The sequence below is a fragment of the Janthinobacterium fluminis genome, from assembly GCF_028595325.1.
Classification (GTDB): domain Bacteria; phylum Pseudomonadota; class Gammaproteobacteria; order Burkholderiales; family Burkholderiaceae_D; genus Janthinobacterium; species Janthinobacterium fluminis.
Genome location: NZ_JAQQXR010000008.1, coordinates 1 through 57,671, shown reverse-complemented (window position 1 = coordinate 57,671; position 57,671 = coordinate 1). Strand labels below are relative to the sequence as shown.

The 57,671-nt window shown below is 66.4% G+C and carries 41 protein-coding genes (1 of these 41 running past the window's edge); 14 read left to right on the top strand and 27 right to left on the bottom strand.

Translation table 11 applies throughout. The annotated features are described in order from the left end of the window. The 3 genes from OIK44_RS19250 to OIK44_RS19240 all read left to right on the top strand — a co-directional run. Nucleotides 1–1,054: the end of a valine--tRNA ligase gene (locus tag OIK44_RS19250; protein ID WP_273673074.1), read on the top strand. 1,754 nt of this gene lie to the left of the window's left edge; the window shows 1,054 of its 2,808 coding nt (coding positions 1,755–2,808); the start codon falls outside the window, past its left edge; it ends in the stop codon at nt 1,052–1,054. Nucleotides 1,055–1,280: 226 nt separating this feature from the next. Then, on the top strand, nt 1,281–1,733 hold the full coding sequence (locus tag OIK44_RS19245; protein ID WP_273673073.1) for a DUF2147 domain-containing protein: 453 nt from the start codon (nt 1,281–1,283) through the stop codon (nt 1,731–1,733). A gap of 253 nt (nt 1,734–1,986) precedes the next feature. Further along, nucleotides 1,987–2,715: a PEP-CTERM sorting domain-containing protein gene (locus tag OIK44_RS19240; protein ID WP_273673071.1), complete on the top strand. Its 729-nt coding sequence runs from the start codon at nt 1,987–1,989 to the stop codon at nt 2,713–2,715. Between the two features lie 253 nt (nt 2,716–2,968). On the opposite strand, the gene ruvB is transcribed toward OIK44_RS19240, so the two are convergent. From ruvB to tyrS, 10 genes are all read right to left on the bottom strand, one after another. Further along, nucleotides 2,969–4,024: a Holliday junction branch migration DNA helicase RuvB gene (gene ruvB / locus OIK44_RS19235; protein WP_273673070.1), complete on the bottom strand. Its 1,056-nt coding sequence runs from the start codon at nt 4,022–4,024 to the stop codon at nt 2,969–2,971. A 2-nt stretch (nt 4,025–4,026) separates the two neighbouring features. After that, entirely contained in the window at nt 4,027–4,605 is a 579-nt protein-coding gene (ruvA, locus tag OIK44_RS19230) for a Holliday junction branch migration protein RuvA (RefSeq protein WP_273673068.1), read from the bottom strand. 39 nt (nt 4,606–4,644) lie between these two features. Continuing rightward, the gene (gene ruvC, locus OIK44_RS19225; protein WP_273673066.1) at nt 4,645–5,184 is read right to left on the bottom strand and encodes a crossover junction endodeoxyribonuclease RuvC; all 540 of its coding nucleotides are present in this window, start codon (nt 5,182–5,184) and stop codon (nt 4,645–4,647) included. Nucleotides 5,185–5,327: 143 nt separating this feature from the next. Then, nucleotides 5,328–6,905 carry a bifunctional phosphoribosylaminoimidazolecarboxamide formyltransferase/IMP cyclohydrolase gene (purH, locus tag OIK44_RS19220; RefSeq protein WP_273673065.1) on the bottom strand — a complete coding sequence of 526 codons (1,578 nt, stop codon included), beginning with the start codon at nt 6,903–6,905 and terminating at the stop codon, nt 5,328–5,330. Between the two features lie 100 nt (nt 6,906–7,005). Next, a complete protein-coding gene (locus tag OIK44_RS19215) occupies nt 7,006–7,239 on the bottom strand; it encodes a helix-turn-helix domain-containing protein (protein WP_017877573.1) in 234 nt (77 codons plus the stop codon). A 109-nt stretch (nt 7,240–7,348) separates the two neighbouring features. Then, the gene (gene dusB / locus OIK44_RS19210) at nt 7,349–8,368 is read right to left on the bottom strand and encodes a tRNA dihydrouridine synthase DusB (protein WP_273673063.1); all 1,020 of its coding nucleotides are present in this window, start codon (nt 8,366–8,368) and stop codon (nt 7,349–7,351) included. A gap of 156 nt (nt 8,369–8,524) precedes the next feature. After that, on the bottom strand, nt 8,525–9,169 hold the full coding sequence (locus OIK44_RS19205; RefSeq protein WP_273673061.1) for a histidine phosphatase family protein: 645 nt from the start codon (nt 9,167–9,169) through the stop codon (nt 8,525–8,527). 5 nt (nt 9,170–9,174) lie between these two features. Continuing rightward, a complete protein-coding gene (locus OIK44_RS19200; protein ID WP_273673060.1) occupies nt 9,175–9,828 on the bottom strand; it encodes a YbhB/YbcL family Raf kinase inhibitor-like protein in 654 nt (217 codons plus the stop codon). Nucleotides 9,829–9,900: 72 nt separating this feature from the next. After that, entirely contained in the window at nt 9,901–10,347 is a 447-nt protein-coding gene (gene dtd / locus OIK44_RS19195; protein WP_273673059.1) for a D-aminoacyl-tRNA deacylase, read from the bottom strand. Beyond that, nucleotides 10,344–11,606, bottom strand: a complete 1,263-nt coding sequence (gene tyrS, locus OIK44_RS19190; protein WP_273673058.1) for a tyrosine--tRNA ligase — start codon at nt 11,604–11,606, stop codon at nt 10,344–10,346. The genes dtd and tyrS overlap by 4 nt, the downstream gene beginning before the upstream one ends. A gap of 160 nt (nt 11,607–11,766) precedes the next feature. Between tyrS and OIK44_RS19185 the strand changes: the two genes are divergently transcribed. Together OIK44_RS19185 and OIK44_RS19180 are read left to right on the top strand one after the other, a co-directional pair. Continuing rightward, nucleotides 11,767–13,134 carry a M23 family metallopeptidase gene (locus OIK44_RS19185; RefSeq protein WP_273673057.1) on the top strand — a complete coding sequence of 456 codons (1,368 nt, stop codon included), beginning with the start codon at nt 11,767–11,769 and terminating at the stop codon, nt 13,132–13,134. A gap of 240 nt (nt 13,135–13,374) precedes the next feature. Next, nucleotides 13,375–14,472, top strand: coding sequence for an anhydro-N-acetylmuramic acid kinase (locus OIK44_RS19180; protein WP_273673054.1), 1,098 nt, complete (start codon nt 13,375–13,377; stop codon nt 14,470–14,472). A gap of 66 nt (nt 14,473–14,538) precedes the next feature. Here OIK44_RS19180 and erpA read toward each other — a convergent pair whose 3' ends face one another. The 5 genes from erpA to rplM form a co-directional block, all read right to left on the bottom strand. Further along, the gene (gene erpA, locus OIK44_RS19175; protein WP_273673052.1) at nt 14,539–14,901 is read right to left on the bottom strand and encodes an iron-sulfur cluster insertion protein ErpA; all 363 of its coding nucleotides are present in this window, start codon (nt 14,899–14,901) and stop codon (nt 14,539–14,541) included. Between the two features lie 50 nt (nt 14,902–14,951). Further along, nucleotides 14,952–15,341, bottom strand: coding sequence for a bactofilin family protein (locus OIK44_RS19170; protein WP_273673051.1), 390 nt, complete (start codon nt 15,339–15,341; stop codon nt 14,952–14,954). Nucleotides 15,342–15,445: 104 nt separating this feature from the next. After that, nucleotides 15,446–16,495, bottom strand: coding sequence for an N-acetyl-gamma-glutamyl-phosphate reductase (gene argC / locus OIK44_RS19165; protein ID WP_273673050.1), 1,050 nt, complete (start codon nt 16,493–16,495; stop codon nt 15,446–15,448). A 171-nt stretch (nt 16,496–16,666) separates the two neighbouring features. Beyond that, the gene (gene rpsI, locus OIK44_RS19160; protein WP_273673049.1) at nt 16,667–17,059 is read right to left on the bottom strand and encodes a 30S ribosomal protein S9; all 393 of its coding nucleotides are present in this window, start codon (nt 17,057–17,059) and stop codon (nt 16,667–16,669) included. Nucleotides 17,060–17,068: 9 nt separating this feature from the next. Beyond that, nucleotides 17,069–17,497 (bottom strand): 50S ribosomal protein L13, encoded by a 429-nt coding sequence (gene rplM / locus OIK44_RS19155; protein ID WP_273673047.1) that lies wholly within the window; start codon nt 17,495–17,497, stop codon nt 17,069–17,071. A gap of 271 nt (nt 17,498–17,768) precedes the next feature. Here rplM and OIK44_RS19150 point away from each other — a divergent pair, with 271 nt between their 5' ends. After that, nucleotides 17,769–18,191: an OsmC family protein gene (locus OIK44_RS19150; RefSeq protein ID WP_273673045.1), complete on the top strand. Its 423-nt coding sequence runs from the start codon at nt 17,769–17,771 to the stop codon at nt 18,189–18,191. A gap of 23 nt (nt 18,192–18,214) precedes the next feature. Here OIK44_RS19150 and coq7 read toward each other — a convergent pair whose 3' ends face one another. Both coq7 and OIK44_RS19140 read right to left on the bottom strand, forming a co-directional pair. Beyond that, a complete protein-coding gene (gene coq7, locus OIK44_RS19145; RefSeq protein WP_273673044.1) occupies nt 18,215–18,859 on the bottom strand; it encodes a 2-polyprenyl-3-methyl-6-methoxy-1,4-benzoquinone monooxygenase in 645 nt (214 codons plus the stop codon). 57 nt (nt 18,860–18,916) lie between these two features. Beyond that, the gene (locus OIK44_RS19140) at nt 18,917–19,360 is read right to left on the bottom strand and encodes a hypothetical protein (RefSeq protein WP_337587211.1); all 444 of its coding nucleotides are present in this window, start codon (nt 19,358–19,360) and stop codon (nt 18,917–18,919) included. Between the two features lie 253 nt (nt 19,361–19,613). On the opposite strand from OIK44_RS19140, the gene OIK44_RS19135 reads away from it, so the two are divergent. Together OIK44_RS19135 and OIK44_RS19130 are read left to right on the top strand one after the other, a co-directional pair. Continuing rightward, nucleotides 19,614–20,504 (top strand): ABC transporter ATP-binding protein, encoded by an 891-nt coding sequence (locus tag OIK44_RS19135; RefSeq protein WP_273673043.1) that lies wholly within the window; start codon nt 19,614–19,616, stop codon nt 20,502–20,504. A gap of 10 nt (nt 20,505–20,514) precedes the next feature. Beyond that, complete coding sequence (locus OIK44_RS19130) at nt 20,515–24,090, top strand: ABC transporter permease/M1 family aminopeptidase (protein ID WP_273673041.1); 3,576 nt, start codon at nt 20,515–20,517, stop codon at nt 24,088–24,090. A gap of 17 nt (nt 24,091–24,107) precedes the next feature. Here OIK44_RS19130 and OIK44_RS19125 read toward each other — a convergent pair whose 3' ends face one another. Continuing rightward, nucleotides 24,108–24,488, bottom strand: a complete 381-nt coding sequence (locus OIK44_RS19125) for a hypothetical protein (protein ID WP_273673039.1) — start codon at nt 24,486–24,488, stop codon at nt 24,108–24,110. 265 nt (nt 24,489–24,753) lie between these two features. On the opposite strand from OIK44_RS19125, the gene OIK44_RS19120 reads away from it, so the two are divergent. After that, nucleotides 24,754–25,365 (top strand): transglutaminase-like domain-containing protein, encoded by a 612-nt coding sequence (locus OIK44_RS19120; protein ID WP_273673037.1) that lies wholly within the window; start codon nt 24,754–24,756, stop codon nt 25,363–25,365. A 29-nt stretch (nt 25,366–25,394) separates the two neighbouring features. On the opposite strand, the gene OIK44_RS19115 is transcribed toward OIK44_RS19120, so the two are convergent. From OIK44_RS19115 to OIK44_RS19105, 3 genes are all read right to left on the bottom strand, one after another. Next, nucleotides 25,395–26,855 carry a catalase gene (locus tag OIK44_RS19115; RefSeq protein ID WP_273673035.1) on the bottom strand — a complete coding sequence of 487 codons (1,461 nt, stop codon included), beginning with the start codon at nt 26,853–26,855 and terminating at the stop codon, nt 25,395–25,397. Between the two features lie 161 nt (nt 26,856–27,016). Then, nucleotides 27,017–27,721: a DsbA family protein gene (locus OIK44_RS19110; RefSeq protein ID WP_273673033.1), complete on the bottom strand. Its 705-nt coding sequence runs from the start codon at nt 27,719–27,721 to the stop codon at nt 27,017–27,019. A gap of 73 nt (nt 27,722–27,794) precedes the next feature. Next, nucleotides 27,795–28,670 carry an MBL fold metallo-hydrolase gene (locus tag OIK44_RS19105; RefSeq protein ID WP_273673031.1) on the bottom strand — a complete coding sequence of 292 codons (876 nt, stop codon included), beginning with the start codon at nt 28,668–28,670 and terminating at the stop codon, nt 27,795–27,797. A gap of 285 nt (nt 28,671–28,955) precedes the next feature. Here OIK44_RS19105 and OIK44_RS19100 point away from each other — a divergent pair, with 285 nt between their 5' ends. Continuing rightward, nucleotides 28,956–29,654, top strand: a complete 699-nt coding sequence (locus tag OIK44_RS19100) for a hypothetical protein (protein WP_273673029.1) — start codon at nt 28,956–28,958, stop codon at nt 29,652–29,654. A 223-nt stretch (nt 29,655–29,877) separates the two neighbouring features. Next, nucleotides 29,878–30,396, top strand: coding sequence for an RNA polymerase factor sigma-70 (locus tag OIK44_RS19095; protein ID WP_273673027.1), 519 nt, complete (start codon nt 29,878–29,880; stop codon nt 30,394–30,396). A 21-nt stretch (nt 30,397–30,417) separates the two neighbouring features. Here OIK44_RS19095 and OIK44_RS19090 read toward each other — a convergent pair whose 3' ends face one another. Continuing rightward, nucleotides 30,418–32,058, bottom strand: coding sequence for a cyclic peptide export ABC transporter (locus OIK44_RS19090; protein WP_273673026.1), 1,641 nt, complete (start codon nt 32,056–32,058; stop codon nt 30,418–30,420). A 152-nt stretch (nt 32,059–32,210) separates the two neighbouring features. Between OIK44_RS19090 and fhuF the strand changes: the two genes are divergently transcribed. Together fhuF and OIK44_RS19080 are read left to right on the top strand one after the other, a co-directional pair. Next, a complete protein-coding gene (gene fhuF / locus OIK44_RS19085; RefSeq protein WP_273673025.1) occupies nt 32,211–32,990 on the top strand; it encodes a siderophore-iron reductase FhuF in 780 nt (259 codons plus the stop codon). Nucleotides 32,991–33,088: 98 nt separating this feature from the next. Next, nucleotides 33,089–34,339, top strand: a complete 1,251-nt coding sequence (locus tag OIK44_RS19080) for a lysine N(6)-hydroxylase/L-ornithine N(5)-oxygenase family protein (protein ID WP_273673024.1) — start codon at nt 33,089–33,091, stop codon at nt 34,337–34,339. Nucleotides 34,340–34,391: 52 nt separating this feature from the next. On the opposite strand, the gene OIK44_RS19075 is transcribed toward OIK44_RS19080, so the two are convergent. Then, nucleotides 34,392–35,225 (bottom strand): formyltransferase family protein, encoded by an 834-nt coding sequence (locus OIK44_RS19075; RefSeq protein ID WP_273673022.1) that lies wholly within the window; start codon nt 35,223–35,225, stop codon nt 34,392–34,394. A 266-nt stretch (nt 35,226–35,491) separates the two neighbouring features. Between OIK44_RS19075 and OIK44_RS19070 the strand changes: the two genes are divergently transcribed. Beyond that, complete coding sequence (locus OIK44_RS19070) at nt 35,492–37,705, top strand: TonB-dependent siderophore receptor (protein ID WP_273673020.1); 2,214 nt, start codon at nt 35,492–35,494, stop codon at nt 37,703–37,705. A 73-nt stretch (nt 37,706–37,778) separates the two neighbouring features. Here the strand turns inward: OIK44_RS19070 and OIK44_RS19065 are convergent, their stop codons facing one another. The 4 genes from OIK44_RS19065 to OIK44_RS19050 form a co-directional block, all read right to left on the bottom strand. After that, nucleotides 37,779–48,356 (bottom strand): non-ribosomal peptide synthetase, encoded by a 10,578-nt coding sequence (locus tag OIK44_RS19065; RefSeq protein WP_273673290.1) that lies wholly within the window; start codon nt 48,354–48,356, stop codon nt 37,779–37,781. After that, nucleotides 48,356–51,685: an amino acid adenylation domain-containing protein gene (locus tag OIK44_RS19060; protein ID WP_273673018.1), complete on the bottom strand. Its 3,330-nt coding sequence runs from the start codon at nt 51,683–51,685 to the stop codon at nt 48,356–48,358. The genes OIK44_RS19065 and OIK44_RS19060 overlap by 1 nt, the downstream gene beginning before the upstream one ends. A 9-nt stretch (nt 51,686–51,694) precedes the next feature. Next, nucleotides 51,695–56,230, bottom strand: coding sequence for a type I polyketide synthase (locus OIK44_RS19055; protein WP_273673016.1), 4,536 nt, complete (start codon nt 56,228–56,230; stop codon nt 51,695–51,697). Beyond that, on the bottom strand, nt 56,227–57,671 hold a 1,445-nt coding region (locus OIK44_RS19050), incomplete at its 5' end, for an amino acid adenylation domain-containing protein (protein WP_273673015.1). The genes OIK44_RS19050 and OIK44_RS19055, both read right to left, overlap by 4 nt.

Sequence of the window (57,671 nt, the reverse complement as noted above, 5' to 3'; positions counted from 1 at the left end):
GGAATTCCCGGCCGGCATCAACGCCTACGGCAGCGACGCCGTGCGCTTCACCATGGCCAGCTACGCCTCGCTGGGCCGCAACATCAACTTCGACCTGGGCCGCTGCGAAGGCTACCGCAACTTCTGCAACAAGATGTGGAACGCCACCCGCTTCGTGCTGATGAACACGGAAGGCCAGGATTGCGCGCCGAGCGAAGCGGACCTGTCGCAGGCCGACAAGTGGATCATCTCGCTGCTGCAACGCGCCGAGCTGGACGTGGCCAAGGGTTTCGAGGACTACCGCTTCGACAATATCGCCGCCGCCATCTACAAATTCGTCTGGGACGAGTATTGCGACTGGTATCTGGAAGTGGCCAAGGTGCAAATCCAGCACGGCGACGCGGGCCAGCAGCGCGCCACCCGCCACACCCTGCTGCGCGTGCTGGAAGTGGTGCTGCGCCTGGCCCACCCTATCATCCCCTTCGTCACCGAGGCGCTGTGGCAAAGCGTCGCGCCGCTGGCCGGCGTGCCGCTGGACCCGAACGGCATGTCCATCATGCGCCAAGCCTACCCGATCGCCAACCCGGCCAAGATCGACGAAGGCGCCGAGGCGTGGATGCAGCAACTGAAGGCGCTGACGGACGCCACCCGCAACCTGCGCGGCGAGATGCAGATTTCGCCGTCGGTGCGCGTGCCGCTGATCGTCGAGGCCGGCGACGCGGCCGCCACGGCCGCGCTGCGCAGCTTCGCGCCCTACGTGCAGATGCTCGGCAAGCTGTCGGAAGTGAGCATCGTCGACGCCCTGCCGGAATCGCCGGCGGCCGTATCCATCGTCGGCACCACCAAGCTGATGCTCAAGGTCGAGATCGACATCAAGGCCGAGCGCGAGCGCCTGGCCAAGGAAATCGCCCGCCTCGACGGCGAGATCGCCAAGGCCAGCGGCAAACTGGCGAACGAGAGCTTCGTGGCCCGCGCGCCCGCCGAAGTGGTAGCCCAGGAAAAAGAACGCGTGGCCAACTTCTCCACCACGCTGGCCAAGCTGCGCGAGCAGTTCGCCAAGTTGCCGGCCGCCTGATCCCGCTCCCGGCGCGGGGACGTCCCCGCGATTCGCCGTGCCATGCCGCCCAGCCGTTTGCTGGGCGGCATTTTTTTTGCGCCGGCCGCGCGGCGCGGCCGTGGCGGCGAAAAAAACCGAGCATTTGCTCAGTTTTCCATCCGCAATGGAAACACAGCGCGAACAGTTTGCTACACTAGGCATCGAATAAAACATTCCTTTCAATCACGATATTGGAGACAACACGATGCGCATTTCAGTAAAAGCAAGCTTGCTGGCCGCCGCCCTGGCCCTGTCATCGGCCGCGGCCTGGGCCGACGACGCTTCCCCGGTGGGGCTGTGGAAGAACATCGACGACGTCAGCGGCAAGCCGAAAGCCCTGATCCGCATCACCGAAAGCAACGGCGTACTGCAGGGCAAGCTGGAAAAATTATTCCGCACACCGGAGCAAGAGCAGAATCCGAAATGCGGCAAATGCGAGGGCGCCAACAAAGACCAGCCGATTCTCGGGCTGATGTTCATGTGGGGCTTGAAAAAAGACGGCGACGAATACAATGGCGGGGAAATCCTCGACCCGGACAACGGCAAGGTCTACCGCAGCAAGATGCAACTGGTCGAAGGCGGCAAAAAACTCCAAGTGCGCGGCTACTTCGGCGTACCGATGCTGGGCCGCTCGCAAACCTGGATACGCCAGGAATAAGCGCGACATCGTAAGCAACAATGGGGTCAGGTCTAGACATGGCGGTTTTTGAGGTGAAAACCGCCATGTCTAGACCTGACCCCATTATTGCCATGCGTGGCCAGTTTTTTATTGTGCGGCCAAGAATAAGCAAGGTAAAAACATGCGCCAGATTTTATCTGGAAATTAAAAATAATAATATAAAGTCATTTTTTATTGACAATATTAAAAGGCGATGCTCTACTGCGATAACTAAAATATTACAGGGATAGTAATGAAAAGAGTATTCGGTTTGCTCGCCAGTTTTGCAGTCGCCGCTAGCGCCCAGGCAGCTGTGGTCAGTTACGACTTCACCGTGAGGGTTGACTTAGCGTATCGCTGCTTGAGCGATGCAGGTTGCATGAATCCTTCCTCGGTAGATATGGGGAACGGCGAGGTCATGCTAGGCGACATCGGGCACGGCCGTATCAGTTTCGACACCGAAACACCACAGGCGGGCGTGCAGTACCAGCCGCCGGCGCCACACCGCGGCACGCGTACCCGGTATCAGGGTGCAGTCGCAAGAAATGACTCCTTCCTGCGTCTTGGCGATGCCGGCGCGGTCTTCCAGCAAGATGCACCTCACATTTCCGTCCCCGTGATAGAGGTGGGGAACGATGTCGCTTACGTCGGGAGCTCATTGAACGGCGACCACTTTAATTATTACGCCGCTCAGAACCTGAACAGCTATTTTTCTCAATCACTAGACATTGAATTGTCCGACGCCTCAGGTACCGCTTTGACAGGCGGCGGCATCCCTTTGAGGCTCGACGGCTTGGGATACGGACGCTTCACCTTTTCGCTCAACTCCCCAGGCACCGGGGACTACTCGTATGTCAACGGCACCATCACCTCGCTGACGCTGGCGGCGCCGGTGCCGGAGCCGGAAACCTATGCGATGCTGCTGGCCGGCATCGGCATGCTGGCATGGCGCCGCAAGCGCGCCGGCGCCCGCCCACGCTAAGGGCGGTACAAGGCTCGGCAAAACTCCTGCCGGACTCGGGCATGCTTGCGCAGATGCCGGTCCAGGTTGTTGGCACAGTGTTGCCGGTCGGCCTGGCTAAAGGCCGGCGTGCTGCAAGGAAAAATCGAAAAATTGTTCCGTGCGCCGGACCAAGCAACAATGGGGTCAGGTCTAGACATGGCGGTTTTCACCTCAAAAACCGCCATGTCTAGACCTGACCCCATTGTTGCTATTTGCTACTTGCGCGGCGGTACTACAGGTTCCACAGTTCGCCGTTCGGGCCGGTGCGCGGCGCGCTCACGCCGAAGTGGGCGTAGGCGGCCGGCGTGGCAACGCGGCCGCGCGGGGTGCGCTGCAGGAAGCCCTGCTGGATCAGGTAGGGTTCGAGCACGTCTTCGATGGTGTCTGCCGCTTCGCCGATGGCCGCCGCTAGGTTGCCGATGCCGACCGGGCCGCCGCCGAATTTGAACAGCACCGCTTCGAGCAGCTTGCGGTCCATCACGTCGAAGCCGACCGTGTCGACATCGAGCATCACCAGCGCCTTGTCGGCCACTTCCTTGGTGATTTCGCCGTTGCCCTTGACCTCGGCGTAGTCGCGCACGCGCCGCAGCAGGCGGTTGGCGATGCGCGGCGTGCCGCGGGCGCGCTGGGCGATCTCGCGCGCGCCGTCGGCGGCGATGGGCGCCTTCAGCAGCGCGGCGCTGCGCGTGACGATCTTGGTCAGTTCGCCCGCGTTGTAGAATTCCAGCCGGGCGACGATGCCGAAGCGGTCGCGCAGCGGGTTGGTCAGCATGCCGGCGCGGGTGGTGGCGCCGACCAGCGTGAACGGTTGCAGGTCGAGCTTGACGGAGCGCGCCGCCGGCCCCTCGCCGATCATGATGTCGATCTGGTAGTCTTCCAGCGCCGGGTAGAGGATTTCTTCGACCACCGGCGAGAGGCGGTGGATCTCGTCGATGAACAGGACGTCGTTGGCCTCCAGGTTGGTCAGGATCGCCGCCAGGTCGCCGGGGCGCTCCAGCACCGGGCCGGAAGTCTGGCGCAGGTTGACGCCCATCTCGCGGGCGATGATGTGGGCCAGCGTCGTCTTGCCCAGGCCGGGCGGACCGAACAGCAAGGTGTGGTCGAGCGCCTCCTTGCGCTGGCGCGCCGCCGTGATGAAGATCTCCAGCTGGTCGCGAATTTTTTCCTGGCCGACATATTCATCGAGCTGCTTGGGCCGCAGCGCCCGCTCGATCGCCTCCTCGTTGGACGAGGCGGGGGCGGCGTCGATGAGGCGCGGCGCGCTGAAATCATCGGTTTGAATGCTCATGCTTAGCCCTTGGAAAGCGCTTTCAGCGCCAGTTTAATGCCGTCGGACACGCCGCTGCCGGCCGGAACGCTCTTCAGCGCCTGCAGCGCCTCCTTGTCGGAATAGCCCAAGGCGAGCAGCGCGTTGAGGATGTCGGACTGCGAATCGGCCACCGCGTGGGCGCCGCCGGCGCCGATGTCGGCGCCCAGCTTGCCCTTCAGCTCCAACAGCAGGCGCTCGGCCGTCTTCTTGCCGATGCCGGGCACCTTCACCAGGCGGCCCGACTCCTGCCGCGTGATGGCCTGGGCCAGGTCGGCGATCGTCATGCCCGACAGGATGGACAGCGCCATGCGCGCGCCCACGCCGCTGATCTTGATCAACTGGCGGAACACGGCGCGCTCCTCGACATTGCCGAAGCCAAACAGCAAATGGGCATCCTCGCGGATCGCCTGGTGGGTGAACAGCACGACCTTCTCGCCGACATGGGGCAAATTGTAAAAGGTGCTCATCGGCACATCGACCTCATAGCCGACGCCCTGGCAATCGACCAGCAACTGCGGCGGATTTTTTTCAAGCAAAATACCGGAGAGACGACCTATCATCGTGAAACCTTGTGTGGAAAGACAGTTGGAAAGGATAGTTTAGCCGACCAGGCGGCCACGCTTCATGCGCAAACCGGCCATGCCGGGCGCCAGCGCGCCGATCAAGGCCAGCGCATCATAACTGTTGGCGTGGCAAATGGCGACGCCGAGCGCGTCGGCGGCGTCGCTGCCGGGCAGGCCGGGCAGCACCAGCAGGCGCGACACCATCTCCTGCACCTGCTCCTTGGCCGCCTTGCCGTGGCCGACGACGGCTTGCTTGACCTGCAGCGCCGTATATTCGGCCACGGCCAGATCGGCGCCGACCAGGGCGCAGATGGCGGCGCCGCGGGCCTGCCCCAGCAGCAAAGTCGACTGGGGATTAACGTTAACAAACACCTTCTCGATGGCGGCGCAATCGGGCCGGTAAGTGGCGGCGATCTCCGTAATGCCCTGCAAAATCACCTTCAAGCGCGACGGCAGATCGCCGTCCGACACCGTCTTGATCGTGCCCGACGCGATATAGCGCAACTGATTGCCCTGCTTATCGACGACGCCGAAACCGGTCGTGCGCAAGCCCGGGTCTATACCTAAAATAATCATTGCCCGATTGTACAACTGGGGTCAGGTCTAGACATGACGGTTTTTTCAAATGCAACAATGGGGTCAGGTCTAGACTTGGCGGTTTTTACCTTCAAAACCGCCATGTCTAGACCTGACCCCAGGTTTTTGGCCGACTTGGCTAATTAATGGCGGAAGTGGCGGGTGCCGGTGTACAGCATGACGACGCCGCGCTCGTCGGCCGCGTCGATCACTTCCTGGTCGCGCATCGAGCCGCCCGGCTGGATGACGCAGCTGGCGCCGGCGTCGACGACGACGTCGAGGCCGTCACGGAAGGGGAAGAAGGCGTCCGACGCGACCACCGATCCGGCCAGCGCCAGGCCGGCGTTTTGCGCCTTGATCGAGGCGATGCGGGCCGAGTCGATGCGGCTCATCTGGCCGGCGCCCACGCCCAGCGTCATGTTGTTGCCGCAGAAGACGATCGCGTTCGACTTGACGAACTTCGCCACGCGCCACGCGAACATCAGGTCCTGCAACTGCTGCTGCGTCGGTTGCAGCTTGGTCACCACCCTCAAGTCGCCGAGCGCGACGTTTTTCGCGTCCGGCGACTGCACCAGCAAGCCGCCGCCGACGCGCTTGTAGTCCATCGCGTTGCCGCCCTGGCCCAGCGGGATTTCCAGCATGCGCACGTTTTGCTTGCTCGACAGGATATGTTTCGCTTCGGCCGAGAACGAGGGCGCGATCAGCACTTCGACGAAGAGCTTGGCGATCTGCTCGGCGGTGGCGCCGTCGAGTTCGGTGTTGAAGGCGATGATGCCGCCGAAGGCCGACGTCGGGTCCGTCTGCAGCGCGCGCGCATACGCTTCGGCCGCGTTGCCGCCCAGGGCCACGCCGCAGGGATTGGCGTGCTTGACGATGACGCAGGCGGCGCTCTGCTCGAAGCCGCCCAGGCTCTTCACGCATTCCCACGCGGCGTCGGCGTCGGCGATGTTGTTATACGACAATTCCTTGCCCTGCAACTGGCGGTAGTTGCCCAGCGCGCCTTCGCAGACTTGCAAGTCGCGGTAGAAGGCGGCGCTCTGGTGCGGGTTCTCGCCGTAGCGCATGTCCTGCACTTTCTCGAAGGCGACGTTCAGCGTTTGCGGATAGGCGCCGCGGCTGGCGTGCTCCTTGGTCGGGCCCAGGCTGGTCAGATAGTTGGTGATGGCGCCGTCGTACTGCGCCGTGTGCGCGTAGACTTTCTTGGCCAGCATGAACTTGGTGTCGTAGCTGACGGCGCCGTCGGCCGCCTTGATCTCGGCCAGCACGGCGGCGTAGTCGCTCGGGTCGCAGAGGACGACGACGTCCTTGTGGTTCTTGGCCGCCGAGCGCAGCATGGTCGGGCCGCCGATGTCGATGTTTTCGATCGCGTCTTCCAGCGTGCAACTGTCTTTCGCCACGGTCGCCTGGAAGGGGTAGAGGTTGACGACCACCATGTCGATGGTCGGCATGTCGTGCTCGACCAGCTTGGCCATATGCTCGGGGAAGTCGCGGCGCGCCAGGATGCCGCCGTGCACTTTCGGGTGCAGCGTCTTGACGCGGCCGTCCAGCATCTCGGGGAAACCGGTGTAGTCGGCGACTTCCGTCACCGGCACGCCGTTGTCGGCGAACAATTTGGCGGTGCCGCCGGTCGACAGGATGTTGACGCCGAGCGCGGACAGGGCGCGCGCGAAGTCGAGTACGCCGGTCTTGTCGGAAACGGAGATGAGGGCTTGTTTGATCATGGCAGTGGCTAGGTGGTTGAGTATTCGGTGGGACGGTGGCGCGCTGGCGCTGCGGCGCCCGTGGCGCGCTGCGCAGCGCGGCCACCGGCGGCGACTCGCCTTACAGCAGGCCGTGCTCTTGCAACTTCTTGCGCAAGGTGTTGCGGTTGATGCCCAGCATCTGCGCCGCGTGCGACTGGTTGCCGTCGGCGCGCGTCATGACGACTTCGAGGATCGGCTTTTCCACGGTCAGCACGACCATGTCATAGATATTCGACGCTTGCTGCTCGCCCAGGTCGTTGAAATACTCCTCAAGACTTTTCTGGACAACTTCCTGGATACTTTCTTTACTCATTTTACGGTTCATTCGGCTAATTGATGTGTCATGACGCTGTCTTCGTGCCGCTCTAAAACGCGTGACGGTAAGGCGCTTGCCCTTTGCTGCCGCGGTGTTCAGACCGCTCTTATGCTGTTGCCACTGCTTCCCCGGCGAGGCGGTATTGTAACCGTTCGCCAAAACTCCATTGCGACTCAAAGAATTGATCGACGGCAATTAACTGCGCCGCCGTCGACTCCAGCAGATTCATTTCCTGGCGGAATTGCTCGCCGCCCGGCAACTCGCGCACATACCAGCCGATGTGCTTGCGCGCCGTGCGCACGCCGAGGAACTCGCCGTAGAAGGCGTAATGGGCGCGCAAATGCTCGTCCATCAGCGCGCGCACCTCGTCCACATACGGCGCCGGCAACAGCGTGCCGGTGCGCAGGAAATGCTCGATTTCGCGGCAGATCCACGGCCGCCCCTGGGCCGCCCGGCCTATCATCACGGCGTCGGCGCCGGTCTGGTCGAGCACCAGGCGGGCCTTTTGCGGCGTCGTGATGTCGCCGTTGGCCACCACGGGGATGCCGGCGGCCGCCTTGACGGCGGCGATGGTGTCGTACTCGGCGTCGCCGCGGTAGCCGTCGGCGCGCGTGCGCCCGTGCAGCGTCAGCATGGCGATGCCGGCCTGCTCGGCGATGCGGGCGATGCGCAGCGCGTTCTTGTTGTCGCGGTCCCAGCCGGTGCGGAACTTCAAGGTCACCGGCACGTCGACGGCGCCCACCACGGCGTGCAAGATCCTTTCGACCAGGCTTTCGTTCTGCAGCAGCGCCGAGCCGCACCAGCTGTTGCACACCTTCTTGACCGGGCACCCCATATTGATGTCGATGATCTGGGCGCCGCGGTCGACGTTGAACTTGGCGCAGTCGGCCAGGTCCTGCGGGTCGGCGCCGGCGATCTGCACCGCCTTCGGCTCCATTTCACCGTCGTGGTCGGTGCGGCGCGTGCTTTTTTCCGTGGCCCACAGGCGCGGATTCGACGCCGCCATCTCCGAGACGGCATAACCGGCGCCCAACTGCTTGCACAACTGGCGGAACGGCCGGTCGGTCACCCCGGCCATGGGGGCGAGGAAAACGTTGTTGCGCAGAATGTGAGGGCCGATTTGCACTGGCGAAACCTGAAATGATGGGGGAACCCGCTATTTTAACCGAGGTCCTGCTCAAATAATAAGCACTATTTTTTATTGGACAAGCATGTTGGCCCGGCCGGCGGTTATGACACAGTCTGGCAAGCGGCGGGAGCGCAAGCGGCCGCGGCGCCCGCCTCAACCCAGCTCGTCGATCGCCGGCGCGCCCAGGTGGCCGACGTCGCCCCATTCCGTCAGCGTCAGCTTGCCGGCGCTGCAGACGAAGCGGTTGACGCTGGCGTTCTTGACCTGGAAGTCGCGCGGGCTGTCGAGCGACATGCCGACGGCCGCCCGGTAGGCGCACTCCAGCACGCCGCCGTGGGCGACCACGGCGATGGTCTGGCCGGCGTAGCGGCCGGCCCAGCGCACGACGCCGTCCACCGCGCGCCGGTAAAACTGGCGGAAGCTTTCCGCCGTCCGCTCGCCGGCCGGCATCACGGCGTCGATGTGGCGCGCCTGCCACTCGAGATACTCGGCCGGATAGCGCCGGGCGATGTCGGCGTACAACATGCCCTCGAAGGCGCCGTAGCAGCGCTCGCGCAGCATGGCGTCGGTTTGCAGCGCGATGCCATGCTGGCCGGCCACCGCCTGCGCCGTCTGGCGCGCCCGCTGCAAGTCGCTGGAAATGACGGCCGCCAGCGGCGCGCCGGCCAGCGCTTCGCCCAGCGCCGCGGCCTGGCGCAAGCCTTCGTCGTTGAGCCCAATGTCGATGTGTCCCTGCAGGCGGCGCACGGCGTTCCACGCCGTTTCGCCGTGGCGTATCAATAAAATCGTGGTGCTCATGCAGTCTATTTTTTCAAGGTAAGGGCCAGCTCGGGGTGAAGCGAGTAGGCGCCGATCAGTTGCGCTTCATCAAGGATGTGGCCGTGCACGGCCGCGCGCGCCTGCGCGCCGGTGAACCCGGGCGCCAGTTCCAGGCGGGCGACGTCGAGCGCATACAGCCGGAATAGATAATGATGGATGCGTTCGTCGTTCCACGGCGGACAGGGGCCATCATAACCGTAATAGTCGCCGGCCATCGCCGCATCGCCGGCGAACCAGTTGCCGAAGTCGTTCAAGCCCTGGCGCAGGGGCAGGTCGGCCGCGCCCTCGGGCTTGCCGTCCGGCTTGCCGCGCGGCGTCACCCGCGCGGAAAACGCGCCGGCCTCGAAGCGCCGCAGCGCCACGGGAATGTCGACCACGCTCCAGTGGAAGAAATCGCCGCGCGGCACATGCGGCGCCAGCGTGCGCCCTTCCCGGTTGGCGTCGCCGGCGACCAGCGGCGCGTCGGCGTCGATGCAGAACAGGGCCAGCGATTCGGTGCCGTTGGGCACCTCGTCCCAAGCCAGGTGGGGGTTGCGGTTGCCCGCCGGACGCATCCGCGTCACCGCGTCGACCGTGGCGAAGGCGTAGTCGGCGGGAATGAGACCGCAATCTCGGAAGGAATCGCTCCACAGTTTCATCCGTACCCCGCTAGTTATTGATATTTTTGCGGAGGCTCCGGCGCATTCGTTTGCGCGCGCGCAAGGAGCCTACTATTTAGGGTCGACCTGCAACCAGAACGTGACAGGGCCGTCATTGGTCAGCGACACCTTCATGTCGGCGCCGAAACGCCCCGTGGCGACCACGGCGTGCCGCTGGCGCGCCTGCCCCACCATGTAATCGAACAGCCGCAAGCCGTCCTGCGGGCTGGCGGCCGGGGTGAACGAGGGCCGCGAGCCGGACTTGGTGTCGGCCGCCAAGGTGAATTGCGGCACCAGCAGCAGGCCGCCGCCGACGTCGGCGACGCTGCGGTTCATCTTGCCGGCGGCGTCGCCGAACACGCGGTAGCCCAGCAACTTGGTCAGCAGCAAGTCGGCCTCCCTTTCCGTGTCGCCCCGCTCGGCGCACAGCAGCACCAGCAGGCCGGCGTCGATGGCGCCGATGCAGGCGCCGTCGACGGCGACGCTGGCGTGGCTGACCCGCTGCAGCAGTGCGATCATGCGGACAGGGTGACGCGGGCGAACTTGCGCTTGCCCACTTGCAACACGAAGGTGCCGGCCGCGACTTTCAATGCCTTGTCGCTGATGACGACGCCGTCGATGCGCACGCCGCCCTGCTCGATCATGCGCATCGCCTCCGACGTCGACGGGCACAGGCCGGCCTGCTTGAGTAATTGCGGCAAGCCCTGCGGCGCGCCGCCCAGGCTGACCTCGGCCACGTCGTCCGGAATGCCGCCCTTGGAGCGGTTGACGAAGTCGGCCAGCGCGTCCTCGGCCGCCTGGCGCGAATGGAAGCGGGCGACGATTTCCTGCGCCAGCGCCACCTTGGCGTCGCGCGGGTTCCTGCCGCCCTCGACCTCGGCCTTCAGCTGCGCCAGCTCGGCGATCGAGCGGAACGACAGCAATTCGTAATAGCGCCACATCATCGTGTCGGAAATGCTCATCAGCTTGGCGAACATGGTGTTGCCCGGCTCCGTGATGCCGATGTAATTGTTCTTCGACTTGGACATCTTCTCGACCCCGTCCAGGCCCTCCAGCAGCGGCATCGTCAAGATGCACTGCTGTTCCTGGCCGTACTGCTTTTGCAGCTCGCGCCCGACCAGCAGGTTGAACTTCTGGTCGGTGCCGCCCAGTTCCAGGTCGGCCTTCAGCGCCACCGAATCGTAGCCCTGCATCAAGGGGTAGAGGAATTCATGGACCGAGATCGGCACGCCTTCCTTGTAGCGCTTGGTGAAATCGTCGCGCTCGATCATGCGCGCCACCGTGTAGTGCGAGGCCAGCTGGATCATGCCGCGCGCGCCCAACGGGTCGCACCACTCGGAGTTGTAGCGGATTTCCGTCTTCGCCGGGTCCAGCACCAGCGAGGCCTGGGCGAAATAGGTCATCGCGTTGATCTCGATCTGTTCCTTGGTCAGCGGCGGGCGCGTGATGTTGCGGCCGGACGGATCGCCGATCATCGACGTGAAGTCGCCGATCAAAAAGATCACCTGGTGGCCCAGGTCTTGCAGCTGACGCATTTTGTTCAGCACCACGGTGTGGCCCAGGTGCAAGTCCGGCGCCGTCGGGTCCAGGCCCAGCTTGATGCGCAGCGGCACGCCGCTCTGTTCGGCGCGCGCTAATTTCTGCGCGAATTCGCTTTCGATCAATAACTCATCGACGCCACGCTTGGTGATGGCGAGGGCTTCTTGTACCCTGTCCGACAGCGGCAATGCGGTCTGGACGGCGGCGGCCTTCTTAGGCGTTGCGGTGGAGATATCCATATATATAGTTTGGCGACTTAATCGCGAAATGGTGGTAGGTTTGCGGAGTTTGTTATAATGCCCGATCCCATCAATCTTGCCGAATGAAAACGAACCAAAACAACAACAATAAAGAGCAATAGTTCACGAATCGTTCAAGCGGCAAATTTTAACTGATTGCATGAACCCAACCAAATCATTCACAAGCTCGCGCTTGTACACACTGCTAGGATCGACGCGCAAGGCGCGCATCATCAGCGCCTCGGCGCTGCTGCTGGCCGTGTGCGCATTCGGCGCAGCCGGTGTCGCGCCGCTGGCGCCCGACGCCTCCGACCTGCCGGTGAAATCCGTCTCGCAAACACTGGAACTGCCGAACCTGGGCGCGCAAATCACGGCGCTCGAGCACGACGACCAGAAATTCGTCCACGAAGAAAAAGTCCGCGCCGGCGACACCCTCGCCGCGCTGCTGACACGACTCGGCGTTGACGATGCGGCGGCCGCCAACTTCATCAAGACCGACAAGATCGCCCGCGGCGTCATGCTGCTCAAAGCGGGCAAGCGCGTGCAGGCGCAGACGGCCGAGGACGGCCGCCTGCAATGGCTGCGCGCCACGGTCAGCGAAGGCAAGGACAGCGCCGTCAAGAACATCCTGGTCAGCCGCAAAGGCGACAACTTCGTCGCCACCGAAGTGGCGGCGCAGCTGGAGCGGCGCGTGGAAATGCACGCGCGCAACATCACCTCGACGCTGTTCGCGGCCACCGACTCCAGCTCCGACGGCACGCGCCTGCCGGACACGATTTCGGCGCAAATCGTCGAAATGTTCTCGACCAATATCGACTTCCGCTCCGACCTGAAGCGCGGCGACCATTTCAACGTCGTCTACGAAACCTTCTGGCAGGATGGCGAAATGGTCCGCGTCGGCCGCATCCTGGCCGGCGAGTTCACCAACCGCGGCACCACCTACCAGTCCGTGTGGTTTGAAGACCCGGCCAGCAAGCAGGGCGGCGGCTACTACAGCTTCGACGGCAAGTCCCTGAAAAAAGCCTTCCTCAAGTCGCCGCTGGAATTCTCCCGCATCTCGTCCGGCTTCTCGATGCGCGTGCACCCGATTTCCGGCAACTGGAAACAGCACAAGGGCGTCGATTTCGCCGCCCCGACCGGCACGCCGATCCGCGCCTCCGGCGACGGCGTGGTCGACTCCGTCGGCGTGCAAGGCGGTTACGGCAACATGGTTGTGCTGCAACACTGGGCCAACTACTCGACCGCCTACGCCCACATGAGCCGCTTCGCGCCGGGCATGAAAAAAGGCATGAAAGTCAGCCAGGGCGACATCATCGGCTACGTCGGCACCACCGGCTGGTCGACCGGCGCCCACCTGCACTATGAATTCCGCGTCAACAAGCAAGCGACCGATCCGATGTCGCTCAATGTGCAGGCGCAGGCGCCGCTGACGGCCGCCGAACTGAGCCGCTTCCGCATGGTATCGGCCGACATGATGCACCGCTTCACCCTGCTGCGCCCGAACGGCGCGGCGCTGGCAGCACGCTGATCCCTCCCGCCGCCCGCGTCGACCGACGCGGGCGACTGCCTTCCCCTTCCCAAGCAATACACTGCATGCGCAGCCGGCACCCGCGCCAGGATGCTCCGCGCCCTTTTTTTACCATGCGAAGCCAAATCTTGGCATAATTGAATCAATAACTGGCATGGCGGGGGCGAATCCGCCCACGCCGCGGCCCCGCTCAGGCAAAATACCGCCATTCGACAATTCTGAACTAGCAAGGACAAGCGCATGGCTCTCTATATCGGTCTGATGTCCGGCACCAGCCTGGATGGCGTCGACGGCGCCCTCGCCGATTTCTCCGGCGACAGCACCCGCACGCTGGCGGCCGCCTACATCCCCTTTCCCGCCGCCCTGCGCAGCGACCTGATGGCGCTGCAAAGCGCCGGCCACAATGAGATCGAGCGCGAGGCGCTGGCCGCCAACGCCCTGGCGGCGCGCTACGCCGACTGCGTGGCCGCGCTGCTGGCCGAGGCCGGCGTGGCGGCCGGCGCCGTCCGTGCCATCGGCGCCCACGGCCAGACCATCCGCCACCGCCCCGAGCTGGGCTTCACGCGCCAGAGCAACAATCCGGCCCTGCTGGCGGAGCTGAGCGGCATCGACGTCATCGCCGACTTCCGCAGCCGCGACGTGGCCGCCGGCGGCCAGGGCGCGCCACTGGTGCCGGCCTTCCACCAGGCGCAGTTCGGCAAGGCTGGACAGACCCGGGTGGTCGCCAACATCGGCGGTATCAGCAATATCAGCGTGCTGCACGGCGACGGCGCGGTGAGCGGTTTCGACACCGGCCCCGGCAACGCCTTAATGGATGCGTGGACCGCCCGCCACCTGGGCCGCGACTACGACGCCGACGGCGCCTGGGCGGCGGGCGGCAAGGAAATCCCCGCGCTGCTGGCGGCGATGCTGGCGGAGCCGTATTTTGCCTTGCCGGCGCCCAAGAGCACGGGCCGCGACCTGTTCCACCCGGACTGGCTGGCCGCCATGCTGGCCGCCTTCCCCGCCGCCGCGCCGACCGACGTCCAGTTCACGCTGACCCGGCTGACGGCGCTGACGCTGGCGCAGGCGATCCGCGCATACGGCGCGCAAGCGGATGCGGTGTATATCTGTGGCGGTGGGGCTTACAACGGCACGCTGATGCGCGAACTGGCGGCGGCGCTGGACGGGCAGGCAACGGTGGCATCGACGGCGGCGCTGGGGGTGCCGCCGAACCGCGTCGAGGCGCTGGCGTTCGCCTGGCTGGCGCAGCGCTTCACCCAGCGCGCCGATGGCAATCTGGCGGCGGTGACGGGGGCGCGCGGCGGGCGCGTGCTGGGCGCCCTGTATCCGCGCTGAGCGCGGACGCAAGAAAGCGGCGGAGCGGCCAACGCCGTCCGCCGCAGCGGGATGACAGTGTAACGCTTAAACCGAGAACGACGAGCCGCAACCGCAGGTCGACGACGCAGTGGGATTCTTGATGACGAACTGCGCGCCTTCCAGATCATCCTTGTAGTCGATTTCGGCGCCGACGAGGTATTGATAGCTCATCGAGTCGATCAGCAACTGCACGCCGTTTTTCACCATCGTGGTGTCGTCTTCGTTGACGATTTCGTCAAACGTGAAGCCGTACTGGAAGCCGGAGCAACCGCCACCCTGCACGAACACGCGCAGTTTCAGGTCTGGATTGCCCTCTTCCTCGATCAATTGCGCGACCTTTTCGGCGGCGCTGTCGGTGAAGATAATAGGCGAAGGGATTACATCTTGCATTTCGGCGACGGCACTCATTTCACACTCCTACTTGAAAACATTGATTCATTATAGACCTTTGAGGCGGCTCACGCTTCAGACGCAGCTAAATGCAACACTTTGTCTGCGCCGTCGTCGTGGCGCAGATGCCCCGACACCACCGCGCCGCCGTGGATTTCCAGCATCTTGTAGCAGACTTCCCCAAAGATGCGGGCTTTGGGCTGAACTTCAAGCAATTCCGACACGTGAACAGGGCCATTGATCGTGCCGTTGACGACCAGGTGGGCGCAACGGACTTCGCCATCGACCCGGCCCCGCTCGCCGATGACCAGGAAACTGTGCTGACTGGCGTCGGCAAGGACATTGCCGCGCACCTGGCCGTCGATGCGCAAGCCGCCCTTGAACAGCAGATTGCCGTCGACGCGGGTGGCTTCCCCGATCAGGCTGTCCAACGAGTCTTGCGCGTTACGACCGAACATGGGATTGCTCCTTCGCTGACGTCGACTGCCGCTTCCTCACGCAAAAACCAATTTACTCCGCCGGGCAGCCGGCACCTTGATCTGGCTCGCCGTGCGCCCGCCCCTTACGGCAGCAGCGCGATGTGCTTCAGGCCCAGGCTTTCCTCCAGGCCGAACATCAAGTTCATGCACTGCACGGCCTGGCCGGACGCGCCCTTCACCAGATTGTCCTGCACCACGAGGATGATCAGCATATTGCCGGGCGCGCCATCGACTTCCGGACGGTGCAAGGCCAGGCGCAGCATATTCGAACCGCGCGTCGAACGGGTTTCCGGATGGGAGGCGAACGGCATCACGTCGACGAACGGCGCGTCGCGGTATTCCGCCTCGAACAGCGCCTGCAGCTCGGCGTTGCTGACATCCTTGCTCAGGCGCGCGTACAGCGTCGAATGCATGCCGCGTATCATGGGCACCAGGTGCGGCGTGAAAATCAGGCTCACTTTCTGCTCCGTGAAGCGCTGCAACTGGGCCGTCGTTTCCGGCAGGTGGCGGTGGCCGGCCACGCCGTAAGCCTTGAAATTGTCGCTGGACTCGGAGAACAGGATGCCGATCTCGGCCTTGCGGCCGGCGCCGGAAACGCCCGACTTGCAGTCGGCGATCAGGCTGGACGCGTCGATCAGGACGGCCTTCAGCAGCGGCGTGTAACCCAGTTGCATCGTGGTCGGGTAGCAACCGGGATTGGCGACCAGGGAGGCGCCCTTGATGTCCTCGCGGTTCAGCTCCGGCAAGCCGTAGACGGCCTGGTCGATCAGCTCCGGCGCCGTGTGCGGAATCTTGTACCACTGCTCAAAGGCGGCCCGGTCCTTCAGGCGGAAATCGGCCGCCAGGTCGATCACCTTCACGCCGGCGGCCAGCAGGGCCGGCGCCTGCGCCATCGCGACGCCATGCGGGGTGGCGAAGAACACCACGTCGCACTCGCTCAGATTGGCCTTGTCAGGCGACGAGAACGCCAGGTTGACGTGACCGCGCAGGGACGGATACAGGTCGGCGACGGGCAAGCCATCTTCCTTGCGCGAAGTAATCGCCGTCAGCTGGACTTGCGGATGGACGGCCAACAGACGCAGCAGCTCCACGCCCGTGTATCCGGTGCCGCCGACGATGCCAACTTTGATCATGTTCTTTCCTTGCTAGAGTGTGGGTGAATGCGGGGTGGCCGCTGGACGAGCGCTATTCTAACAGGGCTGGGCGAAGCGGGCGCGCCAGCCCCTCAACGCAAAAAAGCCGCCAGACAAAAGTCGGCGGCTTTTTTGAACAGCGCGCAGAGACTGCGCGCCGCAGCGTGAGAATTAACGCTTCGAGAATTGCTTTGCGCGACGTGCTTTGCGCAGACCAACTTTTTTACGTTCAACTTCACGTGCATCGCGGGTCACGAAGCCGGCTTTAGCCAGTTCCGATTTCAGCGTTGCGTCGTAGTCGATCAGCGCGCGGGTGATACCGTGACGCACTGCACCAGCCTGGCCGGACTCGCCGCCGCCGTGAACGTTGACTTTGATGTCGAAACGCTCGACATTGCCGGTCAGTTCCAGCGGTTGACGGATGACCATCAGACCTGTTTCGCGCGAAAAGTATTCGTTCGCTGGCTTGCCGTTAACAACGATCAAGCCCGTGCCGACTTTGATAAAAACCCGAGCCACTGCACTCTTGCGACGGCCGGTTCCATAATTGTAATTACCGATCATGTCAGTTCCTTAGAGGACGAGTGCTTTAGGTTGCTGAGCAGCGTGCGGATGGCTTGCTTCCGCGTACACTTTCAGCTTTTTGATCATCGCGTAGCCGAGCGGGCCCTTAGGCAACATGCCCTTGACCGCTTTTTCCAGCGCGCGACCCGGAAAACGCTGTTGCATTTTCTGGAAGTTCGTTTCGTAGATGCCGCCTGGATAACCAGAGTGGCGATAGTAGATTTTCTCGGTAGCTTTGGTACCGGTCACGCGCAGTTTGCCTGCGTTGATGACGACGATGAAGTCGCCGGTATCGACGTGAGGAGTAAATTCCGGTTTGTGCTTGCCGCGCAGTCGGAGTGCCACTTCGCTGGCAACACGTCCGAGGACTTTGTCCGTCGCGTCAATCACGAACCAATCGCGCTGGACTTCATGTCCTTTAGCGGAAAATGTTTTCATGTTGACTTCCTAAAAGATTACACGCTCAAATGGTGGTTCCGCCAACTTCGCCTACTTGCGGACTCTGCCTTATCTGCTTTTCCTGAGCGAACGGAAAGCCGACAAGTATAAGCGACTTCAACGCCCAACGTCAATAGCAACAATGGGGTCAGGTCTAGACATGGCGGTTTTCCGGCAAGAAACCGCCATGTATAGACCTGACCCCATTGTTGCGCAACGCCATATGCGCGCCTCCCTTACAATAGGGGGCGCTTATTTATCGGAGAGATTTATGGAATGCAAAGTTAGCTGGAACGGCCCGTCGGGCATGAGTTTTTTGGCCCAGACCGGCTCCGGCCATTTGGTGACGATGGACGGCGCGCCCGACGGCGGCGGCCATAATCTGGCGCCGCGCCCGATGGAGATGGTCTTGCTCGGCACCGGCGGCTGCACCGCCTATGACGTCGTGCTGATCCTCAAGCGCGGCCGCGAGGATGTGCGCGGCTGCGAGGTGACGCTGAAGGCCGAACGGGCCGAGACGGAGCCGAAGGTGTTTACCAGGATTCACTTCCACTTCACCGTCACCGGCAAGAATTTGAAGCCGGGCAGCGTCGAACGGGCCGTTTCCTTGTCGCACGATAAATATTGCTCCGCCTCGATCATGCTGGCGAAGACGGCCGAGATCACCCATTCGTTCGAGATCGTCGAGGGCTGAGCGGGGCTTCCCCGCCTCCTCCCCTAGATGTAGTAGGCGGTTTTGGTCATCACTTTGCCCATCGCCGCCATCACGGCGCGCACCGGCGCCGGTGTCGTCGCCGCGCCCAGCGCCTGGGCCGCGGCGCCATGCTCGATTTCGTCGAGCCGCATCTGCTCGACGATGGCGCGCGATTTGGCGTCCTGCCGCGGCAGTTTTTCCAGGTGGCTGGCCAGGTGGCGCTCGACCTGGCGCTCGGTTTCGACGACAAAGCCGAGGCTGTGCGCGTCGCCCAGCCGCGCCGCGACGGTGCCCAGCGCGTAGGCGCCGGCGTACCACAGCGGGTTGAGCAGGCTGGGCTGCGAGCCCAGCTCGGCCAGCCGCTGCGCCGTCCACGCCAGATGGTCCTCTTCCTCGATGCCGGCCTGGGCGAACTGGGCGCGCATGGCGTCGCTGCCGGCATGCCGCGCCTGCGAGTTGTAGAGCGCCTGGGCGCACACTTCGCCGACGTGGTTGACGCGCATCAGGCCGGCGCTGTGGCGCTGCTCGGCCTGGTCCAGCGCGGCGTCGGGGGCGTGCGCCGCCGGCGTCGGCCGCGACGCCGACGCGACGCCGGCGATCACACGCAGCGCCTTGTCGGCGCCGATAATCAAACGATCCAATGGGTGGTGGTACCGGTTCGATGGCATGGTTGTGTCTGTTGGTGGGAAAGCGTGATTATAGGCCCATCGCCCGGGCGGCCGCCATCAGGCCGGTCCGGCCGCCTTGTGCCGCGCGATCCAGTCGGCCACCGGCCCCACCGGGTCCTGGTGGGAAATGGCTTTCGCCACGCCCAGGTTGAGCGAGAGCAGGAAGGGAATGCTGTCGACCGGCATCTCCGGGCAGTGCGCCCGCAAGGCCGTCAGGAAGCGCTCCGAATCTAGCACGTGCAGCACTTTTTCGCCGCTCATGAATTGCAGCACGCTGGTGATGCTGTGGCCGCCCCCCAGCGAGTGGTAGATGAAGCGGTTGTATGCGGCGTCGATCTTCTTGAAGTCGAGCGCCTCCTCCGTCATCAGGCCGGCCAGGTAGAACAGGCCCAGGCTGACGCGGAAAAACCCGGTCGCCTCGGCGCTGGTCATGCCGGCGCGCGCCACCGCCGTCACTTTTTGCCGCATGGCCTCGTCCATCTGTACTCCCGCTGCTTTCACGATGCATCCCTCCCGTTGGCGCGGCGCGGCGCGCCGCCTGATTCACCTGGCGTTCCCGGCATTGTGCCCGATTGCCGGGCCGCGGCCAAATCCGCGCCGTTCCAGGGCCGGATTCGGACACTCTGGACGGCGGAAAGCGCCGAATATCGCACGGGCCGCGCCTGCGGTGGCCCCATTTGCCTACAATGCCACCATAATAGAGGGCAATACCCGGCCGGCCGTCGCCGCCGCCACGCAAACGCGAGGAATTTGCATGCAATTACAGATACGCAACTTGTCCAAGACCTACAGCAACGGTGTTGTGGCGCTGGACAATATCAGCCTGACCATCCCGAGCGGGATGTTCGGCCTGCTGGGCCCGAACGGCGCCGGCAAATCGACGCTGATGCGCACCCTGGCCACCCTGCAGGAGTGCGATTCCGGCGCGGTGTTTTTCGGCGAGCTCGACGTGCTCGACGAGAAGGACGAAATCCGCCGCCTGCTCGGCTACCTGCCGCAGGACTTCGGCCTGTACCCGAAGGTGACGGCCTACGAGCTACTCGACCACTTCGCCGTGCTGAAGGGCCTGGCGAACCGCGCGCGGCGCCGCGAAATCGTCGACGGCCTGCTGCAGCAGACCAATCTGTTCGACGTGCGCCACCAGCGCCTCGGCGGCTTCTCCGGCGGCATGCGCCAGCGCTTCGGCATCGCCCAGGCGCTGCTGGGCGACCCGAAGCTGATCATCGTCGACGAACCCACCGCCGGCCTCGACCCGCAGGAGCGGGTGCGCTTCCACAACCTGCTCTCCGACATCGGCGACGAGCGCACGGTGCTGCTCTCGACCCACATCGTCAGCGACGTCGCCGATCTGTGCGCCAACATGGCCATCATCAACAAGGGCCATCTGCTGTTGCACGGCCCGACGCAGCAACTGATCGACGACATCAGCTGCAAGATCTGGGCCCGCTTCGTCGAGAAGAAGGACCTGGCCAGCTTCCAGCAGCGCCACGCCGTCATTTCGACGCGCCTGCTGTCGGGCCGCACGCTGATCCACGTCTATAGCGACGCCGACCCCGGCGACGGCTTCGAGGAAGCCATCGGCGACCTGGAGGACGTGTATTTCGCCACGATTGCCGGGCGCCACCGCGCCGCGGCGGCCAGCTGAGGGGCCGCGCATGCTAGCGATCGCCCTGTTCGAAGCGCGCCAGCGGCTCAAGCGGCTGTCGACGTGGATCTATTTCGCCATGTTCCTGCTGCTGGCCATGCTGTGGATGGCGGCCGCCGGCGGCGTCTTCAAGGAGGCGTCCGTCAGCTTCGGCGGCAAGGCGATGATCAACGCGCCGCGCAGCATCGCCCTGACCTGCAGCTTCCTCGGCTGCTTCGGCGTCGTCGTCGTCGCGGCGATGATGGGCCGCTCGGTGCAGGAGGATTTCGAATATGAGATGCAGCACTTCTTCTTCACGGCGCCGATCAAGAAGCACCAATACATCTTCGGCCGCTTCCTCGGCGCCTACCTGGCACTGGCCGTGGTATTCTCCAGCATCGTGCTGGGCACCTGGCTGGGCACCTACGTGCCCGGCATCGAGCCCGACCGCCTCGGCCCGCAATACCTGGCCGCCTACCTGATCCCCTATGCCGTCACGCTGCTGCCGAACCTGTTCATCTTCGGCGCCATCTTCTTCATCCTGGCGGCGCTGACGCGGCGCATGCTGCCGGTCTATATCAGCAGCGTCGTCATGATGATCGGCTATCTGGTGGCGCCCTCGCTGGCGCGCGACCTCGACTACAAGACCCTGGCCGCGCTGATCGACCCCTTCGGCACCACGGCCGTGATCCGTCTGACCGAGTACTGGCCGACGGCCGAGCGCAACCTGCGCCTGGTGCAGCCGCAGGGCGTCTACCTGAGCAACCGCCTGATCTGGTCCTCGTTCGCGCTGGCGGCGCTGCTGCTGGGCTATTGGCGCTTCCAGTTCAGCGGCGCCCTCGACAGCGGGCAACGCCCGCGCGGCGAGGGCGAGACGGCGCCGCGCCCGACGGCGCCGGCGGCCGGCACGCGCGAGGCGCCCGACTTCGGCCGCCGCAAGCTGGCCCCCCTGCTGCTGCAACTGAGCTGGCTGAACCTGCGCGAGACGGTCAAGAACATCTATTTCGCCGTCATCGTCCTGGCCGGCGTGCTGACGATGTTTGCCGGCGCGCTCGACCTGGGCGCCATCTACGGCACCAACAGTTACGCGCAGACGGACCGGGTGCTGGAAGTGGTCAGCGGCAACTTCACCCTGTTCATGCTGATCATCACCACCTTCTACGCGGGCGAGCTGGTCTGGCGCGAGCGCGACAGCCGCGTCGCGCAAATGTTCGACGCCCTGCCCATCCCCAGCTGGCTGCCGCTGCTCTCGAAGCTGTTCGCGCTGATCGCCGTGCAGGCGCTGCTGATGGTCGCGGTGATGCTGTGCGGTATGTCGATCCAGATCTTCAAGGGCTATTTCCAGCTTGAGCCCGGCCTCTACCTGGAACAACTCTTCCTCGTGCAACTGCCCGGCTACGCGCTGGTGGCCGTGCTGGCGATCGCCCTGCAGTCCATCATCAACCACAAATTCCTCGCCTTCTTCGCGATGATACTGTACTACGTCACCACGCTGAGCTTCGGCGCGCTGGGCCTGGGCGACCCGCTGATCCTGTACGGCAGCACGCCCGGCTATGTGTATTCGGCGATGAACGGCAACGGCCACTTCCTGATGCGCGAACGCTGGTTCGAACTGTACTGGGGCGGCGCGGCGCTGACGCTGACGGTGCTGGCCCTGCTGTTCTGGCAGCGCGGCGCCAGCGACAGCTGGCGCATCCGCCTGCAACTGGCGCGCCACGCGCTGACGGGGCCGGTGCTGCGCGCGCTCGGCCTGGGCCTGGGCATCTTCGTCGGCAGCGGCGCGCTGCTGTACTACAATCTGCACGTCGTCAACGACGTCAAATCGCCGTACCAGAAGGACGCCAACCTGGCCAGCTACGAGCGCCAGTACAAGAAATACGCGGCCCTGGCCCAGCCGCGCATCACCGACGTCCAGCTGGAAGTGGACATGCTGCCGCAGCAACGCACGCTGCGCGTCAAGGGCCGCTACCAGTTGCACAACAAGAGCGGGCAAGCCGTCAGCGACATCTTCATCCACCAGGACAGCAGCGCGGCCATCCGCGCGCTGCGCTTCGGCGCGCCGGTGCACTCCGGCCTGAACGACAAGCACCTGGGCTTCTACAGTTTCCGGCTGGTCCGGCCGCTGGCGCCGGGCGCCACGCTGGCGCTGGAATTCGACCTCGAATTCGCGCCGCGCGGCCGTTTCGGCCTGGGCCAGGACACCCCCGTCATGGGCAACGGCAGCTTCTTCAACAACAGCGTGCTGCCGCACATCGGCTACCAGGCCGGGCTGGAGCTGCGCGACCCGCGCGACCGCAAGAAGCACGGTTTGCCGGCCCAGGAAAGGGCGCTGCCGCGCGACGACCCGCGCGGCCTGGCCGACAACTACGTCGGCGGCGACGCCGACTGGATCAATTTCGAGGCCACCGTCAGCACCAGTCCGGACCAGATCGCCATCGCCCCCGGCACGCTGGAGAACGAGTGGATAGACCAGGGCCGCCACTACTATCATTACAAGATGGACCAGCCCATCCTCAACTTCTACGCCTTCCAGTCGGCCCGCTACGCGGTGCGCCACGAACACTGGCAAGACGTGGCGATCGACCTGTACTACCACCCCGGCCACGAGTTCAACCTCGACCGCTTCGCCCGCGGCGTCAAGGAAGGCCTGGAGTACTATAGCAAGCATTTCGGCCCCTACCAGCACAAGGTCGTGCGCATCGTCGAATTCCCCCGCTACGCGCTGTTCGCCCAGTCCTTCCCCGGCACCATTCCGTTTTCCGAGGGCCTGGGCTTCGTCGCCAAGGTCGACGACAAGAATCCGAAGGACATCGACTACCCGCTCTACATCACGGCGCACGAGGTGGCGCACCAGTGGTGGGGCCATCAACTCGCCGCCGGCAACACCCGCGGCGCCACCGTGCTCAGCGAGACGCTGGCCGAATACTCGGCGCTGATGGTGATGCGCAACAGCTTCGGCCCGCACAAGATGCGGCGTTTCCTGCGCTACGATCTGTACCAGTACCTGATCGGCCGCAGCGATGAAAACAAGAAGGAATTGCCGCTGGCGGAAAACGAAAAACAGAGCTACATCCATTACAACAAGGGCAGCCTGGCGCTGTACCAGTTGCAGGACATCCTGGGCGAGGACAAGGTCAACGGCGTGCTGCGCGGCTTGCTCAAGCAATATCCGCCGGGCAGCACGCCCTACCCGAGCGTGACGGCGCTGATCGACGGCCTGCGCCGGGTCACGCCGCCGGAGCAAGCCTATCTGATCGACGACCTGTTCAACGCCATCGTGCTGTACGAAAACCGCGCGCTGACGGCGACGGCGCGCAAACGCGTCGACGGCAAGTACGAGGTGACGCTGAAGGTCCACGCCAGCAAGGTGCGCGCCGGCGAGCTGGGCGAGGAAAAGGAGGTGGCGCTGAAGGATTGGATCGACATCGGCGTCGACGACAAGGACGGCAACAGCCTGCTGCGCGAGCGCAAGCTGATCGAAAACAAGGAAAGCGTCTACACGCTGGTCGTCAGCGGCAAGCCGGCCAAGGCCGGCATCGACCCCGACAACAAACTGATCGACCGCAAGCCGGACGACAATATGATCGGCATCGAGGCGGCGCCCTGACCTTGCCTACATGCGCCTCAGGCGCCGCGCAGCGCCGTCAGGCTCAGGCACACGCCCATTTCCGCCAGCATCGTCAAGTCTTCCAGCGGCAAGTCCAGGCTGGCGGGCGCCTGCGCCGGATCGGCGGCGCTCAGGCCGATCTGCAACTCGGCGACGATGCGCGGCTCGTCGAACGAGATGCCGCGCTCGCTGCATTCGCTCAGATAGGAGCGGATCGAGTCGAGCAGCAGCGCCGGACTGTCGACGGCGGCGATGTCGACGCTGAAACCGGAGTCCAGGTAATGCCGTCCATTGCTGCGCGTATCGCCCTTTTTCCAGTCGCTGACTGGCTCCGTGGGCAGCGCCTCGCGGATCGTTTGTAAAGTACGGTCGTCGCCGTACACGGTCAAAGACGCCATGTTCATTTCGTTTTTGCCTCGTATCGTCTGACACCGCCTTGGGCAGCGGCGCAGCAAGCTGGGTCATCCGCATCGTTGCCCGTTCCCTGGAAACGGAACATGGCAATCGCGGTCATCGCTGAAGTCTACGCAAGGAAGTTGTTTATGTCTACCGAGCAACATCAGATAGATTAACGCAGATTTGCGCCAGCGCAAGGTCGAAATTGTTTATTTGAAAATACCGCCGCCTGGGCGATAATTCCCCGCCCATACCCAGGAGTCCCGCGTGAGCACCAGCCATCCCGACCCGTCCCCCTTCCTCGCCGCCAGCGCGGTGATCGACTACCAAGAGCCGGCCGTCGCGGCGCTGGCGCGCAGCCTGTCCGGCGCCACCCCGACGGCATGCGCGCAACGCTGCTACGAATGGGTGCGCGACAACATCGAGCACAGCATCGACTTCGGCCGCGACGAAGTCACCTGCGCGGCGTCGGACGCGCTGGCGCGCGGCACCGGGCTGTGCCTGGCCAAAAGCCACTTGCTGGTCGCGCTACTGCGCGCCAACGGCATCCCGGCCGGCCTCTGCTACCAGCGGCTGACGCTGAGCGGCGGACAGCCGCCGTATTGCACGCATGGTTTTGTCGCCGTGTGGCTGGAGGGCAACGGCTGGTATCGCTGCGACGCGCGCGGCAACAGCAAGCCGGGCATCGACTGCCGGTTCACGCCGGGCGTGGAACATCTCGCCTATCCGCTGCGGCACGAGGGCGAATGCACCTACCCGCAGGTGTGGGCGCAGCCGTGGCCGGCCGTCGTCGACGGCCTGCGGGCGCTCGACTCGATGGCCCAGTACCGCGCCGCGCCGATCGACGCGGCGCCACCGGACGCCGGGGCAGCGGCATGACGCCTGCCCCGAGTCGCGGATTCGGGACACTAGCCCGCCGCGCGCGCCTTCAGGGCGGCGCGCACGCCGGCGCCGTAGGCCGGGTCGGCCTTGTCGAAATGCCCCAGTTGACGCTGCAAAATGTCCTCGTCGACCTGGCTCAGCGGCCCGGCCAGGTTCTCGAACAGGTTGTGCTTGCCCTGCGCCGTCAGGATGCGGAACAGATTGCCGGCCTGGCTGAAGTCGTCTTCCCGGCCGCGGCCGTCGTAGCGCCCGGCGCCGCCCTGCAGCGCCAGCGCCGCTTCGCCGTGGCCGAGGCCGGCCGGCCCGCTGCCCCCGGCGGCCACCGTCGCGTAGTTGGGCGCCGCGCCGCCGTTGTTGATCGCCATCGCGCCATCGCGCTGCTGGTTGTGGAAGGGGCAGCGCGCCGCGTTCACCGGCAGGTGCTGGTGGTTGGTGCCGACCCGGTACAACTGCGCGTCGTGGTAGGCGAACAGGCGTCCCTGTAACATTTTGTCCGGCGAATAGCCCATGCCCGGCACCGCGTTGGCCGGCGAAAACGCCGCCTGTTCGACTTCGGCGTGGTAATTGTCCGGATTACGGTTCAGCTCGAACACGCCGACCGGCAGCAGCGGGAAGTCGCCATGCGGCCACACCTTGGTCAGGTCGAAGGGATTCCAGCCGGTGCGCGCCTCCCATTCGGCCAATTGCGCCTCGGTGGCCACCTGCAGCTTGACGTCCCAGCGCGGGAAGTCGCCGCGGGCAATTGCGCCGAACAGGTCGCGCTGGGCGTAGTCGGGGTCGGCGCCGGCCAGCCGCCCGGCATCCTGCGCGCTCAGGTTCTTGATGCCCTGCTGCGTCTTGAAATGCCACTTCACATAGACGCGCTCGCCGTTCTCGTTGATCAGGCTATAGGTGTGGCTGCCGAAGCCGTCCATGTGGCGGTAACCGTCCGGCGTGCCGCGGTCGGAAAACAGCATCGTCACCTGGTGCAGGCTTTCCGGCGCCTTGCTCCAGAAATCGAACATCATATTCGCCGACTTCAGGTTCGACTGCGGGTCGCGTTTCTGCGTGTGGACGAAATCGGGAAACTTGATCGGGTCCTTGATGAAGAACATCGGCGTGTTGTTGCCCACCAAGTCCCAATTGCCCTCTTCCGTGTAGAAGCGCAGCGCGAAGCCGCGCGGGTCGCGCTCGGTGTCGGCGCTGCCGCGCTCGCCGCCGACGGTGGAAAAGCGCGCGAAGGTCGCCGTCTGCTTGCCCACTTCGCTGAACAGCCGGGCTTTGGTATAGCGACTGATGTCGTGCGTGACGGTGAAGGTGCCGTAGGCGCCCGAACCTTTCGCATGGACGACCCGCTCGGGAATGCGCTCGCGGTTGAAATGCTGGAGTTTTTCGATCAGATGAAAGTCTTGCAGCAACAGGGGGCCGCGTGGCCCCGCGCTGATGGAATTCTGGTTATCGGCAAGGGGAATGCCGGATGCGGTGCTCAGAGGCGGCTGTTGGCTCATGGCTTGCTCCTTCGTCGTTGTGGATCGGATACAAGGATTCTAGGCAGCTCTGCGGCAAAGATAAAGGCAATTACTTTTATTGATTCGATAGATTTTACAAATGATGCGGCGAATGGGCCATGCGCCCGCAAGCATGCGCATGGCCTTGCCCAGGCTACTCCTTAGCCCGGAACAACACAACTATCGGCATCGCAGACCAGCGCGGCGCCGGCCTGCGGCTGCACGCCAGCCACGCGGCCCAGGCGGGCCAGCCACTCGACCGGCCGGCCCAGATAGGCGCCAAGGTCGAGCACCGTCAAATCGCCGCTGCCGTCGTCGAGCGCAAAGGTCGGGAAGCCCTGGCCGCCGACGCGGTTCAGCAGGGCGCGGCTGGCGGCGATATGCTGCTGCGTGGCGGCGCAGCCCAAACGCTGGCAAGCTTCGGCGAACGCGGCGCCGTCCAGACCGAGTTCCTGCGCCAGGGCGCGCAGCACGGCCGCCTCGGCGATGCGCACACCGTCGACGTAATGGGCGCGCTGCAGCCGGTGAATCATGTCCAGTCCGCGTCCGGCCAATGCCTCGGCCGCCAGGATGGCCGTGATCGGCGGCTCGGAATCCATCAGCGCCGCGGTGTCGTTCAGCAAGCCGTTCAGATAGGCGTCGCCGAAAGGCTGGCCGGTCATTTCGGCGATGCGGCGGTCGTGCGGCAGCACATACGCGCGCCACTGCGGCGTGATCTGCCGGCGGTTGCTGCCCGTCATCATGCCGCCGCCGTGGAAGACCACGTCGATGCCGGCCAGCGCCTGGGCCGCCTGCACCAGCGGCGCGGCGCCGTAGCACCAGCCGCACAGGGGATCGAAGATGTAATGCAATGTCGCTTGTGTCATAACTGTTCCCGGCGGGCCGGCGCCGCGTGGCGTCCGGCCCTGATGTGTGGATTACGCAAGGCCGTTCAGGCCATTACCATTTCATTTCGCCCTTGGCGACCTTGGCGCTGGTGCTCAGCGCCGCGTCCAGGCCGGCGTCCGGGTATTGCTGCTTCATCGCGGCGATCAGCTCGGCCGAGTTCGCGGCCTTGGCCGTCGCCTCTTCGAAGCGCACCAGATAGTCGCGGGTGAAGGCGATGCTCTGCGGCGTCAGCGCCGCGCCGACCTTGAAGTGGCCCGGCACGACGGTGGCCGGTTTCAAGGCTTCGATGCCGGCCAGCGTCGCCAGCCAATCCTTGCGCGACTGCGCCGTCTGCGTGTCGGCCGTCCACACATGCAGCTCGTTGAACAGGACCACGCCGCCGACCACCGCCTTGATCGAAGGAATCCAGACATAGCTGCGCTCGGGCGTCGGGCCGGACACCGTCAGCGACTGCCCTTCCAGCTTGATCTCATTGCCTTGCAGCGGCTGCGGCATGACCAGGCCCTGCGGCGCGTTCTGCTTCAGGATCGGTCCCCAGAAGGCCACCTTGGCGGCGGCTTTCTTCTCGATCGCGGCGATGGTTTGCGGCGTGGCGACGATCTTCGCGTCCGGGAAGGCCGCCTTGACGACGTCCAGGCCGAAGTAAAAGTCGGGGTCGCCGTGGCTGACGTAGACCGTGGTCAGTTTCTTGCCGCTGGCGCGTATCATTTCAACCAGCTTCAGCGCTTCGCCACGGGAAAATTGCGCGTCGATCAGCACCGCGTCCGTCTTGCCGCTCACCAGCACCGAAGCCACCGGGAAGATGGCCGCTTCGCCCGGGTTGAACACCTGCAGTTTCAGCGGCGCGACGTCGGCGGCCGAGGCGGCGCTCATGCCAAAGGTGGAGGCGGCGAACAGGGCGGCAAACAGTGTGGATTTCTTGAACATGATGGTGACCTCTTTGCGATGTGATTGGGATGAACGCATCTTACGTTGCTTATTCCGGATGAAATACGGGGGAAACTGCAACTATTAATTGCATGAATCGGATGAATAGAAAGCGCCGGATCTGTCCAAGCGGGGCAAGGCAAAGTAAATACAACTTGCTTTACCGAATAGCCAAGGCGGCTTACCATCGGCTCATCCGAACCCACCGCGACCGCCCCGATGAGCACACCCGCCAGCCCGCAGAAAAATCGATGGATAGAGCGCCGGCAAGCCGCCGGCGAAAGCATGAAGAGCGCCATAAAAAACCTGCTCTGGGCGCTGTTTTCCTGGCTGGCCCTGGCGGCGCCGGCCGGCGCCGCCCAAGCCAGTTGGGGCGAGCACGGCATGGCCCTGTTCGGCGGCAAGGAGGGCTTGTACGCCTCGCACCTGCCGATGTTCCACGCGCCGCACGACTACCAGGTCGTGCTGCAATTCCACCTGGCCGACGCGGCGCTGGACGCCGCCCTGCGCCGGCGCCTGGACGGCAAGACGGCGCTGTGGACCATCGCGCCGGAAAAATTCGAGCTCGACCGGCTGGCGCCGCGCGCGCCGAGCCCCTTGACGCAATTCAAGGCCGACCTGGTGCTGGGCCACTTCGAGCAGCAGGGCAAGACCGAATACGCCGGCGCCACACTGCTCATTGACAAGGTACTGCTGTTCCGCCGGCTCTCGGCGGCGCCGCGCGGCAAGGCGACGGCCAGCTACCGGCAAATCGGCGGCGGCCGGCAGCGCTTCCTGGTCAAGGACATCGACAGCCGGCCGGACTTCGACCACATCGTCGCCTTCACCACCGCCGCGAACGCGCCGGCGGGCGCCGTCGCCGTGCCTAAGCAGGCGCTGCAACAGCCCGGCGACAAGGCGCTGGCGGCCGCGCTGCGGGCCGCCTTGGGCACGCCCGCAACGATACACGGCTCGGTGTACTTCTACACCGACGACCTCAAGTAAGCGCCGCGCCGCCGGCGCCCGCCCTCACCCATCCCCTCCTCCGCGCGCCGGCCACGCAAGCCGGCGCCGCCTTCGTGCGCCCTCTCCCTCCCGCAAAACCCTGTTCAATTGATCCACATTAAAAAATATGCATTTTTTTCTAACAACATGCAATAATGTATGTTAATACGAATCATTCTTATTCTCAGTTATAGTTCAACCTGCATCAAAGGGAGAAATACCTGTGCAAGCAAATCGGACAAGCGGCAATCTGAAAGATGAATTCATCGCCCACCGCGGCAAGCTGCGCGATGCCGCGGCCAGAATCCTCGGTTGCCGGCAACGGGCGGAAGACGTGGTGCAAGACGCCTACATCAAAGTGATCGAGATTTCTCCGGCGTTCGAGGTGCGGCAGCCGGTGGCCTATGTGTACCGCATGGTGCGCAATCTGGCGCTCGACCGGCACCGGCGCGCATCGCTGGAGTCGGTGGTGTTTGCCTGCGAGGAGGAAGGCATGAACGTGGCGAGCGGCGCCGGCACGCCCGAAACCATCCTCTGCCAGCGCCAATCGCTGAACCTGGTGGCCTGCGCGCTGGCCGAACTGCCGGCCCGCACCCGCCATGTGTTCGAGCTGTACCGGCAGGGCGAGCACACGCAGCGGGATATTGCCTTGCAACTCGACATCTCCACCACCCTGGTCAATTTCATGATACGCGACGCGACGGACCATTGCCGCAACTGCGCGCGGCAGCAAGGCCACTGACGCGCCGCTGCGGCCAAGCCGTCACGCCGCCTGCGGCTGCGCCGGCCGCGCCGGCACCGTGTCCTCGCTCAGCTGGCCGTTCTCCATGCGTAACAAACGGTCCGCCAGGTGGAAATAGCGGTCGTCGTGCGAAATCACCAGTATCGTCTTGCCCTGCGCCTTCAGCTCCGCCAGCACCTCCAGGTAGAACACGTTTTTAAACAAGGGGTCCTGGTCGGCCGCCCACTCGTCGAAGACCAAGAAGGGGCGGTTTTCCAGGCAGGCCACCACCAGCGCCAGCCGTTTGCGCTGCCCCTGCGACAGCGCCTGCGTGGTGAACGCGCCGTCGCGCACCTGCACCTTGTGCTGCAGGTGCAGGCGGGCGATCAGGCGGTTGCCGCGCTCGTCCAGCTCGGCGCCGCCGCCCTCGCCATGCAACAGCTTGTCGAACAGGTGGAAATCGGAGAACACCGTGCTGAACAGTTGCCGGTACTGGTCGCGCCCGCCGTCGTCGACGCCCTGACCGTTCAGCACGATCCGTCCCTGCTCCGGCGGATACAGGCCGACCAGCAATTTGGCCAGCGTCGTCTTGCCGCTGCCGTTGCCGCCCACCAGGAACACCACCTCGCCCGGCTTGAAGGCGATACTGACCGGCCCCAGCGCGAAAAAGTCATCGCTTTGCTCGTGGTAGTAGCGGTGCACCACGGCCTCCAGCGCCAGTTGCCGCAGCGGCTCGGACTGGGCGCTGGCGGCGGCCGCCTCGCGCCCGGACATGCCCGTCGTGATGTCGTCGATGCGCCTGGCCGAAGCCTTCGCCAGGTTCGCCCGAGGGATGTTCAACAGCAGCACCTCCAGCGGCGTCACCATATACACGAACACCAGCGCGAAGCCGGTCATGATCCTGGCCTCGTCCGGCACGCCGCGGATCAGCACGAACAGCACCAGGCCGATGAAGGCGTAGATCAGGAAATTGGCCCAGCTGGCCGAGACGACGAAAATCGACATGCCCAGCGCGCGCTCGCTGCGCACGCTCTCGATCGAGCCGCCCAGGATCTGCTCGGTGAAGACCTTGCGCTTGCCGTAATGCAGCCGCAGCTCCTTGGCGCCGTCATTGAGCGAGCGGAAATAGCCGAACAGGCGGTCCTGCTCCTCCGCCGCCCGGTTCAAATGCCGGATCGCCCGCAAGTTCGCCAGATGGTAGCCGAGCGAGCCCAGCCCGATCAGCGCGACGGCGAACAGGAAGATGTGCCAGGACAGCAGCAGCATGTACAGCAGGCAGCCGAGCACCACCACCAGATTGCTCAGGATGGCGGGGAAGGTGACGAAGAAGGCGGCCACGTTGGCGCTGTGCTCGGACAGCGCCGACTGCACCTTGGCCGAGCCGGTCGCCTCCAGGTTGCGGTAGTCGGCCGCCATCACGCGCGCGCTGACGTAGCGCCGCAATTCGGCGTGGGCATGCTGGCTGAGGCGCTCGAACAGCACCGCCGCCGCCATATGACTGAGCATCAGGCCCAGGGCCAGCAGGCCGAACATCCAGGCCATGCCGCCGCGCCCGGCCGAGTCGGTGGTGAGCGCCTCGCTGATCAGCGCGATCAGCAAGACGCTGCACACGCCGTATGACACGCTGGCGAGCGCGGCCGCGATGAGCAGGGCTTTGGATTGATCAATCAAAAATCGCAGCATGAGGGTAATCCTTGTGAGTGGGCGTCCCTTTCAAGACGAGTGGCGGCGCGACTTATTTAGGCCGGCTGACTATTCCGCCCCCTGATTCGTCTATTCATCAGGCGCGCACCCGGCGCGCGCAAGCGATTTATATTTTTTTACAGAACCCGACCATGATTGCTTTGCTTGAACCGCTATTCCCGGGCGAATGGGCCGTGTACGGCGCCGGCCTCAGCTGCGAACCGGCGCCGCCCGGCGCGATCCGCCTGGACCGGCTGCTGGCCGAGCCGGCGCTGCTGGAACAGTTGCTGCGCAGCCACGCCGAACAGCTTGGCTGCGCCGACCCGCGCCCCGTCGCCGCCAGCTGGGCGCTGGCCTACTTCGGGATGCTGCTGCCGCCCTTCGCCGCCGCCGCCACCATCCTGCAGCACCGCTTCCCGCTGGCGCCGTCCGATGTCGCGCTGAGCGTCGACGCCGCCGGCCGCCCGCTCCGCCTGCACCTGCCGCACACGGGCTGGGCCATGCCGGCCAGCCCCCTCGCCGCCCGCTACGACGAACTGCTCTGGCTGCACCTGCAACCGCTGATCGAGGCGCTGGCGCGGCAGGGCCGGGTCGCCGCCCGCCTGCTGTGGGGCAACGCGACGCGCTACCTGGGCGCCACGCTGGAGCAAATCGTCGCCCTCAGCGGCGGCGCCGCCCACTGCCGCGACGACAGCGAGCGCCTGCTGTTGCGCGACGCCTGGCCGGACGGCCGCGCCAACCCGCTGTTCGGTCCGCTACGCCAGATCGACAAATGCGTCGACGGCGCCGTCGTCACGCTCGCGCTGCACCGCGAATGCTGCCTCAACCACATGCTGCCCGGGGCGGCCTATTGCAGCGCCTGCCCGCTGCTGGCCGACAACCTGCGGCTGCTGAAGGCGGCGCCGAAAAATAAGCGCCTGAATGATAAATAGTTCTCATTCTCGTTCGTCATACCAACAACACCACTTTTAGCGACCCGCGGTTTTCCCAGCAATCCAGCTCCCGCCCACCGTTCAACAGGACATACATCATGCACATCCACAACCTCATCGGCATCGGCTTCGGCCCGTCCAACCTGGCGCTGGCCATCGCGCTGCAAGAACAAGGCCATCCGGCCGATGCCCTGTACCTGGAACGGCAGGAGCAGTTCGCCTGGCATCCGGACATGCTGCTCGATAACACGCACATGCAGATCTCCTTCCTGAAGGACCTGGCCATGCTGCGCAACCCGACCAGCCGCTACACCTTCCTGCATTACCTGCACCAGCAGCAGCGCCTGCAGGACTTCATCAACCTGAAGACCTTCTACCCCAGCCGGCGCGAATTCAACGACTACCTGGCCTGGGCCGCGCGCCAGTTTGCCGCCCAATGCCACTACGGCGAAGACGTCAGCGCCGTCCTGCCGGTGCTGGAAAACGGCCAGGTCACGCACCTGAACGTGCAGTCGCGCGACCGCCACGGCCGCGTGCAGGAACGCCTAGCGCGCAATATCGTCGTCAGCGTCGGCGGCAGCCCGGCCATCCCGGACAGCTTCGCCGCCTTCAAGGACGACGAGCGGGTGTTCCACTCCAGCGCCTACCTGACCGGCCTGGCGCGGCTCAAGGACGCCCGCCGCATCGCCGTAATCGGCGCCGGCCAGAGCGCCGCCGAAATCTTCATGGATTTGCACGGCAAAAATTTCAACGTGGACTTGATCACCCGCGGGCGCGCCATCAAGCCGGCCGACGACAGCCCCTTCATCAATGAAATCTTCAACGCCGACTACACCGATTACGTCTTCCACCAGGCGCCGTCCGAACGCGCCGCGCTGCTCGACGAATACCACAACACCAATTACGCGGTGGCCGACACGGCCCTGATCGAGCAGATCTTCAACGTGTTCTACCAGCAGAAAGTGCTGGGCGACCAGCGCCACCAGTTCCTGCGCCGCCACGACGTCGTCGCCGCCCACGCGGAAGCGGGCGGCATCCAGTTGCAGCTCAACGACCAGGAAAGCGGCACCGCCTTCACCACCCGCTACGACGCCGTGATCCTGGCCACCGGCTACCAGCGCCAGAAGCACCACAGCCTGCTGGCCCCGCTGGCGCCCTGGCTGGACGGCATGGCGGTGGACCGCCATTACCAGCTCATCGGCAATGCCCAGTTCCAGCCGCGCGTCTTCCTGCAAGGCGGCTGCGAAGCGTCGCACGGCCTGTCCGACACGCTGCTGTCGATCACCGCCATCCGCAGCCAGGAAATCGGCGCGGCGCTGCACGCCACCGCGGCCGCGGCCGCGCTGTAAAACACCGGCGGCGTCAAGCGCGGTCCGCCGCCGGATTGACGCCGCCGTTCTTCTAGTGGGGAGGGGCGCCGGCCAGCAGGCTCAGGCCCTGGTGGAGCGCGGGGAACAGGCTGCGCTGGAAATTGTTCCAGCGCAGCTCCAGTATCGTGTCCCCGGGATCGATCTCCGTCTTCAAGGCATCGGCGATGACTTCGCCGGAGTCGATGCCATTGTCGACGTAATGGAAGGACGCCCCCGTCATCAGCACCGGCGGCACCGCCACCGCCTCCATCGTTTCCCAATTCAGCACTTTCTTGCCGCGCGCGCCGTTCAAGGCGTCCAGCGTCGCGTAGGCGCCGCGGCGCTCGTAGGGCGACTCGATGCGCGTGATGCCCGGATGAATATTGACTATCTTCCGGTGGAACACGCTGCCCGGGCGCACCAGCTCGTCCAGGATGATCAGCAAGCCATCCAGCACGACGACGTCGGCCTGCAACGCCGTCAGCTTGTCCAGCAGGCTGCGCTCGAAGGCGCTTTTCCCGGCGACCCGCTCCGGCGCGCCCTTCGGGTGGCGCCGGTACGTCGAGGGGATGGCGTGCATCAAGCCGTCCAGGTCGCGCCCCTGCACCAGCAGGCCGGAAGGGCAAATCCACTTCTTGCCCGGCTGGCAGCGGAAACCGTACTCCGCCAACTTCGCCCGGTCGCCCGGCGAACCTTCGTCATCGTCGTAGATGACGGCCTCCAGCGAATACGCCTGCCCCAGCGGGGTGTCGTTGAGCGCCTCCACCAGGTATTCGAGCGGCGACTTCATGTAGCGCTGCCCCTCCTTGTAGTCGATGTACTGCCCCGCCTGGTCGGCGGCGGCATTTCTTAAAGAGCAGATATAAACGAGTTTTGCCTTCGACATAGATAGTTGTGCGATCAGAAAATGGTTATCGGGGCCGGCAAGGCGCTTCCCGCCCGCTGGCAATGCGCAGGTCCGGCCGTCGGCCGGACTCATGGACTTAGACGAGCGGCGGAGCGGAATATTTAGCGGGACTAAACAAAACGGCGCCTCGTTCGTCGTAAGGGATAGAAGCCACGCGCGCGGCCATGACAGCGACGGCGCCGGCGTGTCTGCGACGGGCCGGTTCGCCCGTTTTTTCTTTTCCGCCACTTACAACAAGCGTCAACATGAAAATCAAAAACATCAGCACACACACCCCGCCCCCGCCCCGCCGCAGCGCCCTGGCCCTGCAATTCGCCCTGGCCGGCCTGTCCCTCGGCGGCGCGGCCCACGCCCAGCAGGCCGGCGTCGAGGCGGCCCATGAAGCGCGCCGGCTGCCGGCGGTCACCGTCACGGCCGGCGCCAACACCACCACCGAGGGCAGCCACTCGTACACCACGGGCGGCAGCACCGCCGCCACCGGCCTGAACCTGTCGATCCGCGACACCCCGCAATCGGTCACCGTCGTCACGCGCGAACGCATCGACGACCAGGCCATGCAATCGGTCTTCGACGTGGTCAACAACACGACGGGCGTGTCGGCCAAGCCGATCGACAGCGTGCGCGACTATTATTACGCGCGCGGCTTCCAGGTCGACAGCGTGCAGATCGACGGCACGCCCATGTCCGGCAGCAACGCCGGCGAGGCGAAGGCCGACATGGCCATTTACGACCGGGTCGAAATCGTCCGCGGCGCGACCGGCCTGCTTAACGGCGCCGGCAGCCCCTCGGCATCCGTCAACCTGGTGCGCAAGCACGCCGACAGCAAGACCTTCACCGGCGCGGCCAGCGTCGGGCTGGGTTCCTGGGGCCAGCGCAACGGCAGCGTCGACCTGACGACGCCCTTGAACGGCGACGGCTCGGTGCGGGCCCGCTTCGTCGCCGGCGCCGAGCGCAAGAACTCCTTCATCGACCTCGAAAACACCAGGAAAACCGTGTTCTACGGCGTGCTCGACGCCGACCTGAGCCCGGACACGCACCTGAGCGTAGGGATCAGCGAACAGCGCGACACGCGCCGCGGCAGCCATTGGGCCGGCTTGCCGATCTGGTACAGCGACGGCAGCCGCACCAACTGGGGCCGCTCGAAGACGGCGGCGGCGGACTGGAACTACTGGGCGACGCAGCAGCGCACCGGCTTCGTCACGCTGGAACACCGCCTGGCCAACCAGTGGACGCTGAAGGCCGTGGCCAGCCAGCGCAACAACGCCGGCCAGCAGCGCCTGAACTGGATGGACAGTTACTACATGGGCCGGCTCGACCGCGCCACCGGGTTCGGCTTGGTCACCCAGCAGACCGCCTACGACCTGACCGAGAAGCAGAGCGACTTCGGCGTGCACGCCGCCGGCCCGTTCGAACTGCTCGGACGCAAGCATGAACTGGCGGCCGGCCTCATGCACGGGAAACACAAGCTGCATTGGCTCATGAGCGAACCACCGGGCAGCATGCTGGCGGCCGACTTCAACAAATGGACCGGCGCCTACCCCGAAGAGACTTGGCCCGCCTACGCCACCAGCCAGAAAGACATCACGACGCAAACCAGCGCCTACGCGGCGGCACGGCTTCAAGTCAGCGACACGCTGAAAGTCATCAGCGGCGCCCGCGTCAGCAACTGGAGCAAACGCGGTGAGGTCGTGGGCAAGGAATACACGATGCGCCACAATGGCGTGGTCACGCCCTACCTCGGCCTGGTGTACGACCTTGGCGCCCAATCCTCGCTGTACGCCAGCTACACCGACATTTTCGACCCGCAGGACAAGCGCGACCGGAACGGCAACTACCTGAAGCCGCTGGTGGGCAAGAACTACGAGGTCGGCGCGAAGGGCGAACTGCTGGACGGCAAACTCAACGCCAGTTTCGCGCTGTTCCGCATCGAGCAAGACAATATGGGGGTCCGCGACGGCGATCAGACCGTGCCGGACACGAAAGAGGCCGCCTACAAGACCGCCGACGGAACCAAGACCCAGGGCTACGAATTCGAGCTGAGCGGCGAGCTGGCGCCCGGCTGGAACATGAGCCTGGGCTGGACCCAATTCACGGCAAAAGACGCCGCCGGCAAGGCCATCAACACCGACCATCCGCACAAAATGCTGAAGCTGTTCAGCAAATACCGCCTGCGGGGGGAGTGGAGCAAACTGGCCGTCGGCGGCGGCGTCAACTGGGAAGGCCGCAGCTACGACACCCTCAACAACATTCGCACCGGCGCCGAAGAGCAGGTGGGACAGGGGGCCTACGCGGTGGCCAGCCTGATGGCGCACTACGAGATCAGCAAGCAGCTCTCGGTGCAGGTGAACGTCAACAACGTCTTCGACAAAAAATACTACAACAACCAGATTGGCGTTTTTAAGAACCTCAGCTATGGCGCGCCGAGAAAACTGCTCGCCACGCTGAAATACACCTTCTGATACGGGTAAGGGCGCGCACCAGGCGCGCCCTGCAACAACACCGGGGGCGCGCCCCCGGCCTTACACCGCCGTTTCAAGGCGCCGCAATCGTCTCCTCCCCTGCCCCGAACAGCCATTCCGACAATTCACCCAATACAACAGGTTCACGGACAATACGCAGATGATCCGCGTCGATCCAACGGTGCGTCATGTGGCTTGAATTGAACCAGCGCAGGAAGCGCTGCTGGTCCGCCGACGGGCGCTCGGTCGACCACCAGGCATGCACCGTCGCCAGCGTCGGCGGCGGCGCGCAAACCACTTTGGCCGCCGCATCCAGTTCCCGCGCGCGCAGGAACAGCTCCGCCAACTCGCCGCTTGTCAGCGCGCCATACTCGCCCAACTGCTCCCGCTCCAACTGCGCAAGCACCAGTTCGATGATGCCTTTGATCGATTCCCGATGTTCGTCGACGCACTGAACCTGCGCCCGCAGCGCGCCATCCGCCAGCAAGGCCGCGTGCATATTCGCCGGCACCAGAATCGACAGGAAATCCAGCAAACGCTCCGACAGGCCCCGCTCCGCTCCCGGCGCGGCGCCCTGGACGTAAGGGTCGATGGCGCCGACAAACTGCACCGTTTCCCCTTGCTGCTCAAGCAAGCCGGCGATCATCGTCGCTATCGCGCCGCCCAACGACCAGCCGGCAACGCGGTAAGGCCCCTGCGGCTGAACTTCCATGATGACCGCCACATAGCGCTTGGCGATATCCAGCAAACTGCGCTGGCCATCCATCCCGGCCAGGCCGTCGGCAGCAAGCGGCAGGCCGATCACAGTGCAACGGCCGGCCAGGGTCTTGGCGATTGCCGTGTAGTCCAGAATGCTTCCCCACCCGTCATGGATCAGGAACAGCGCCGGCTCGCCCTTGACCCCGGCGTTCAGCCTGATGCTTGTCGACGCCGCGGCCTTTTGGCTGGCAAGCTGGGCAATTGTCGGCGAGGCGAACAACTCCTTGATCCCCAGGCGCATGCCATCCAGACGCCGCATCGACTGGACCGCGCGCAGGACCAGCAGGGAATGCCCGCCCAGCTCGAAGAAATTGTCGTTGCGGCCGACCCGCTCCACACCCAGCACCCCGGCCCAGATGTCGGCCAGCGCGTGTTCCAGCTCGCCCTGCGGCGCTTCGTACGCCTGGTCCCGGCTCAGGTCCGGCTCGGGCAGCGCCTTGCGGTCGACCTTGCCGTTGGCGTTCAGCGGCAAGCGCTCCAGCACCACGATGGCGCTCGGCACCATGTAATCCGGCAGCACCTGGTGCAGGCGCTCGCGCAGCGCGCCCGCGTCGGCGCTGTGCCCCGCCTGCTCCGACAGATAGGCCACCAGCCGCGATCCGCCCGGCCCCTCCTTGGCCACCACCACCGCTTCGCGCACTGCCGGCTGCGCCAGCAACTGCGCCTCGATCTCGCCCAGTTCGATGCGGAAACCGCGAATTTTGATCTGGTGGTCGATGCGCCCCAGGTATTCCAACTGCCCCTCGCCATTCCAGCGCACCAGATCCCCGGTGCGGTACAGCCGCCCGCCACGCGGGTCGAACGGGTCGGCCACGAAACGCTCCGCCGTCAGCCCGGCCCGCTTCAAATACCCCCGCCCCAGGCCGACGCCGCCCAGGTACAACTCGCCCGCCACGCCGGCCGGCGCCAGGTTCAGCTCGCCGTCGAGCACATAGGCGCGCGTGTCGCTGATCGGCCGCCCGATCGGCACCTGGCTGCGGCCGTCGTTGCGGCAGGCCCAGTGCGTGACATGGATCGCCGCCTCTGTCGGCCCGTACAGATTGTGCAGCCCGGCGTGGCGCAGCCGCTCGAAGGTTTCCTTCTGCGTCTCGGCCGGCATCGCCTCGCCGCCGCAGATGATGTGCTTCAGGCGCGTGCTGGCCTCGATGCCCTCGTGCGCCAGAAACGCCTGCAGCATCGCCGGCACGAAGTTGACCGTCGTGACCTGGTGCTGCTGGATCAGGGCCACCAGCCGCGCCGGGTCGCGCTGGTCGCCCGGCTTCGCCAGCGCCAGCCGCACCCCGGCCGTCAGCGGCCAGAACAGCTCCCACACCGACACGTCGAAGCCGAACGGTGCCTTGTGCAGCACCGTGTCCGCCGCCGTCAGTTGATAGGTTTCCTGCATCCACGTCATGCAGCTCGACAGCGAGCGGTGCCGGTTGGCCGCGCCCTTCGGCATGCCGGTCGAGCCCGAGGTGTAGATCACATAGGCCAGGTTCTCGCCATGCACCGGCACCGCCGGGTTGGCCGCGCTCGCGCCGGCGAGGTCGAGGCGGTCCAGCAGCAGCACCCGGCCGTCGGCGGGATGCGGCACGCTGGCGGCCAGCCCGCTGTGCGTGAGCAGCAGCGCGATGCCGCTGTCCTCGACCATGTAGCGCAGGCGCTCGGCCGGATAGTCCGGGTCCAGCGGCACGTAGGCGCCGCCCGCCTTCAATATGCCCAATAAACCCACCACCATGTCAACCGAGCGTTCGATGGCAATGCCGACCCTGGTTTCGGGCCGCACGCCCAGCCCGATCAGGTGGTGCGCCAGCCGGTTCGCCCGGGCATTCAGTTCGGCGTAGCTGAGCGCCACGTCGCCGAACGCCAGCGCCTGCGTTTCCGGGTGCAGCGCCACCTGCCGCTCGAACAACCGCTGCACCGTCTCGGCGTCCGGGTAGCGCCGTTTGTTATCACCCCATTGTCCGAGTTGCTGCGCCTCCTGCTCGCTCATCACCTCCAGCTCGCACACGAGCTGCCTTGGGCGATCGGCCAGGGCCGCGACCACCGCGCCGACCGCCTCGCGGACGAAGCCGCACAGACGCTGCGCGCCTATCGATTTCCTCACTTGCGCCACCAGCGCAAAGCCTTCCCCCAGATCGTCCACCGACAGCGCCAGCGGATAATTGCTGCGCTCCTCGCCTCCCAGCACTTGCATGCCCTCCCAGGCGCTGGCCGCGCCTTCAGGAGCTTGCGGCACATAGCGGTAGTTCAGCAAGGCCGAGAACAACGGCGTGCCGCCCGGCAGCGCGCTGCAGCGCTGCGCCAGCGACAGGCTGGCGTGCTCGTGGTGCAGCAGCCCGGTCAGCGCCGCGTGCGTCTGGCGCAGGCATTGCTCGACGTCCTGGCTGCCCAGGCGGATGCGCAGCGGCAACGTGTTGATGAACAGGCCCAGCGCGCGGCTCGCATCCTCGCCGCCCTGCATGCGCCCGAACAGGACCGTGCCGAACACCACGTCGCCCTTGCCCGAGGTCTTGGCCAGTACCAGCGCCCAGGCCAGGTGGAACAGCGTGGCAGCGCTGACGCCGTAGCGCTGCGCCTGGCGCCGCAACTGCGACGACAGCGCCGGCGCCAGCGCCAGCCGGGCCTCCTCGACCGCCGTGCCGTTGCCCTGCACGTCGAGCAGATTGAACGGCGCCGTCGGCTCGTCCACATCGCCCAGCATGTGGCGGAAGAAGGTTTCGTGTTCGGCCTGGCTCACGCCCAAGCGGGCCTGCGCGACGAAGCGCCGGAACGGCACCGTCGGCAGCAACTCGTCCTGCCGGCCTTGCTGGATCAACGCGATTTCCTCCACCAACAACTCCAGCGTGGTGTGGTCCAGCACCAGATGATGGCTGGGCAATTGCAGCAGCCAGCGGCCCTGCTCGCGGTCATGCGCGGCCAGCGCCCGTATCATCGGCGCGCGCCGCACGTCGATGCGGTAGTGGCTCGGATGCACCGCCGCCGCCAGCAGTTCGGCCGCGTTTGTCCCGGTGTCCTGATCCAGCCAGCGCAGTTGCAACTCGGCCTTGCGCCAGACCACTTGCAGCGGCTCCTTCAAGCCCTCCCACAGCACGGCCGTGCGCAGGATGTCGTGGCGGGCAATCACCTGGTTGAAGCTGGCGATGAAACGCTGCAGCCGCTCCGCGCTGTCAAAGCTCAGCAGTTGCGGCGTGACGTAGGCATCGCCCTCGGTCTGCAACACGTGGTGGAACAGAATGCCCTCCTGCAGCGGCGCCAGCGGGTAAATGTCCTGGATATTGGCCGCGCCGCCCGGCACCGTCGCCTCGATGGCGCCGATTTGCCCGGCGTCGAGTTCGACCAGGGTCAGCATCGCCGGCAAAATCGCCTCGCAAGCGTCGGGGATGCCGTTCGGCGGCACCAGCACTTCGCGCGGACCGCGCTCCTGCGTCACCGCCTGCGCGAAAGCGGCTAGCCGAGGATGTTGAAACAGCGTGCGCACCTGCACCGGCCGGCCCTGGCCGCGCATGCGCTCCAGCAGGCGCAGCGCCAGCAAGGAATGCCCGCCCAGCTCGAAGAAGTTGTCGTCGCGGCCGACCCGCTCCACACCCAGCACCTCGGACCAGAGCGCGGCCAACGCTTCCTCCAGTTCGCCTTGCGGCGCCTCATAGGTATTACTGTTCGCAAACTCCGGCTCGGGCAGCGCCTTGCGGTCGACCTTGCCGTTGGCGTTCAGCGGCAAGCGCTCCAGCACCACGATGGCGCTCGGCACCATGTAATCCGGCAGCGCCACGCCCAGGCGTTCGCGCAATACTGCCAGTTCAATTTGCCGACCTGTTTGCAGCGCAATATACGCCACCAGACGCGTGCCGCCGGCGCCATCCTTGGCCACCACCACCGCTTCGCACACGTCCGGCTGCGCCAGCAATTGCGCCTCGACCTCGCCCAGCTCGATGCGGAAACCGCGGATCTTCACTTGATGGTCGATGCGCCCCAGGTAATCCAACTGCCCCTCGTCATTCCAGCGCACCAGATCGCCGGTGCGGTACAGCCGCCCGCCGTGCGGGTCGAACGGGTCGGCCACGAAACGCTCGGCCGTCAACCCGGCCCGGTCCAGATAGCCGCGCGCCAGGCCGACGCCGCCCAGGTACAACTCGCCCGCCACGCCGGCCGGCGCCAGGTTCAGATCGGCGTCGAGCACATAGGTGCGCGTGTCGCTGATCGGCCGTCCGATCGGCACCTGGCTGCGGCCATCGTTGCGGCAGGTCCAGTGCGTAACGTCGATCGCCGCCTCGGTCGGGCCGTACAGATTGTAGAGCGCCGCCCGAGGCAGGCGCTGGAACACCGCGTTCTGCGCTTCGGCCGGCAGCGCTTCGCCGCTACAAACAATGCGCGCGAGGCTGGTGCACGCGTCCACGCCGTCATACGCCAGGAATGCCTGCAACATCGACGGCACGAAATGCAGCGTGCTGACCCGGTGTCGCCGGATCAACTCGACCAGCCGCGCCGGGTCCCGATGGTCGCCCGGTGCGGCGATGGCCAGCCGGGCGCCGACCATCAGCGGCCAGAAGAACTCCCACACCGACACATCGAAACTGAACGGCGTCTTTTGCAGCACCGTGTCGGCCTCGGTCAACAGGTAAGCTTGCTGCATCCACGCCAGCCGGTTGTGCAGCGAGCGGTGCCGGTTGGCCGCGCCCTTCGGCTTGCCGGTCGAACCGGAGGTGTAGATCACATACGCCAGATTCTCCCCGTGCAGCGCAAGCTGCGGGTCGTGCGCCGGCTCGGCGCCGACATCCAGGGTGTCCAGCGCCAGCACCGTCAGCTGCGCTTGGTCCGCGAACAGGCCGCACAGATGGCTCTGCGTCAGCAGCAGCGCGATGCCGCTGTCCTCGACCATGTAGCGCAGGCGCCCGGCCGGATAGTCCGGGTCCAGCGGCACATAGGCGCCGCCCGCCTTCAGTATGCCTAACAAGCCCACCACCATCTCGACCGAACGTTCGATGGCAATGCCGACCTTGGTTTCGGGCTTGACGCCCATCCCGATCAAGCGGTGCGCCAGACGGTTGGCGCGCCGGTTCAACTCGGCGTAAGCAATCTCTGCGTCACCGAAGAGCAGCGCCGTCGCGTCGGGAGTGCGCGCCGCCTGCCGCTCGATCAGGCTGTGTACCGGCAGCGCATCCGGATAATGCTGCGGATTCATGCTGGCCTGCCGGAGCTGCTGCCGCTCCGCTTCGGCCATTATCCCCAGCTCGCACACGAGCTGCCTTGGACGATCGGCCAGGGCCGCGACTACGCCGCTGACCGCCTCGTGCATATAGCCGCACAGGCGCCGCGCGCCTATCGATTTCGTCACCTGCGCCACCAGCGCAAAGTCCTCGCCCAGATCGTCCACCGACAGCGTCAACGGATAATTGGTGCGCTCCTCGCTTCCGAGTATGTCCATGCCCTCCCAGATGGCGGCCGCGCCCTCCGCCGCCTTCGGCACGTAGCGGTAGTTCAGCAAGGCCGAGAACAGCGGCGTGCCGCCCGGCAGCGCGCTGCAGCGCTGCGCCAGCGACAGGCTGGCGTGCTCGTGGTGCAGCAGCCCGGTCAATGCCGCGTGCGTCTGGCGCAGGCATTGCTCGACGTCCTGGCTGCCCAGGCGGATGCGCAGCGGCAGCGTGTTGATGAACAGGCCCAGCGCGCGGCTCGCGTCCTCGCCGCCCTGCATGCGCCCGAACAGGACCGTGCCGAACACCACGTCGCCCTTGCCCGAGGTCTTGGCCAGCACCAGCGCCCAGGCCAGGTGGAACAGCGTGGCCGCGCTGACGCCGTAGCGCTGCGCCTGGCGCCGCAACTGCGACGACAGCGCCGGCGCCAGCGCCAGCCGTGCCTCTTCGACCGCCGTGCCGTTGCCCTGCACGTCGAGCAGATTGAACGGCGCCGTCGGTTCATCCACATCGCCCAGCATGTGGCGGAAGAAGGTTTCATGCTCGGCCTGGCTCACGCCCAAGCGGGCCTGGGCGACGAAGCGCCGGAACGGCACCGCCGGCAGCAACTCGTCCTGCCGGCCTTGCTGGACCAGCGCGATTTCTGCGGCCAGCAATTCGAGGGTGGCATGGTCCAGCACCAGATGGTGGCTGCTCAATTGCAGCAGCCAGCGGCCCTGCGCGGAATCGTGCGCGGCCAGCGCCCGTATCATCGGCGCCTGCCGCACGTCGATGCGGTAGTGGCTCGGATGCACCGCCGCCGCCAACTGTTCGGAAGCGTTTGCCCCGGTGTCCTGATCCAGCCAGCGTAGTTGCAACTCGGCCTTGCGCCAGACCACTTGCAGCGGCTCCTTCAAGCCCTCCCACAGCACGGCCGTGCGCAGGATGTCGTGGCGGGCAATCACCTGGTTGAAGCTGGCGATGAACCGCTGCAGCCGCTCCGCGCTGTCAAAACTTAACAGCTGCGGCGTGATGTAAGTGTCGCCCTCGGTCTGCAACAGGTGGTGGAACAGAATGCCCTCCTGCAGCGGCGCCAGCGGGTAAATGTCCTGGATGTTGGCCGCGCCGCCCGGCACGGCCGCCTCGATGGCGCCGATTTGCCCGGCGTCGAGTTCGACCAGGGTCAGCATCGCCGGCAAAATCGCCTCGCAAGCGTCGGGGATGCCGTTCGGCGGCACCAGCACTTCGCGCGGACCGCGCTCCTGCGTCACCGCCTGCGCGAAAGCGGCTAGCCGAGGATGTTGAAACAGCGTGCGCACCTGCACCGGCCGGCCCTGGCCGCGCATGCGCTCCAGCAGGCGCAGCGCCAGCAAGGAATGCCCGCCCAGCTCGAAGAAGTTGTCGTCGCGGCCGACCCGCTCCACACCCAGCACCTCGGACCAGAGCGCGGCCAACGCCTCCTCCCGTTCGCCTTGCGGCGCCTCATAGGTATTACTGTTCGCAAACTCCGGCTCGGGCAGCGCCTTGCGGTCGACCTTGCCGTTGGCGTTCAGCGGCAAGCGCTCCAGCACCACGATGGCGCTCGGCACCATGTAATCCGGCAGCACCTGGTGCAGGCGCTCGCGCAGCGCGACCGCGTCCGCGCTGTGCCCCGCCTGCTCCGACAGATAGGCCACCAGCCGCGATCCGCCCGGCCCCTCCTTGGCCACCACCACCGCTTCGCGCACCGCCGGCTGCGCCAGCAACTGCGCCTCGATCTCGCCCAGTTCGATGCGGAAACCGCGAATTTTGATCTGGTGGTCGATGCGCCCCAGGTATTCCAACTGCCCCTCGCCATTCCAGCGCACCAGATCCCCGGTGCGGTACAGCCGCCCGCCACGCGGGTCGAACGGGTCGGCCACGAAACGCTCGGCCGTCAGCCCGGCCCGCTTCAAATACCCCCGTCCCAGGCCGACGCCGCCCAGGTACAACTCGCCCGCCACGCCGGCTGGTGCCAGGTTCAATTCGCAGTCGAGCACATAGGCGCGCGTGTCGCTGATCGGCCGCCCGATCGGCACCTGGCTGCGGCCGTCGTTGCGGCAGGCCCAGTGCGTGACATGGATCGCCGCCTCGGTCGGCCCGTACAGATTGTGCAGCCCGGCGTGGCGCAGGCGCTCGAAGGTTTCCTTCTGCGTCTCGGCCGGCATCGCCTCGCCGCCGCAGATGATGTGCTTCAGGCGCGTGCTGGCCTCGATGCCCTCGTGTGCCAGAAACGCCTGCAGCATCGCCGGCACGAAGTTGACCGTCGTGACCTGGTGCTGCTGGATCAGAGCCACCAGCCGCGCCGGGTCGCGCTGGTCGCCCGGCTTCGCCAGCGCCAGCCGCACCCCGGCCGTCAGCGGCCAGAACAGCTCCCACACCGACACGTCGAAGCCGAACGGTGCCTTGTGCAGCACCGTGTCCGCCGCCGTCAATTGATAGGTTTCCTGCATCCAGATCATGCAGCTCGACAGCGAGCGGTGCCGGTTGGCCGCGCCCTTCGGCATGCCGGTCGAACCCGAGGTGTAGATCACATAGGCCAGGTTCTCGCCATGCACCGGCACCGCCGGATTGGCCGCGCTCGCGCCTGCGAGGTCGAGGCGGTCCAGCAGCAGCACCCGGCCAGCGGCGGGATGCGGCACGCTGGCGGCCAGCCCGCTGTGCGTGAGCAGCAGCGCGATGCCGCTGTCCTCTACCATGTAGCGCAGGCGCTCGGCCGGGTAGTCCGGGTCCAGCGGCACGTAGGCGCCGCCCGCCTTCAATATTCCTAATAAACCCACCACCATGTCGACCGAGCGTTCGATGGCAATGCCGACCCTGGTTTCGGGCCGCACGCCCAGCCCGATCAGGTGGTGCGCCAGCCGGTTCGCCCGGGCATTCAGCTCGGCGTAGCTGAGCGCCACGTCGCCGAACACGAGCGCCTGCGTTTCCGGGTGCAGCGCCGCCTGCCGCTCGAACAAGCGCTGCACCGGCTCGGCGTCCGGGTAGCGCCGCTCGTTGTCGCCCCAGCTTTTGAGTTGCCGCTGTTGCGCGTCGTTCAACAGCTCGACCTCGCCCAGCAGTTGCGCGGGCCGCTCGGCCAGCGCCTGCAACATGGCGATGTAGTGCGCGGCCATGCGCTCGATGCTGGCCGCATCAAACAAACCCTCCGCATAGCTGAAGGTGGCGCGCACTTTCCCATCGGCGTCTTCGCTGGTGTCCAGCGTCAGCTCGAACTGGGCTTGCTTGTCGCCGAGCTCATAGTCTTGCCGCTCCAGCCCCGGCAGCCGCTCCAGCGCCCGGTAGTCGGTGCGCTGGTGGTTGAACATCACCTGGAACAGGGGATTGCTGCTGAGGCTGCGCTCGGGCTGCAAAGCCTCGACCAGTTGCTCGAAGGGCAGATCCTGGTGCTCCTGCGCGCCCAGCGCCGCGTCCCTGGCCTGCGTCAGCACTTGCGCCAGGCTCATCCGTCCATGCATGCGGTTGCGCAGCACCTGGGTGTTGACGAAGAAGCCCAGCACGGCTTCGGTTTCGACCCGGTGCCGGTTGGCGATCGGCACGCCGACGCGGATGTCCTCCTGTCCGCTGTAGCGCTTGAGCAGGGCCTGGAACGCCGCCAGCAGCACCATGAACAGGGTCGCGCCCTGGGCCTGCGCGCGCCGGTGCAAACCCTCGACCAGTTGCGCCGGCAAGTCGACGCCGTGCCACGCCGCCCGGTAACTGGCGTCGGCGCGGCGCGGGTGGTCGGCCGGCAGTTGCAAGGCCGTGTGTTCGTCGCCCAGTTGCGCCGTCCAGTAAGCGAGCTGCCGGTCCTTCTCGCCCGCCTCCAGCCAGCTGCGCTGCCACACCGCGTAATCGGCATACTGGACCGGCAGCGCCGCCAGCGCCGCGTCCTGTCCATCGACCCGGGCGCGGTACAGCGCGGCAAACTCGTCGACGATAATCTGCATCGACCAGCCGTCGGAAACGATGTGGTGCATCACGACGACGAGCACATGTTCGTCGGCGGCCGCGCGGATCAGGCCCACCCGCAGCAAAGGCCCCCGCGCCAGATCGAATGGCGTCTCGTTGATGCGCCGGGCTTGCTCGCGCACGCGCGCCGCGCGCCCGGCGGCATCGCCACCGCTCAAGTCGCAGAACGCGACCTCGAACGCGACCTCCGGCAGGATCAACTGCTCGGCCAGGCCGTCGCCGTTGGCGCGGAACACCGTGCGCAGCGCTTCGTGCCGCGCCACCAGCGCCGCAAAACTCGCTTCGACGGCGTCCACCGCCAGCGCGCCCTTGAGCGTGAGCGCGCCGGCGATGTGGTAGGCCGTGCTGGCCGGGTCGAGCTGCCACAGGAACCACTGGCGCGTTTGCGCGTAGGACAGCGCGCACAGCGTCGCCAGCGCCTCGTGGCGGGCGAGGATAGGAAACTGCCCGATGCTCATCCCCTCGGATCGGAGGCGGCCATAGACGGCGCGGCGCTGCTCGGCAGACAGTTGCGCGAATTTCTCCGCAATGCGACGCGTCGCGACGTTATTCATCAAGCGTTCTCCAAACTATCAATAAAGGAATCAAGGTCCGACAGCGCCTGCTCGGCGGATTTTGCGCGGCCGCCGCCGGCCACTTTGCATGCCATGCCGGCAAGCGTGGGGTGTTGGAAAACGTCCTGGACCGTCAGGTCAAACTGCATGGCGCGCTGCACCCTGGCCACCATCTGCACCGCCAGCAGCGAATGCCCGCCCAGCTCGAAAAAATTGTCGTGCCGCCCGACCCGCTCCACGCCCAGCACTTGCGTCCAGAGCGCGGCCAGCGCCACTTCCGCCTCGCCCTCCGGCGCGGCGTAGCTGGCGCCCTCGCCCGCCTCCGGCTGCGGCAGCGCCTTCCTGTCGATCTTGCCGTTGGCGTTCAGCGGCAGGCACGCCAACAGCACGATGGCGCCCGGCACCATGTAGTCCGGCAGCGCCGCCCTCAAGCGCTCGCGCAAGTTCGCCGCCTCCAGCGGCTGGCCGGCCTGCGCGGCGACATACGCCACCAGCCGCGTGCCGCCCGGCCCGTCGCTGGCGACCACCACCGCTTCGCGCACTGCCGCCTGCGCCAACAGTTGCGCCTCGATCTCGCCCAGCTCGATGCGGAAGCCGCGGATCTTCACCTGGTGGTCGATGCGCCCCAGATAGTCGAGCTGGCCGTCGCTGCGCCAGCGCACCAGGTCGCCCGTGCGGTACAGCCGCCCCCCGTGCGGATCGAAGGGGTCGGCGACGAAGCGCTCGGCCGTCAACCCGGCCCGGTTCAGATAGCCCCGCGCCAGGCCGATGCCGCCCAGGTACAACTCGCCGGCCACACCCTGCGGCACCGGGTTCAGGCCGGCGTCCAGCACATGGGTTGCCGTGTCCGCAATCGGCCGTCCGATCGCCACCTGGCTCAAGCCATCGTCGCGGCAGTGCCAGTGCGTGACGTCGATGGCCGCCTCGGTCGGGCCGTACAGGTTGTACAAATTCGCTTGCGGCAGGCGCTCGAAGACGGCCTTTTGCGCATCCGCCGGCAGCGCTTCGCCGCTGCATACAATGCGGCGCAAGCTGGTGCACGCTTCCACGCCCTCGTGCGCCAGGAAGGCTTGCAACATCGACGGAACGAAGTGCAGCGTGCTGACGCCATGGCGGCAAATCAATTCCAGCAGGCGCGCCGGTTCGCGGTGCTCCCCCGGCTTGGCGACGAGCAGGCGCGCGCCCTGCATCAGCGGCCAGAAAAACTCCCACACCGACACGTCGAAGCTGAACGGCGTCTTCTGCAGCACCGTGTCGCCGGCGTCCAGCTGGTAGGCTTCCTGCATCCAGGCCAGGCGGTTGTGCAGCGAACGGTGGCGGTTGGCCGCGCCTTTCGGCCTGCCCGTCGAGCCCGAGGTGTAAATGACGTAGGCCAGGTTATCCCCATGCAGCGCCACCACCGGGTCGGCGCCGGATTCCCCGCGCAGATCCAGGGTATCCAGCTCCAGCACGCTGAGCCGGTCGGCGCCGGCGATCCCCGCCCTCAGCCGGCTGTGCGTCAGCAGCAAGCCGATGCCGCTGTCCTCGACCATGTAGCGCAGGCGCTCGGCCGGGTAGTCCGGGTCCAGCGGCACATAGGCGCCGCCCGCCTTGAGCACCGCCAGCAGAGCGACCACCATGTCGATTGAGCGCTCCAGCGCGATCCCCACCCGGGACTCGGGGCGCACGCCCGCCGCGATCAGCCGGTGCGCCAGGCGGTTGGCCCGGCTATTGAGGTCGCCGTAACTGATTTCCTCCGCGCCGAAGAGCAGGGCCGTGTCTTGCGGACGGGCCTGGACCTGCCGCTCGATCAGGCGATGCACCGGCTGCGCATCCGCATAGCGCCGCCGGTTCTCGCCCCAGCTCGCGAGCTGCCGCCGCTGCGCCGCGTCGAGCAACTCGACCTCGCCCAGCGCTTGCTGCGGCCGCTCGGCCAGCGCCCGCAGCAGCGCCAGGTAGTGCGCCGCCATGCGCTCGATATGGGCCGGCTCGAACAGCTCCGCCGCGTAATCGAAGCTGGCTTGCACCTGCCCGTCAGAGCGCTCGGCCGTGTTCAGCGCCAGCTCGCATTGCGCGCCCTGTTCGGCAAAGTCGACGCGCTCGACGCTGACGCCGGGCCACTGCGCCAGCGAGCGATGGTCCGAGCGCAGGTGGTTGTACATCACCTGGAAAAGCGGATTGCCGCTCAGGCTGCGCTCCGGTTGCAGCGCCTCGACCAGCCGCTCGAAGGGCAGGTCCTGGTGCGCCTGGGCGCCGAGCGCGCTGTCGCGTGCCTGCTGCAGCAATTGCGCCAGCGTCATGCGGCCGTCAATCCGCGCCGGCAGCACCTGCGTGTTGACGAAGAAGCCGACCATACCGGCCGTTTCGGCGCGGTTCCGGTTGGCGATGGGAACCCCGACGCGGATATCCGTCTGGCCGCTGTAGCGGAACAGCAGCCCCTGGAAGCCCGCCAGCAGGGCCATGAACAAGGTGCCGCCTTGCGCCTGCGCCTGCTGGCGCAGCCGCGCCAGCAAATCGTCGGGCAGCGCCACGCTGTGCCGGGCGGCGCGGTACACGCCGTCGGCCTTGCGCGGCCGGTCGGTGTGCAAGCCCAGCGCCGGCTGTTCGGCGCCCAGTTGCTCGCGCCACCACGCCAGTTGCCGCTCGCCCTCCTCGCCTTCCAGCCAGCGCCGCTGCCACACGGCATAGTCCGCGTACTGGATCGGCAAGGGCGCCAGCTGCGGCGCGGCGCCTTGCACGCGCGCCCGGTACTGCTGCGCCAGTTCATCCAGGATGAGTTGCGTGGAGTAGCCATCCGAGACGATGTGATGCATGACCACCAGCAGTTGATGCTCCTGCGCCGCAGTCTTCAGCAGCGCCACGCGCAGCAGCGGGCCGCGTCCGAGGTCGAACGGCGCGCCGCAGATGCGGCGTATTTCGCTGTCGGCGCTGGCCGCCTGCGCAGCCGCGTCCAGCGCGCTGAAGTCGACGCAGGGCAGCTCGACCGTTGACGCCGGCAGTATCACCTGCTGCGCGACGCCGTCGCCGTCTTCCTGGAAAACGCTGCGCAGGGATTCGTGGCGGGCCATCAGGGCGTCGAGGCTGGCATGCAGCGCCGCCACATCCAGCCGGCCGGTGAATTTCAAGCCGCCGCTCAGGTGGTAGGCCGGGCTGGCCGGGTCCAGGCGCCACAGGAACCATTGCCTTTGCTGGGCGAACGACAGGGGCGCGGGGCCGCCCTGCGGACGGCGGGGGATAGCGTGCGGCGCTTCGGCAGACACATGCACGCCGCGCAGGCGCTCCTGCAGCTTGGCGCGCTGCGCCGGGCTCAGGCGCGCGCGCAGTTCGGAAAGATTATTCATATCGGACATAGCACACCTTTAAACACTTGCGGACACGGCCAGTTCGGCGCGCTCGATTTCTTCTATCAATCGGGCCTCGACCAAGGCCGCCAGCGCGGCAATCGTCGGGTTCTTGAAAAAGCCTGCCGGGTGCAATTCGACGCCGTAGGCACTGCGCACCTTGGCCAGCAGCTGGATCGCCAGCAAGGAGTCCCCGCCCAGCTCGAACAGGTGGTCGTTGACACCGATTGGCGCGATGCCGAGGAACTCGCTCCACAGCTCGGCCAGGCCCTGCTCGAATTCGTTGGCGGGCGCCACGTAGGCATCCTGCAGCGCCGGGCGCGCGTGCTGCTGGCGCCGGGCGACCGGCGCGGGCAACAGCCGCTCCGCCATCTCGCCCGCCTGCGTCCGCGCGATCTGCCGTTCCAGCCCGATGGTCGACACCAGCAGTTGCGCCACGGCCGGGCCGGACAGCACGTGCTCCAACAGCGCGCCGCCGTCGCCGGCGCGGATGCCCTCGCCGTCCGGCAGGTTCTGTCCGGCCGCCATGCCCAGTTCGCGCCAGGCGTCCCAGTTCACCGACACCACCCACGGCCCGTCCTGCCCGGCCGCGCGGCTGGCGAGCGCGTCGAGGAAGCAATTGGCCGAGCAATAGTCGGCCTGGCCAAACCCACCGGCGACGGCCGTCAGCGAAGAGCACAGCAGCACAAAATCCAGCGCCTCGTCCTTGAGCGCCGCCAGCGCGACCAGGCTGCCTTGCAGCTTCGGCGCGAAGACCCGCTCCACCGCCGCCCGCGACTTGAGGCCGATCATGCCGCCGCCCGCCGCGCCCGCCGCGTGCACCAGCCCGTTCAGCGCGCCGAAGCGCTGCCGCGCAGCCGCCACCGCGGCGGCCATCTGGACCGGGTCGGCCACGTCGGCCTGCACGGTCAACACCTGCGCCCCGAGCGCTTCCAGTTCAAGCAGCGCCAGCAAGGTGCGGCGCAGGGGGTCGGACGGTTCGGCCAGCGCCACGCGCTCGGACCACTCCTGCCGCGGCGGCAGCGCGCTGCGCCCCAGCAGCACCAGTTTCGCCTGCCACGCCTGCGCCAGATGGCGCGCCAGCGCCAGCCCGACGCCGCCCAGGCCGCCCGTGATCAGGTAGACGCCGTGCCGGCGCAGGCGCTGGGCCGGCGGCGTGTCGCGCCGCGCCGGCTCGAACGTCTTGCTCCAGCGGTGGGCGCCACGGTAGGCCACCACCGCCTCGGTGCGCGCCGCCGCCGTCTCCGCCACGATCTGCCGCGCCAGCAGCAGCGCCCCGGCAGCGTCGGCCGGCAGCACGACGTCGATCAGACGGCAAGCCAGGTTTGGATACTCCTGCGGAATCACTTTGCATGGTCCGTACAAGGTCGCCTTCTCCGGGCACAGCGCTTCCTGCCCGGTGACATCCTCCAGTTGGTTCGCCAGCACCGTGATCGACACGCCGGCGCCGCAGGCCGCGTCCAGCGCCTGCGCCAGGCACAACAGGCTGTGGAAACCGCGCTCCAGCACGTCGGCCGCTTGCTGCGGCAGGCCGGCGGCATCAAGGCTCCACAGGTGATACACGTCGGACACCGGGCCGGCGTCGTCCTGGACGGCGCGCAAGGCCCGCTCCAGGTCGTCCCGTTCGCCGGGGCGCACCGCATAGCGATGCGGGTCGAGCCGCTCGAAACCGGCCCCCCGCTCAAGCAGGACCACTTGCCGGCCGCGCAGGCGCAATTGCGCAAGCAATTGCTCGCCCAGGCCGTGCGCATCGCTCAGCACCAGCGCCAGGCCGCGCTGCCCGTCGTCGGCCCCGGCGGGCGCCAGCGGCGCACCGCGCTTCCAGACCGGCGCATAGAACCAGTCGGGCATGTCGCGTTTCGCCGGCGCGGCAGCGGCCGCCGGCGCGATCCAGTACGCTTGCCGCTCGAAGGGATAGCCCGGCAGCGCCACCCGGCGGCGCCCCGTGACGCCAAGCGCGGCCGCGTCCAGTTCGACGCCGGCCACCCAGAGTTGCGCCAGGCAGCGGGCCGGCTGGTCGGCGTTCTGCGCGCGCCGTGCCGGATGGCATTGCGTCGCCAGCACGGGCCGCGCGGCGGCCAGCGGATGGCGCCGCGCCAGGCCGCTCAGGGTGTCGCCCGGCCCGACTTCCAGCAGGATGCGCCCGGCGCTTTCCAGCAGGGTGTTCAAGCCGTCGGCGAAGCGCACCGTGCCGCGCACGTGGCGCACCCAATAGGCCGGGCTGCACGCCTCCTGCGCCGTGATCCATTGGCCGCTGAGGTTGGAAATGAATGGAATCCGCGGCGCCCGCATCTCGACCCGGCGCAGCAATGCTTCGAACTCGCCCAGCACCGGCTCCATCAGGGCCGAGTGGAAGGCGTGCGAAACGTGCAGCCGCCGCACGCCGACGCCACGGCCGGCCAGCTCGCGCTCGGCGGCGTCGATGGCCGCGCCCGGGCCGGACAGCACGCACGAGTCGGCCGCGTTGACCGCCGCCAGGTCGCAGCCGTCGTCCAGGTAGGCGCGCAAGTCGGCTTCCGGCAGGCGCACGGCCAGCATCGCGCCGGCTTGCGTGGCTTGCAGCAAACGGCCGCGCTCGGCCACGATGGCGAGGGCGTCCTCCAGCGAAAAGACGCCCGCCAGGCAGGCCGCCACATATTCGCCGATGCTGTGGCCCAGCATGGCGTCCGGCTGCACGCCGCGGCTGATCCACAGCTGCGCCATCGCATATTCCAGCACGAACAGCGCCGGCTGGGTGATGGCCGTTTGCTCCAGGTGCGCGGCGGCGGCCGCCTCGTCCCCGGCCGCCGGATACAGCAGCGCGCGCAGGTCCAAGCCCAGGCGGGACGCCAGCAGTTCGCTGCAGCGGTCCACCGCCTCGCGCACCACGGCCTCGCCCTGGTATAGCGCGCGGCCCATGTCGACGTGCTGCGCCCCCTGTCCCGGGAACAGGAAGGCAACCGTCGGCTGCCCGGCCAGCGCCTGGCCGCTGAAAAACTGCGCCGCCGGCTGCGACAGCGCCAGCACGGCGTCCGCATGGTCGCGGCCGAGCGCGACGGCGCGGTGGGCGAAACGTTTGCGCCCCGCGTACAGGGTGTGCGCGACGTCGGCCAGCGCCTGTTCCGGGTGGCGCTCCAGGTGGCCGGCCAGTTGCCCGACCGCGCAGTCCAGCGCCGCCGCGCTGCGCGCCGACAGCATCAGCATGTGCATGGCGCCGGCCGCGCCGCCTTCATCGGCGGCGGCCGGCGGCGCCTCCTCCAGCAGCACGTGCGCGTTAGTGCCGCCCATGCCGAAGGAGCTGACCCCGGCGCGCCGCCGCGTGGCGCCGGCCGGCCAGGGCCGCGCCTGCGTGTTCACGTAAAAGGGGCTGGCGGCGAAGTCGATCTGTGCGTTGGCCTGCTCGAAGTTCAGGCTGGGCGGCAGGGTCCGGTGTTGCAGCGCCAGCACCGTCTTGATCAGGCCGGCGACGCCGGCCGCCGCGTCGAGGTGTCCGATATTCGTCTTCACCGAACCGATGGCGCAATAGCCGCGCCGCTGCGTGCCGGCGCGGAACGCCTGGGTCAACGCGGCGATTTCGACCGGGTCGCCCAACGTGGTGCCGGTGCCGTGCGCTTCGACGTAGCCGATCGAGTCGGCCGGCACGCCGGCCATCGCCTGCGCCGCCTGTATCACGTCGGCCTGGCCGTCGACGCTGGGGGCGCTGTACGCCATCTTCAGCGCGCCGTCGTTGTTCAGCGCCGATCCCTTGATGACCGCGTGGATGGTGTCGCCGTCATGCAGGGCCTCGGCCAGACGCTTGAGCACGACGACGCCGGCGCCGCTGCCGATGACGGTGCCGGCGGCCGCCGCGTCGAAGGCGCGGCAGTGCCCGTCCGGCGACAAAATGGCGCCGGGCTGGTAGCGGTAGCCGGCGTCTTGCAGCAGGTTCAGCCAGACGCCGCCGGCCAGCGCCAGGTCGGTTTCGTAGTTCAACAGGCTGCGGCAGGCCAGATGCACCGCCACCAGCGAGGTCGAGCAGGCAGTCTGCACCGACACCGCCGGCCCGCGCAGGTCGAGCTTGTAGGCGACGCGGGTGGCCAGCGAGCCCTGGTCGTTGCCGTTCATCAGGCCCAGCAGCGAGGCGATGTCGCTGCCGTGCCAGTCGACGCCGGGCAGCAGGTTACGCATCAGGTACAGATTGCTGCCGCTGCCGGCATAGACGCCGGTCAGGCCGGGCGCCGCCGCGCCCGCATAGCCCGCGTGTTCGAGGGCGTGCCAGGCCGTTTCCAGGAACACCCGTTGCTGCGGATCGAGCTGCTCGGCGTCGCGCGGCGAGTAGCCGAAGAAGCCGGCGTCGAACTGCTCCATCCCGTCCAGCACGACCCCGGCCTTGACGTAGCCGGGGTCGGCGAGCATGCCGGCGCCGACGCCGCGCCCGCGCAACTCCTCGTCGCTGAAGACGCTGACCGATTCGACGCCGTCGCGGATGTTGCGCCAGAACGCGTCGACGTCGGCGGCGCCGGGAAAGCGGCCGGTCAGGCCGACAATGGCGATCTCCACGCCGCTGGTTTCGTCGTGCTGGGTTGGGTGGTTCATGTGGGTACTCTTTCCGCGATTGGTTTGCGTTGTAAAAAGGCGCCGCGCTGGCGCTTGGCCCGGTCCTCGACCTCTTGCGCGGGGCGGCTCTGGTGGCCGCCGGCGCGCAGGAAGGCGGCCAGCGCTTCCAGCGTCGGATACTTGAAGAGGTCGACGACCGAGGGATGCAGGTCGAGCTGCTCCTGCAGCCGGCGCTGCATCTGCAGCAGCAACAGCGAATGGCCGCCCAGCTCGAAGAAACTGTCGCGCCTTCCCACGCTCGGCAGGCCCAGCAGCGCGCACCAGATCTGCGCCAGCACCTCTTCCAGTTTTCCTTGCGGCGCCTGGTAGCCCCCCTTGCTCTCCGGCGCGGGTTCAGGCAGCGCCTTGCGCTCGACCTTGCCGTTGGCGCTCAGCGGTAAGGCGGGCAAAACCACGATCTGGCGCGGCACCATATAGTCGGGCAGGCGCAGCGCCAGTTGCGCCTTCAAGCCGCCGACGTCCAGCGCCGCTCCGGCTTGCGCCGCCACATAGGCCACCAGCCGCGCGCCGCCGACCGACTCCCGCGCCACCACCACCGCTTCGCGCACGGCCGGCTGCGCCAGCAACTGCGCCTCGATCTCGCCCAGCTCGATGCGCAGGCCGCGGATTTTCACCTGGTGGTCGATGCGCCCCAGGTATTCCAACTGCCCCTCGCCATTCCAGCGCACCAGGTCTCCGGTGCGGTACAGCCGCCCGCCACGCGGGTCGAACGGGTCGGCCACGAAACGCTCCGCCGTCAGCCCGGCCCGCTTCAAATAACCCCGCCCCAGGCCGACGCCGCCCAGGTACAACTCGCCCGCCACGCCGGCCGGCGCCAGGTTCAGTTCGCCGTCGAGCACATAGGCGCGCGTGTCGCTGATCGGCCGCCCGATCGGTACCTGGCTGCGGCCGTCGTTGCGGCAGGCCCAGTGCGTGACGTGGATCGCCGCCTCTGTCGGCCCGTACAGATTGTGCAGCCCGGCGTGGCGCAGCCGCTCGAAGGTTTCCTTCTGCGTCTCCGCCGGCATCGCCTCGCCGCCGCAGATGATGTGCTTCAGGCGCGTGCTGGCCTCGATGCCCTCGTGCGCCAGAAACGCCTGCAGCATCGCCGGCACGAAGTTGACCGTCGTGACCTGGTGCTGCTGGATCAGGGCCACCAGCCGCGCCGGGTCGCGCTGGTCGCCCGGCTTCGCCAGCGCCAGCCGCACCCCGGCCGTCAGCGGCCAGAACAGCTCCCACACCGACACGTCGAAGCCGAACGGCGCCTTGTGCAGCACCGTGTCCGCCGCCGTCAATTGATAGGTTTCCTGCATCCAGATCATGCAGCTCGACAGCGAGCGGTGCCGGTTGGCCGCGCCCTTCGGCATGCCGGTCGAGCCCGAGGTGTAGATCACATAGGCCAGGTTCTCGCCATGCACCGGCACCGCCGGGTTGGCCGCGC

Excerpts from the sequence above, each read along its gene's own strand:
- ruvA (WP_273673068.1), bottom strand. The coding sequence starts at position 4,605 with ATGATAGGTCGTCTCTCCGGTATTTTGCTTGAAAAAAATCCGCCGCAG.
- OIK44_RS19110 (WP_273673033.1), bottom strand. The coding sequence starts at position 27,721 with ATGACACAAGCGACATTGCATTACATCTTCGATCCCCTGTGCGGCTGG.
- OIK44_RS19060 (WP_273673018.1), bottom strand. The coding sequence starts at position 51,685 with ATGTCCGATATGAATAATCTTTCCGAACTGCGCGCGCGCCTGAGCCCG.
- OIK44_RS19200 (WP_273673060.1), bottom strand. The coding sequence starts at position 9,828 with ATGAAACTGTGGAGCGATTCCTTCCGAGATTGCGGTCTCATTCCCGCC.
- rplM (WP_273673047.1), bottom strand. The coding sequence starts at position 17,497 with ATGAAAACATTTTCCGCTAAAGGACATGAAGTCCAGCGCGATTGGTTC.
- OIK44_RS19075 (WP_273673022.1), bottom strand. The coding sequence starts at position 35,225 with ATGTCGAAGGCAAAACTCGTTTATATCTGCTCTTTAAGAAATGCCGCC.
- OIK44_RS19245 (WP_273673073.1), top strand. The coding sequence starts at position 1,281 with ATGCGCATTTCAGTAAAAGCAAGCTTGCTGGCCGCCGCCCTGGCCCTG.
- purH (WP_273673065.1), bottom strand. The coding sequence starts at position 6,905 with ATGATCAAACAAGCCCTCATCTCCGTTTCCGACAAGACCGGCGTACTC.
- rpsI (WP_273673049.1), bottom strand. The coding sequence starts at position 17,059 with ATGATCGGTAATTACAATTATGGAACCGGCCGTCGCAAGAGTGCAGTG.
- ruvB (WP_273673070.1), bottom strand. The coding sequence starts at position 4,024 with ATGAGCATTCAAACCGATGATTTCAGCGCGCCGCGCCTCATCGACGCC.
- OIK44_RS19205 (WP_273673061.1), bottom strand. The coding sequence starts at position 9,169 with ATGAGCACCACGATTTTATTGATACGCCACGGCGAAACGGCGTGGAAC.
- OIK44_RS19185 (WP_273673057.1), top strand. The coding sequence starts at position 11,767 with ATGAACCCAACCAAATCATTCACAAGCTCGCGCTTGTACACACTGCTA.
- argC (WP_273673050.1), bottom strand. The coding sequence starts at position 16,495 with ATGATCAAAGTTGGCATCGTCGGCGGCACCGGATACACGGGCGTGGAG.
- OIK44_RS19130 (WP_273673041.1), top strand. The coding sequence starts at position 20,515 with ATGCTAGCGATCGCCCTGTTCGAAGCGCGCCAGCGGCTCAAGCGGCTG.
- OIK44_RS19170 (WP_273673051.1), bottom strand. The coding sequence starts at position 15,341 with ATGTTCGGTCGTAACGCGCAAGACTCGTTGGACAGCCTGATCGGGGAA.
- OIK44_RS19150 (WP_273673045.1), top strand. The coding sequence starts at position 17,769 with ATGGAATGCAAAGTTAGCTGGAACGGCCCGTCGGGCATGAGTTTTTTG.
- OIK44_RS19065 (WP_273673290.1), bottom strand. The coding sequence starts at position 48,356 with ATGAATAACGTCGCGACGCGTCGCATTGCGGAGAAATTCGCGCAACTG.
- fhuF (WP_273673025.1), top strand. The coding sequence starts at position 32,211 with ATGATTGCTTTGCTTGAACCGCTATTCCCGGGCGAATGGGCCGTGTAC.
- OIK44_RS19135 (WP_273673043.1), top strand. The coding sequence starts at position 19,614 with ATGCAATTACAGATACGCAACTTGTCCAAGACCTACAGCAACGGTGTT.
- OIK44_RS19080 (WP_273673024.1), top strand. The coding sequence starts at position 33,089 with ATGCACATCCACAACCTCATCGGCATCGGCTTCGGCCCGTCCAACCTG.
- OIK44_RS19180 (WP_273673054.1), top strand. The coding sequence starts at position 13,375 with ATGGCTCTCTATATCGGTCTGATGTCCGGCACCAGCCTGGATGGCGTC.
- OIK44_RS19090 (WP_273673026.1), bottom strand. The coding sequence starts at position 32,058 with ATGCTGCGATTTTTGATTGATCAATCCAAAGCCCTGCTCATCGCGGCC.
- OIK44_RS19115 (WP_273673035.1), bottom strand. The coding sequence starts at position 26,855 with ATGAGCCAACAGCCGCCTCTGAGCACCGCATCCGGCATTCCCCTTGCC.
- OIK44_RS19215 (WP_017877573.1), bottom strand. The coding sequence starts at position 7,239 with ATGAGTAAAGAAAGTATCCAGGAAGTTGTCCAGAAAAGTCTTGAGGAG.
- dtd (WP_273673059.1), bottom strand. The coding sequence starts at position 10,347 with ATGATCGCACTGCTGCAGCGGGTCAGCCACGCCAGCGTCGCCGTCGAC.
- OIK44_RS19240 (WP_273673071.1), top strand. The coding sequence starts at position 1,987 with ATGAAAAGAGTATTCGGTTTGCTCGCCAGTTTTGCAGTCGCCGCTAGC.
- ruvC (WP_273673066.1), bottom strand. The coding sequence starts at position 5,184 with ATGATTATTTTAGGTATAGACCCGGGCTTGCGCACGACCGGTTTCGGC.
- coq7 (WP_273673044.1), bottom strand. The coding sequence starts at position 18,859 with ATGCCATCGAACCGGTACCACCACCCATTGGATCGTTTGATTATCGGC.
- erpA (WP_273673052.1), bottom strand. The coding sequence starts at position 14,901 with ATGAGTGCCGTCGCCGAAATGCAAGATGTAATCCCTTCGCCTATTATC.
- OIK44_RS19070 (WP_273673020.1), top strand. The coding sequence starts at position 35,492 with ATGAAAATCAAAAACATCAGCACACACACCCCGCCCCCGCCCCGCCGC.
- OIK44_RS19100 (WP_273673029.1), top strand. The coding sequence starts at position 28,956 with ATGAAGAGCGCCATAAAAAACCTGCTCTGGGCGCTGTTTTCCTGGCTG.
- OIK44_RS19055 (WP_273673016.1), bottom strand. The coding sequence starts at position 56,230 with ATGAACCACCCAACCCAGCACGACGAAACCAGCGGCGTGGAGATCGCC.
- OIK44_RS19125 (WP_273673039.1), bottom strand. The coding sequence starts at position 24,488 with ATGGCGTCTTTGACCGTGTACGGCGACGACCGTACTTTACAAACGATC.
- OIK44_RS19105 (WP_273673031.1), bottom strand. The coding sequence starts at position 28,670 with ATGTTCAAGAAATCCACACTGTTTGCCGCCCTGTTCGCCGCCTCCACC.
- tyrS (WP_273673058.1), bottom strand. The coding sequence starts at position 11,606 with ATGGATATCTCCACCGCAACGCCTAAGAAGGCCGCCGCCGTCCAGACC.